This is a genomic window from Streptomyces cellostaticus, from assembly GCF_001513965.1.
Taxonomy (GTDB): Bacteria; Actinomycetota; Actinomycetes; order Streptomycetales; family Streptomycetaceae; genus Streptomyces; species Streptomyces cellostaticus.
In genome coordinates this window covers 157,988-213,453 of the sequence record NZ_KQ948025.1, presented here as the reverse complement: position 1 = coordinate 213,453, position 55,466 = coordinate 157,988, and the positions used below count along the sequence as shown (strand labels likewise).

Genomic DNA, 55,466 nt, shown 5'->3' with positions numbered 1-55,466 from the left:
GGCCGGGTCAGTCATCCGGCGACCACCGGCCTCACCCCGCTCGCTCCGTCCCCGGTCCCGCTGCCGGAGACGATCTTCACGCCGGGCGGGCACCGGCCGGCCGTCGCACCCCGGGAGATGACGGCGGACGACGTCCGTGCCACGATCGCCGACTTCGCGGCCGCCGCACGCCGGGCCGTCGACGCGGGCTTCGAGGGCGTGGAGGTGCACTCGGCCAACGGGATGCTGCTGCACCAGTTCCTCGCGGACAACACCAACCGCCGCACGGACGCCTACGGCGGCTCCGTGGAGCGGCGGGTGCGGTTCGCGGCGGAGGTGACCGAGGCAGTGGCCGATGCGATCGGCGCGGACCGGGTGGGCCTGCGCATCTCCCCCGCAAGCACCGTCAACGGCGTCCTGGAGGACGACACCGACGGCCTCTACGCCGCGCTCCTGGCCCGTCTGAAGGGGCTGGACCTCGCCTATCTGCACCTGGTGCGCTCCGGCCCGGAGACCGGCTGGTACCGGCGGATCCGCGCCGACTGGCCCGGCACGCTGATCGGCAACCCGGACCTGACCGACCTCACCACCGAGGCCGTCACCCGGGCCGCGCGCGAGATGCTGGCGGCAGGCGCCGACCTGGTCGCGCTCGGCCGGCCGTTCCTCGCCAACCCGGACCTGGTCGAGCGGCTGCGCCTCGGCGCGCCCCTCAACCCGGTCCGGGACCGGTATTTCATGTACGTGGGCGGGGCCGACGGCTACAACGACTACCCCGCCCTCGCCACTCAGCCGTCGAGCGACTCGATCGTCGCGTGGGACGGCGCGCGCGTGGCCTGAAGCTCACGCGCCACGTCCTCCGCCGCGCCCAGCACCCGTACCGCGTTCTGCCAGGTCAGCTTGGCCAGGTCGGCCCGGGACCAGCCTCGGTCGAGCAGCTCGGCGATCAGGTTCGGGTAGCCGGAGACGTCGTCCAGGCCGTCCGGGGTGAACGCGGTGCCGTCGTAGTCGCCGCCGATGCCGAGGTGGTCGATGCCCGCCACCTCGCGCATGTGGTCGAGGTGGTCGGCGACCGTCGCCACGGTCGCGACCGGGCGCGGGGTGCGCTCCTCGTAGGCGCGGTGGATCTCCATCGCCTCGGGGGTGGTGTCGAGGTGGTGGAAGCCGTGGGCGCGCAGGTTCTCGTCGGCGGCGGCCGTCCAGTCGACGGCGGCCTGGAGCACGAACTTCGGCACGAACGTCACCATCGCCACGCCGCCGTTGGAGGGCAGCCGCTCCAGGACGTCGTCCGGGATGTTGCGCGGGTGGTCGCAGACGGCACGGGCGGAGGAGTGCGAGAAGATCACCGGCGCGGACGAGGCGTCCAGCGCGTCGCGCATGGTCGTCGCCGCCACGTGGGAAAGGTCGACGAGCATGCCGAGCCGGTTCATCTCCCGCACGACCTCGCTGCCGAAGGCGGACAGGCCGCCCGTCTTCGGCTCGTCGGTCGCCGAGTCCGCCCAGTCCACGTTGTCGTTGTGGGTGAGCGTCATGTAGCGCACGCCGAGCCCGTACAGGCCGCGCAGGGTGCCGAGCGAGTTGGCGATCGAGTGGCCGCCCTCCGCGCCCATCAGGGAGGCGATACGGCCCTCGGCGCGGGCCGCCTCCATGTCGGCCGCGGTCAGGGCCGGGGCCAGCTGCGCGGGGTAGCGGGCCAGCATCTGCCGGACGCCGTCGATCTGCTCCAGCGTCGCCGGGACCGCGTCCGGCAGGTCGGAGGGGACGTACACCGACCAGTACTGCGCGCCGACCCCGCCCTCGCGCAGCCGCGGCAGGTCGGTGTGCAGATGGGCGTCCTGGCGTTCGGCGAGGTCGCGGGCGTCGAGGTTGTAGCGGACCTGCTTGCGCAGCGCGTAGGGCAGGTCGTTGTGGCCGTCGACCACGGGGAACGCGCGCAGCAGCTCGCGGGCTTCGTCCAGCGAGGTCACGGGCCTCACTTCCCGAAGCCGAAGCCGCCGGTGCCCTCGACCTTGGAGCGCAGCCGCTTGCCCTTCTCGGTGGCCTGGTCGTTCAGGTCCTGCTGGAAGTCGCGCACCTTCTGCAGCAGGTCCTCGTCGTGTGCGGCGAGCATGCGGGCCGCGAGCAGTCCGGCGTTGCGGGCACCGCCGACGGAGACAGTGGCGACCGGGACACCGGCCGGCATCTGCACGATCGAGAGCAGGGAGTCCATGCCGTCGAGGTACTTCAGCGGCACGGGGACGCCGATGACCGGCAGCGGGGTGACCGAGGCGAGCATGCCCGGCAGGTGGGCGGCGCCCCCGGCGCCGGCGATGATCACCTTCAGGCCGCGGTCGGCGGCCTGCTCGCCGTAGCTGATCATCTCGCGCGGCATGCGGTGCGCGGAGACGACGTCGACCTCGTAGGCGATCTCGAACTCGTCCAGGGCCTTGGCGGCGGCCTCCATGACGGGCCAGTCGGAATCCGACCCCATGACGATGCCAACAACGGGGCTCATTCGGTGATCGTGCCTCTCAGGTAGCCGGCTGCGTGACGGGCGCGCTCCAGCACGTCGTCCAGGTCGTCGCCGTAGGTGTTGACGTGTCCGACCTTGCGGCCGGGCTTCACGTCCTTGCCGTACATGTGGATCTTGAGCTTGGGGTCGCGCGCCATGCAGTGCAAGTACGCGGAGTACATGTCCGGGTAGTCGCCGCCGAGGACGTTGACCATGACCGTCCATCCGGCGCGCGGGCGCGGGTCGCCGAGCGGGAGGTCGAGGACCGCGCGGACGTGGTTGGCGAACTGGGAGGTGATCGCACCGTCCTGGGTCCAGTGGCCCGAGTTGTGCGGACGCATCGCGAGTTCGTTGACGAGGATGCGGCCGTCGCGGGTGTGGAACAGCTCGACGGCGAGGTGCCCGACGACGTCCAGCTCCTTGGCGATCCGCAGCGCCATCTCCTCGGCCCCGAGGGCCAGGTCCTGGTCCAGGCCGGGGGCGGGGGCTATGACCGTGTCGCAGACGCCGTCGACCTGCCGGGACTCGACCACCGGGTACGCGACGGCCTGGCCGTGCGGGGAGCGTACGACGTTGGCGGCCAGCTCGCGGACGTAGTCGACCTTCTCCTCGGCGAGGACCGGGACGCCCGCCTTGAACGGTTCGGCGGCCTCCTCGGCGGAGTCGACGACCCACACGCCCTTGCCGTCGTAACCGCCGCGGACGGTCTTCAGGACGACCGGGAAGCCGTCCCCTTCGGCGGCGAAGGCGGCCACGTCCTGCGGGTCGCTCACGATCCGGTGGCGCGGGCACGGCACGCCGATCGCGTCGAGCTTCGCGCGCATCACGCCCTTGTCCTGGGCGTGCACCAGCGCGTCGGGCCCTGGGCGCACGGGGATGCCGTCCGCCTCCAGGGCCCGAAGGTGCTCGGTGGGTACATGTTCGTGATCAAAAGTGATCACATCACAACCGCGCGCGAACTCACGCAGCGTGTCCAGGTCGCGATAGTCGCCGATGACGACATCGCTGACGACCTGCGCCGCGGAATCCTGAGGGGTGTCACTGAGAAGCTTGAACCTGATGCCCAACGGGATGCCCGCCTCGTGCGTCATACGCGCGAGCTGCCCCCCGCCGACCATGCCGACTACCGGGAACGTCACACCCCTAGCGTATCGGCCACGCCGGTGCGGCCGGATCGCGTCCCTCTCACGCCCTCTTACCCGGGGCTTTCCCGCCTCTTTCCGACCCGTTCCCAAGCTGTGGCCTGGTCCATGCGCGCCGGGACGGCCGCCTGGTTAGCATGGCTGGGTTGTCGAAACCTACGGACAGGAGCTGCACAGCCATGGAACCTCGTTCCTCGGGGCTGCAACGGCTCGTACGCGAGGTGGCCAAGTTCGGCGCCGTCGGCGGCGCCGGCGTCCTTGTCAATCTCGGTGTTTTCAATCTGGTCCGGCACGTCTCCGACCTGCCGGTGGTGCGCGCCAGCATCATCGCGACCGTCGTCGCGATCGCCTTCAACTACGTCGGCTTCCGTTACTGGACGTACCGGGATCGCGACAGAGGCGGCCGCACCAAGGAACTCACGCTGTTCCTGATCTTCAGCGCGATCGGCCTGGTGATCGAGAACGGCGTGCTCTATCTGGCCACGTACGGATTCGGCTGGGACAGCCCGCTGCAGAGCAACGTCTTCAAGTTCCTCGGCATCGGCATCGCCACCCTGTTCCGGTTCTGGTCGTACCGCACCTGGGTCTTCAAGGCGCTGCCGGCCCGCGAGACGGTGGCGAGCGCGGAATCGATCCTGGAGCACGAGTCGAAGAAGCCCGCACCCAGCCAGCGGGTGCCCTAGCGGACCATCGGCTGGTCCTCGTCGTGCTTGCGGGCCGGGGGCGTGCGGGACAGGAACAGGCCGAACACCGGCGGCTGGGCCTGGAGCAGCTCCAGGCGGCCGCCGTCGGCCTCCGCGAGGTCCCGGGCGACGGCCAGGCCGATGCCCGTGGAGTTCCGCCCGCTGATGGTCCGCTCGAAGATCCGCGCGCCCAGGTCGGCCGGAACGCCGGCGCCCTCGTCGGTGACCTCGACCACGGACTGGTTGCCGGTGACGCGGGTGCGCAGGGCGACCGTGCCGCCGCCGTGCATCAGCGAGTTCTCGATCAGCGCGGCCAGCACCTGCGCCACCGCGCCCGGGGTGCCGACGGCCTGCAGATGCCGTTTGCCCGAGCTGACGATGGCCCGCCCGGCGCTGCGGTAGGCGGGCCGCCACTCGGCGAGCTGCTGCTGGATGACCTCGTCCAGATCGAAGGCGACGGCGGAACCGGTGCGCGGGTCGCGCGAGTTGGTCAGCAGCCGCTCCACCACGTCGGTGAGCCGCTCGACCTGGGCGAGAGCGACGTTCGCCTCCTCCTTCACCGTGTCCGGATCGTCGGTGAGGGTGATCTCCTCGAGGCGCATGGACAGGGCGGTGAGGGGGGTGCGCAGTTGGTGCGAGGCATCGGCGGCGAGGCGCCGCTCCGCGGTCAGCATCCGGCCGATGCGCTCGGCGGAGGAGTCCAGCACGTCGGCGACCCGGTCCAGCTCGGGGACGCCGTACCGCTTGTGCCGCGGGCGCGGGTCGCCGGAGCCGAGGCGTTCGGCGGTCTCGGCGAGGTCGGTGAGCGGGGAGGCGAGCCGGTTGGCCTGGCGTACGGCGAGCAGCACGGCGGCGACCACCGCGAGCAGCGCCACCAGCCCGATGATCAGCAGGGTCCGGCCGACCTCGCGGGTCACCGCGGAGCGGGGCTCCTCGACGGTGACCGTCTCGCCCTCCTCGCCCGTCTGCGTGGAGCGGATGACGTCGCCCTCGGGCTTGGTGCCGATCTCGATCGGCGGCCGGCCCGGCACCCGGATCTCCGCGTACTGGTCCTTGCTGACCGGGTTGCGCAGGACCTCGGCGTTGACGTTCTCCGCCGCGAGGATCCGGCTGTCCACGATGCTGGCCAGCCGCACCGCCTCGGACTCCACGCGCTCCTGGGCACTGTTGCTGATCGTGCGCGTCTCGACGATGACGAGGGACACGCCGAAGACCGCGATCACCACGAGGACGACGGCGAGGGTGGACTGGATGAGACGTCGGCGCATGTTCCGTTACCTGAACTGATCGCTCGGCCCCTGGCGGGGGTTCAGCTCTTCTCGAAGCGGAAGCCCACGCCACGCACCGTCGCGATGTACCGGGGGTTCGCCGCGTCGTCGCCCAGCTTCTTGCGCAGCCAGGAGATATGCATGTCCAGCGTCTTGGTCGAGGACCACCACGTCGTGTCCCAGACCTCGCGCATCAGCTGGTCGCGGGTCACGACCCGGCCGGCGTCCCGGACCAGGACCCGCAGCAGGTCGAACTCCTTGGCGGTGAGCTGGAGTTCCTCGTCACCCATCCACGCCCGGTGCGACTCGACGTCGATCCGCACGCCGTGCGTGGCCGGCGGCTGCTGCGGCTCCGCCGCACCGCGCCGCAGCAGGGCCCGCACCCGGGCGAGCAGTTCGGCGAGCCGGAAGGGCTTGGTGACGTAGTCGTCGGCGCCCGCGTCCAGGCCGACGACGGTGTCCACCTCGTCGGCCCGCGCGGTCAGGATGAGGATCGGCACGGTGTGGCCGTCGGCGCGCAACCGGCGGGCGACCTCCAGGCCGTCCATGCCGGGCAGGCCCAGGTCCAGCACGACCAGATCGACGCCGCCCTGCATTCCGGCGTCGAGCGCGGTGGGTCCGTCCTCGCGCACCTCGACCTCGTACCCTTCCCGGCGCAGGGCGCGGGCCAGCGGTTCCGAGATGGACGCGTCGTCCTCGGCGAGCAGTACACGGGTCATGCAGTGATGGTAGACCGCTCGCGCGCGCTGCTGGGGTGTGATCGGTTCCAGGGCTTCTTACCTTGCCGGACCAGTGGTACGAACCATTGCCTCAGAGGTGCGATCGTAGAGGAGACCTTCGAAACCGATCTCATGGTTCCCCCGACACCTGTGATCCGCGTCTCAAGTCCTTCCATATCCGGCACTGTCCTGCCGTATGGTGACCTGAACGCCTGTAGTACACCGGGGACCTTTGGCGGGCACTTGACGCTGAAGGTCTCTTTTGTGTGCGGGCTGGTGAAGATCAGCCTTGAAAGGAATGACCTCTGGCCGGGCTCCGGACGCAGTGACGCGTCCAGGGCGTGGATCCCGGTGGTCGCCGTCCGCCGCTCCGTGATCCGGAGCCGACTCCCCCTGGGCGTGGGGGTGGACGGCCGACCCCGCCGGTGCCGGCCACACCCCCACCGGGCGCGCAGCGCTCCAACGCGCGTCCCGACCAGCAAGGAACGACCATGGCGTCCAGCCTGACGAAGGACTCGGTCCGCCCGGGCACCCCCGGGTCCGAGAAGACCTTCTTCGGCCACCCCCGCGGACTGGCCACTCTCTTCATGACCGAGATGTGGGAGCGTTTCTCCTACTACGGCATGAGGGCCCTGCTCCCGCTGTACCTGGTGGCCCCGGGTGGCCTGCACCTGAACGCGGGCACGGCGACCGCGATCTACTCGGTGTACGTGTCGCTCGTGTACCTGCTCGCCCTGCCCGGCGGCTGGGTCGCGGACCGCTTCCTCGGCCCCCGCAAGACGGTCGCGTTCGCGGGCCTGATCATCATGCTCGGCCACCTGTGCCTGGCGCTGCCGGCCGCCGTCAGCTTCTTCGTCGGTCTCGGCCTCGTCGCCATCGGCTCGGGTCTGCTGAAGGCCAACATCTCCACGATGGTCGGCCACCTGTACAAGGGCCCGGACGACCCGCGTCGTGACGGTGGCTTCACCCTCTTCTACATCGGCATCAACGCGGGCGCGTTCGCCGCGCCGCTGGTCATCGGCACCGTCGGCGAGAACGTCAACTGGCACTTCGGGTTCGCGCTGGCCGCGCTCGGCATGGCGCTGGGTCTGGCCCAGTACCTGCTCGGCAGCCGTCACCTGAGCGAGAAGAGCGACGTCGTTCCCACGCCGATGTCGGCCGACGAGAAGTCCGCCACGCTGCGCAAGGGCCTGACCTGGCTGGCGATCGCCGCGGTCTTCTACGCCGTCGTCGGCTTCACGGGCCACTTCACCCTGAACTGGGCGCTGATCCCGCTGACCGTCATCGGTCTGATCGTGCCGATCGTGGTCATCGCCCGCATCCGCCGGGACAAGGACCTGGACGCGGCCGAGCGCTCGAAGGTGTCGGCGTACGTCTGGTTCTTCGTCGCCGCCGCCGTCTTCTGGATGATCTACGACCAGGGCGGTTCGACCCTGTCGATCTTCGCCAGCGAGTCGGCCAAGAACACGATCTTCGGCTGGGGGTTCCCGGTCTCCTGGTACCAGTCGGTCAACCCGGTCATGATCATGGCTCTGGCGCCCGTCTGCGCCTGGCTGTGGCTGTGGCTGAACCGGCGCGGCCAGGAGCCGAGCACCATCGTGAAGTTCGCCTCCGGTCTCGTGCTGATCGGTGCGTCCTTCTTCGTCTTCCTCGCCCCGCTGTCGATCGCCGAGGGCGGTCACAAGGCCGCGGCGATGTGGATGGTCGGCATCTACTTCGTCCAGACCATCGGTGAGCTGACGCTGTCGCCGGTGGGTCTGTCCGTGACGACGAAGATGGCGCCGAAGAAGTACGCCTCCCAGATGATGGGCGTCTGGTTCCTCGCGGTCACCGCGGGCGACTCCTTCACCGCCCTGCTGTCGAACCCGGCCGTCGGCGGGGTCAACCTCGACAAGACGGGCTTCGTCGCCCTGGAGGCGGTGCTCGCCGTGATCGCCGGTGTCGCGGTGTGGATGTACCGCGGCAGGGTCAACAAGCTGATGGGCGACGTTCACTAGTCGTTCGGACTTGGCCGAGAGGGCCGCTGCATCCAACGTGGTGCGGCGGCCCTCTCGGTGTGTGTGAGGCATGCGAAGCGCCGTAGGGGCCGGCGAGGTGTGCGACAACAGGTGCGGAGTGGCTGGTCGCGCCGTTCCCCGTGCCCCTTCAGGCTGGCTATCGCGCCCTTCGTCGTGGCATGAACGTGAACACCGCGCCGCCCAGCAGGATCGCCGTGCCCGCCACCAGGCCGAGGGCCTTGAGGGCACCGTGGTTGCCGGAACCGGTCTCGGCGAGGCCGCCCGAACCGCTGGTGCTGCTGCCGCCGGTGGACGAGGAGCCCCCGGAGGTCGACGTGCCGCCCGAGGCGCCGCCCGGCTGCTGTGCGGTGTCCAGGGTGAGCGAGACCTCCGACTTGGTCGGCGTGCAGGTCGTCGTCGTGCCCAGGGCCTTGATGGTCAGCACGCCCGGGGACAGGGTCGAGGTGCCGCTCGCGCCCGGCTTGTAGGTGCCGGTGAGGTCGGGGATCTCGATCGGGTCGCCGGACTTGACGGGGTTCGCGTTCGTCGGCCCCTCCACGTGCACGGTGCCCTTGTCCGCGCCGCCCAGCACCACCTCCATCGACGGCTTCACGGAGTCCTTCGGGATGTCGGCGGGGCTGTTCATCACCGATTTCTTGAACTGCACGGTGAGGTCGTAACTCCCGCCGTTCTTCTTGGCGTTGATCTGCACCGGCGAGGTCGCGTTCTTGTCGCCGATCGGCGTCTTGCAGGCGTACGGCACCTGGACCTCCTTGCCGGGGAAGTCGGTCTGGCCGGTGCCGCCGGTCGCCGTCGCCGTGGCGGTCGCGGTCGCGGTGTTCGTCGGCGTCGTCGACCGGGTCGGTGTCGTCGACTGGGTCGGCGTCCCGCTGGACGTGCCCCCGCTCCCCGGCGTCACCTGGATCGTCGCCGCCTTCTGCACGGTCTCCTTCGGCGTGCACTTGGTGTCCGTCGACATCGCGTTGACCGTGTACGCGTCCGGCGTCAGCGTCACCTCGCCGGCCGTCGTCAGCTTCAGGGTGCCCTTCATGTCCGACAGCACCATGGCGCCGCCCTTGGGGATCGCCGGGTTCTGACGCGATCCCTGCAGGGCGATGTCGGCGGTCTGCGCGCCGGCGGCCTTGAGCACCCCGGACGGCTGCACCGAGTTGGCGGGCAGGTCGATGATGTCCGGGTTCTTGGAGGCGGCCTGTACGAACTTCCACACGATGTCCACCGTGTCGCCCACCTTGGCCGTGGCCGGCGCGGTGATCTCGACCTTCGTGGTGCCGTCGACCGGGTCGATGCCCGCGGGCGGCACGCAGTGGGTGGCGAACGACACCTGGGCCGCCTGCGCGGGCGTGGCGGCCATGCCCAGCAGCAGGCCCGCCGAGCAGAGCACCAGTGCGGCGCCCGCGGCGCCCGTCCTTCGGGCCGGTGTGACTCTCCTTCGCATGCTCACGTGGGTCCCTTCGTGGTGGGAGTCGTAGGACTCGTCGGGCTGTCGTCGTGCGGTGCGGAGAGCCGGCCGGCCGGGCCGCCCGGAGCGGAGTCCGGGGTGAACCACGGCAGGGTCGGAGTCGGGTCGGGCGGGGGCCCGGAGGTGCGGGAGCGGGGCAGCCGCAGCGCGGGCCGGGCGAGCCGCCGGTGGCGTACCCCGCCCGGCCGGCGCGGCCGTACCCGGTCCACCACGGCCATCCCGGCGCGGAAGACCGCGGCCGGGACGACCAGGCAGAGCAGGATCCAGAACAGCGTCACGCCCCAGGGCCGGCCCACGCCCCAGGGCTGCTCGGCGAGGGTCCGGCCGTCGTACCGGAGGGACACGGTGTAGTCGCCGTGTGCGGCGGCCGACAGCTCGACGGGCAGCTTGATCTGCGCTTTCCCGCCGGGCGCGAGGGTGCCGCGCCACTGCTGCTCGTCCCACTGGGGGGCGAAGACGCCGTGCGCGGTGCCGACCCGGAAGACCGGGTCCTTGATCGCGGCGGAGCCGCTGTTGCCGACGGTGAAGACCAGGGTGCGGCTCGGCGGCGCCCCGAACCAGGTCAGCAGGGAGCCGGAGCCGGTCAGCCGGGTGTCGGAGAGGATCGACAGGCGGCCGCCCGAGGTCTCGGCGGGCAGCGGGGCGACGGGATGCCCGGCGACCTGGAAGACCGCGTCCGCCGCGGCCTGCGCGCCGGTCACCGTGGCCACGTGCACCACGCAGGGACACGGTACGGGCGGTTCGGCGACCGGCAGTTTCCTGGCGAAGGAGCCGTCGGCACCGGTGGTCACGGCCCGGCCGTCTCCGTTGGCACAGGAGTTGGTGCCGCCGATCACGCCCCGGGAGGGGGTGGACCGCCCGCAGATCAGCATCATCAGCAGGGTGTGCGGCCGCCAGCCGCTGCCGCTGACGGTCACCGAACCGCCCGTGCCCGCCTGGGACTCGGACAGCTTCACGACGGGCCCGTCCGCCACGGCCGCGGGGGCGGCGAGCGGCAGCAGGAGCAGCGCAAGCACCGCCGCCAGCACGGGCAGCCGCAGAATCCCTGGCCTGCCGCTCACTTCACCGCTCCCGCCGCCGGCCCGGCCCCGGCACGGGGGACTTCGCCCGCACCGGCGGCCCCCGGGGCATCGGCCGCGGGGGCGGCGAGCGGCAGCAGGAGCAGCGCGGGCAGCCGCAGCATCCGTGCCTTACTGCCGCTCACGTCGCCGCTCCCGCCGCCGGCCCGGCGCCGGCACGGGGGACTTCGCCAGCACCGGCGGCCCCCGGGGCATCGGCCGCCGGGCCGCCGTCCGCCGTACGGCTCCCCCGCCGTCGTACGACGATCAGCGCGCCCGCCCCCGCGGTCACCGCGCCCGCGCCGCCCGCCACCGCCCCCCACGGCACGAACCGCGCCTGTGCGGTCGCCGTGTCGTGCGCTGCGCCCGGCGCCGTGACCGTCAGCCGTACGGCGACCGCGTCCAGCGCCGGCCGGTGCGGCCAGGGCTCGGTCAGTTGCAGGCGCGCGCTCGGCCGCAGGCGGACGGGGAGGGTGCGCGGCGCGCGGTCCAGGACCCGGCCGAAGACGCCGTCCGCGCGTACCGCGAGCCTCGGCACGAGGACGGTCGTACCGCGGTTGACCAGCTCGTAGGTGATGCGATCACCGTGCACCGCCACATGCTCGACGGTCAGCGCGGCGAGCGCCGGGCCGCCGACGCGCAGGCGCAGGCGTACGGTCCCCGTCCGGCCGTCGGCATCGCGCGCGACGATCGTGCCGGAGCGGTCGCCGGGCTCGGCCCCCGCCGGAACGCTCACCGTGAAGGGCACGTCGGCACGGGTGCGGGCGGGGATGCGTACGCCCTGCTCGGCGAAGGCGATCTGGACGCCGGTGCCGGACAGGTGTACGACGACGGGCCCGCGCCCGGGGTTGGTGACGGACACCGTGTCCTGCAGGACCGTTCCGGGCGGGCCCTCGGCGTAGAAGGACGGGCGGTCGCCTCCCGAGGGCGCGACGGACCAGCCTCCGGCAGCCGGGGCCGCGGGCGCCGCGCCCAGCAGGGCGATCAGGCACAGGGGCGCGATCAGGCCCAGGGCTGCGGGCCGGGAGAGGGCCGGGGGCAGCCGACGGGCGCGGGGCAGGGCACGGGCGCGGGGCAGGGCACGGGCGGCGGACGGCATGGGCGGCTCCAGCGGTCTTGACCTGTGGTTCAGCGGGGTACGGCTGGTTCAGCGCCGCACGGTCTGGTTCCGTCGGGTCAGCCACAGCGCGCCCGCCGCGCCCGCGAGCAGCACCGTGCCGCCGAGCGTGCCGAGGGCGACGGCGGAGTCCTCGGGGCCAGTCTGCGGGAGCCGGCCCGCGGAACCGTTACTGCTCGGAGTGGAGGAGCCGCCCGAGGAGCCGCCGCCCGCCGCCGTCACGTCCAGCGTCAGGGACGGCTTGGGGTTGTTGGTCGGCGTACAGGTCGTCGTCGTGCCGAGCGCCCTGATGGTGAGCGTGGCCGCCGTGAAGGTGACCTTGCCGGTCTTCCTCGGTGTGTAGGTACCGCTCAAGTCGCTGATCTTGATGGGCGTGTTGGCGGGAATCGCGGCCGAGTTGGCCGGGCCCGTCACGGCGAGGGTGCTGTTGTCGGCGCCGCCGAGGTTGATGGTGGCGCTCGGACTCATCGCGCCCTTGCCCAGCTCGACCGGGCTGGAGGAGACGCCCTTCTGCCAGGACATGGTGATCTTGTAGCCGCTGCCGCTCTTGACGCCCTTGATGTCGATGGGCGAGACCGCGCTCTTGATGCCGATCGGCGTCTTGCAGCGGTAGTTGACGTCGACGACGTCCGCGTGGGCCGCCGGTGCGGCAAGCCACACCACCGAGCCGGCCAGGGCGGCGGCGGACGCGAGCGCGGCGGTTCGTTTCGGGTACGACACGGTCGGTCCACCCCATTCATTCCTGACGGCATATCAGATTTGGCCGTCAAGGTACGCCCGGGGCCGTGAGGAGGGAAGACGCGGCACACGCCGGAGTTGTGACGATCCGGCGTGTGGGAAGGGGGGTCCGAGTGGAGACGGAGGCCCCGGTGACCGTCGGAACCCTCAGACCGGAGCGCCCAGTTCCGCCCACACCGTCTTGCCCGAGCGGCCCGGGGTGCGGAGCACGCCCCAGTCCAGGCACAGCCGCTGCACGATGAACATGCCGTGACCGCCGGGACGGCCGGCGCGGTGCGGGGTGCGCGGGGCCGGCTGGCCGGTGCCGCGGTCGGAGACCTCCACCCGGATCACCTTGTCGTCGCAGGCGAGGAACAGCTCTTCCGGGCCGTCGGCGTGCAGGCAGGCATTGGTGACCAGTTCGGACACGACCAGCAGCACGTCCTCGGCGGCGGCCCGCTGGTCGGCGGTGGCGGCGGGCAGCCAGCCCCACGCGTACAGCGCCTGACGGGTGTAGTCACGGGCGAGCGGGACGACCCCGCTCTCCCCGTCCAGGCGCAGCCTGCGGACCTGCCGCCCGGAGGTCTTGCCGGGACCCTCGGCCGGCACGGACGGCGCGGCTGCCCCCGCGGACGCGCCGGTCTCCGGCGCACCCCCCTCGGACGCCCCGGAAGCGCCGCTCGGCTCCGGGCCGCGGTCGCCCGGCGAGCAAGGCCGGGTGGTGCTCATCAGCGCTTCACCTCACCGATTCACCAGTTCACGATTCAAAGGTCCGGCACCGGTCGGTGCCGGCCGGTCCGTACGCCGTCCGCCCCACGGTCCGCACGTGACTCCTCCGCCGTCCGTCGTCCGCCCTTTGCAGATACGTCGCCCCCAGGCCGTTCGCCGGTTCCCGAGGGCGGTCCGGCAGCCCGCCGGCCGACGGGGTTCAGGATCTCTCCTGCCCGGCCGATCCGACGGAACACCCCCACTTTGGGCTCGGCCGGTGCGACGTACGACACCAGCCCCCGGGGGGACGGCCGGGGCGCGGGTTTCAGCCGGTCTCGCCGGCCAGTGCCGCCGCCACGGAGTCATGGACGGTGAAAACCGCCTCCGCTCCGGTGATCTCGAACACACGAGCGACCACCGGCTGCATCGCCGCCAGATGGACCCCACCCCCGGCGGCCTCGGCCTTCAGCCGGGCCCCGAGCAGCACGTTCAGCCCCGTGGAGTCACAGAACTCCAGGCGTGAGCAGTCCACCACGAGCCGTGAGAACCCTTTTTCCAGGAGGTCGTCGAGCGGCTCACGCAGAAGATCGGCGGTGTGGTGATCGAGCTCACCCGCCGGTGCCACTACGGCGCTGGAGCCCTCTTCCCGCACCTCCACCAGAAGCCGGCCCGAGCGTGCACTGCCGACCGTCCCGTGGTCCATGCCGTCTCTCTCCCGAGGTCGTGGCTGCTGATGCCCTCGAACATTACGCCTTCCGAGCGCACTCCGACACCTGAACAAGCTCGCATTATCGGACATATCACTACGGAACGCACTTGCGACCGGCTCGGTGCAGCAGGTAGGGCTAGTAGGACACACATCCCTACACGCCGGCTTTGGAGGCGCCGCACTCCGCAGTGCACGTACTGGCTTCGGCAGCCATATGCCGAGAACGATGGAGGACACCCATGTCACCCCGGCTCGACGGACCGCATACCCGGATGGCGACGTCGACACCCCCACCGGAACAACTGGATCATCCCATCGATCCCCTGGATGCCCTCGACCCCCTAGAGGGACTTCCGGAGATCCCCCCCTTCGACGAGATCGGCGCGGTGGACGCGCGGGCTCTGTCCAAGACCCTCTTCGAGCGACTGGGGTCGCTGGAGGAAGGCACGCACGAGTATGCGTACGTCCGCAACACGCTCGTCGAACTGAACCTCGCGCTCGTCAAGTTCGCCGCCTCGCGCTTCCGCTCCCGCAGCGAGCCGATGGAGGACATCATCCAGGTCGGCACGATCGGCCTGATCAAGGCGATCGACCGCTTCGAGCTCTCCCGCGGCGTGGAATTCCCCACCTTCGCGATGCCGACCATCATCGGCGAGATCAAGCGCTTCTTCCGTGACACCTCGTGGTCCGTGCGCGTACCGCGCCGGCTGCAGGAGCTGCGGCTCGACCTGGCCAAGGCCGGGGACGAGCTGGCCCAGCGACTGGACCGCGCCCCCACCGTCACGGAGCTGGCCGAGCGCCTCGGCATCTCCGACGACGAGGTCGTCGAGGGCATGGCCGCCTCGAACGCCTACACCGCCTCCTCCCTGGACGCCCAGCCCGAGGAGGACGACACCGAGGGCGCACTCGCGGACCGGATCGGCTACGAGGACCACGGGATCGAAGGGATCGAGTACGTCGAGTCGCTGAAGCCGCTGATCGCCGAACTGCCGTCCCGGGACCGGAAGATCCTGAGCCTGCGCTTCGTGGCGGGCATGACCCAGTCGGAGATCGGCGAGGAGCTCGGCATCTCCCAGATGCACGTCTCCCGGCTGCTGTCGCGGACGCTGGTGCGGCTGCGCAGGGGGCTGACCGTGGAGGAGTGACCCTCCGTCACCCGCGTGAAGCGGCCCGGCCGACGAGGCCGGGCCGCTTTGCCGTGTCCGGGCACCACGGTGCAGGAACCTTTGTGCAGTTACCCCGGGAAACGTCTTTTCCGAAACCGCGTTCCGTCACCACTATGAGCCCGCAAACCGGCTGGTAGGCCGGATATTCGGGGGACGGAGGGTGCAGGATGGCTCAGGGTGGCGACCCGGCGGAGGCGGAGGCGTATGCGGCCCACGCGGACGCGCCGGACGCACGGCTCACCGAGCTGCTGCGGGCCCCGACCCCGACGGCGTACCCGGCGCTGCAGGAACTGCGCCGCCGGCACCATCCGTCCGTCCTCGCCTACGCCCGCCTGTGCGCCGCGAGCGAGTCCGCCGCCCGCCGGCTGACCGCGGAGACCTTCACCACGGCGGCCCGGGAAACGGCACGCGGCATCGAGCCGAACCTCCCCCTGCGCCACCAACTCCTGCTGCTGACCGTACGCTTGGCGGCCTCCTGGGCGAGCGACGACCGTTCCGCGGGCGTGGACCCCGCCCTCCTCCTGGTGCTGCACGCCGTCGGCCTGCCCGGCGGCCCGACACCGCCCCTCCTCCCGGCCTTCCAGGCGCTGCCCTCCCACACCCAGGGCCTGATCTGGTACGCCGCCCTCGAGGAGGAGCCCCCGGAACGCACAGCCGCCTTCCTGGGCCTGAGCCGCACGGACGTGATCCACGGCACCCCGCAGGCCCTCAAGGCCCTGGCCCAGGCCTGCCTGAGACACCGACTGGCCGCCTCCGACGATCCACGCTGCCCCGACTTCCGCCGCCTGATCGAGGAGGCGGTACGGCCGGACGGCCCCCGCTACAGCGCCGACCTGGACGCCCACACGGCACACTGCCCACACTGCACGGCCGCCTTCGAGGACCTGGCCGCGCTGCGGGACACCCCGAGACAGGCACTGGCGGAGGGCCTGCTGCCCTGGAGCGGAACGTCGTACTTGCACCCCGGCAAGCCGGCCCCGGCTCCCGGACCCGCCGCTCCCCACCCGAATCGGCCGCCCCGGCACCGCTACCTGCTGGCGTCGGCGGCCCTGGGGGTGGCCCTGGCTCCGCTGCTGGTGTTCCTCCTGTCCTCGGCGGACGGCCCCGACCAGCACCCGGTGGCGGCGACACCTGCACCCCCACCGGTGACGGTGACGGCAACGGTGTCCGTGTCCGTGTCCGCCTCCCCCACCCCGACTCCTTCCCCTTCCCCTTCTCGCACGGCCAAGTCCCCTTCTCCGACGAGGACTTCGCAGCGTCCGACCACGTCCCCGTCGCCGCGCCGCACACCGAGCCCGTCCCCCACGCCCTCGCCCTCGCCCCCGGGCAGCGCCTACGCCCAAGTGGTGAACCTCGCCTCGGGCCGCTGCCTCGACATCCTCGACGGCGACCTCTCGCAGGGCAACGACGTCATCATGGCCCCCTGCACCTCCTCCCCCACCCAGCGCTGGCGCGTCGACACCTACCTGGGCGTCCTCCGCTCGGCCGCCGACTCCGGCTTCTGCCTGGACAGCCGCGGCTCGACCGACCGGGGCGTGGGCATCTGGGAGTGCGACGCGGTCTACAGCAGCAACGGCCAGAACCTCCGCTTCACCGTCGACTCCGACGGCACGATCCGCCCCTCGATCGCCATCGAAACGGCGGTGACACCGGACGACTGGGACGAGGTGAGCCTGGAACCCTTGAACGGGGGGCCGGAGCAGCGGTGGCGGGCCGGGGCGGGATGAGCGCCCGCCGCTTCCTCGCCGGCTATCGCCGCCCTCAGACCACCCGCTCGCCCCGCCGCCACACCCCGCTGACCAGCGGCACCCCCGGCCGGTACGCCAGGTGTACGTGGCTCGGCGCGTCCAGCAGCGTCAGATCGGCGTAGGCGCCAGGCCTGAGGTGGCCGATGTCGGTGCGGCGCAGGGCTGCCGCGCCGCCTGCCGTGGCCGACCAGACCGCCTCGTCGGGGGTCATGCGCATGTCGCGGACGGCGAGGGCGATACAGAAGGGCACGGAGGAAGTGAAAGAGGAGCCCGGGTTGCAGTCCGTCGACAGTGCCACCGTCGCGCCCGCGTCCAGCAGGCGGCGGGCGTTCGGCCACTCGGCGCGGGTGGAGAACTCGGCGCCGGGCAGGAGGGTGGCGACCGTGTTGCCGTTCGCGAGCGCGTCGACGTCCGCGTCCGTGAGGTGGGTGCAGTGGTCGGCACTGGCCGCGTCCAGCTCGACGGCCAGCTGGACACCGGGGCCGTAGGAGAGCTGGTTGGCGTGGACGCGGGGGTGCAGGCCCTTCGCCATGCCCGCAGTGAGGATCGTGCGGGCCTGGTCGCCGTCGAAGGCGCCCTTCTCGCAGAAGACGTCGATCCAGCGGGCGTGGGGCGCGCAGGCGTCCAGCATCTCGCCGGTGACCAGGGCGACATAGGCCGCCGGGTCGTCGGCGTAGTCGGGCGAGACGATGTGGGCGCCGAGGTAGGTCACCTCGTCGGTGTGCCGGGCCGCGATACGCAGGGCACGGGACTCGTCCTCGACGGTCAGGCCGTAGCCCGACTTCGTCTCGAAGGTGGTGGTGCCCTGACGGAGGGCCTCCGCCAGGTAGCGGGTGAGGTTCGACTCCAGTTCCGCGTCGGTCGCGGCGCGGGTGGCCGCGACCGTGGTGCGGATGCCGCCCGCGCTGTAGGAGCGGCCGGACATGCGGGCGTTGAACTCCTGCGTGCGGTCCCCGGCGAAGACCAGGTGGGAGTGGGAGTCCACGAAGCCCGGCAGCACCGCCCGGCCGCCCGCGTCGACCCGGTTGTCAGTGGCGGGTGCTTTGCTGGATTCACCGGTCCACGCGACACGGTCGCCGTCGATGACGACGGCCGCGTCCTGGATCAGACCGAGGGGGGATCCGTCACCGAGGGAGGGGTCGTTGGTGACCAGCGTGGCGATGTTGGTGATGACGGTGCTGCTCATCATGGTGTCCTCAGGGGTGGCCGGGTGGGGTGCGGCGGTGGTCAGCCGCGCAGGGCTTCGATCGCGTCCGCCAGTGCTGACGGCACGTCCTGCACGAGGGCATGGACACCGTCTCGTACGACATGGCGGCCGCCCACGACGGTGTGGCGTACGTCTGCGGCGGACGCGGCGAATACGGCTGTCTCGGCGCCGAGTCGCGGCAGCGGCCCCGCTGTCCTGACCGAGTCGAGGGCGATCGTCGTGAAGTCGGCGAGTGCACCCGCCTCCAGATTGCCCGCGTCGTCCCAGCCCAGGGCCGCGTGGCCGTCCGCCGAAGCCGCGCGCAGCAGTTCCGCGGCGGTCCAGTGGCCCCGGGTGCGGGTGCGCAGCCGCTCGTTCAGCTCCATCGCGCGGGCCTCTTCGAGCAGGTCGATGACGGCGTGGCTGTCGGAGCCGAGGGAGAGCGGAGAGCCCGCCCGCTGGAGGGCGACGGCCGGGCCGATGCCGTCCGCCAGGTCGCGTTCGGTCGTCGGGCACATGCAGGTGCCGGTGCCCGAGCCGCCGAGCAGGGCGATGTCCTCGTCGGTGAGGTGCGTGTTGTGCACACCGGTGGTGCGCGGCCCGAGGACGCCGTGGTCGGCGAGGAGCCGGGTGGGGGTGCAGCCGTGGGCCCGAAGGCAGGCGTCGTTCTCCGCCGTCTGCTCGGACAGGTGCACATGCAGCGGGGCCTGCCGCTCCTCGGCCCAGCGTGCCACGGTCGCCAACTGCTCCGCGGGCACGGCCCGTACGGAGTGAATCGCCGCCCCGATCCGCGCGTGGTCCCGCTCCTTGAGAACTGCACAGCGTTCGGCCCAGGCCTCCGCGCTGCCGTCGGAGAAGCGCAGTTGGTGTGCGTTGGGCTCCTCGCCGAAGCCGGAGGAGAGGTAGGCGGTGTCCAGGAGGGTGATGCGGACACCGGCTTCGGCGGCGGCCGCGATCAGTGCCTCGCCCATCGCGTTGGGGTCGGCGTAGGGGGTGCCGCCGTGCGCGTGGTGCACGTAGTGGAACTCGCCGACACAGGTGATGCCGGCCAGGGCCATCTCCGCGTACACCGCGCGGCCGAGGGCGTGGTACGTCTCCGGGGTCAGGCGGTCGGCGACGGAGTACATCACCTCGCGCCAGGTCCAGAAGGTGCCGGAGCCGACCTGGACCGTGCCGCGCAGCGCCCGGTGGAAGGCGTGGGAATGGGCGTTGGCCAGTCCGGGGAGGGTCAGGCCGCGCAGGATCTCGGCGCCGGGCGGCGGGGTGGGTACGCCGGTGCGGACGGCGGTGATACGGCCGTCCGCGACCTCGACCGCCACACCCGGCTCGACGTTCGTGCCGAGCCAGGCGTGCTCCAGCCAGTACGTTCGCATCGTCTGCGTGGTCACGTGCAGGCCAGCCCTTCCAGTACGTCAGCGAGTGCGTGCACCCCGGCCACGCAGTCGTCCTCGGCCGCGAACTCGGCCGGGGAGTGCGAGATGCCGGTGGGGTTGCGCACGAACAGCATGGCGGTCGGAATGCGCCCGGAGAGGATTCCGGCGTCGTGTCCGGCACCGGTCCCGAGGACGGGCACCCGCAGGCCGGTGTCCTTGCCCAGGATGCGGCCCAGCTCGTCGCGCAGGGCATGGTCGAACTCGACCACCGGGGTGAAGGACTCCCGGACGACGTCGAGGTCGATGCCGTGGGCGTCCGCGTACTCCCGCGCGGCCTTCTCGATGCCGCCGACGACCGTGTCCAGGCTGTCCTGGTCGGCAGCGCGGGAGTCGAGCCAGCCGCGCACCAGGGAGGGAATGGCGTTGACGCCGTTCGGCTCGACGGAGATCTTGCCGAAGGTGGCGACGGCACCGGCGAGTTCGGCCTCGCGGCGGGCGGCGAGCACGGTCTCGGCGTACGACAGCATCGGGTCACGCCGGTCGACAAGCCGGGTGGTGCCGGCGTGGTTGGCCTCGCCCCGGAAGTCGAACCTCCACCGCCCGTGCGGCCAGATGGCGCTGGCGATGCCCACCCGGTCGCCGGACAGGTCCAGCGCACGGCCCTGCTCGACGTGCAGTTCCACGAAGGCGCCGATACGGGCGAGCCGCTCCGGGTCGGCTCCGATGGCGTCGGGGTCGTATCCGGCGGCCTCCATGGCCTTCGGGAGGCTGATCCCCTCCCCGTCGGTGAGGCGGTGGGCCTGCTCGACGGTCAGCTGCCCGGCGGTGAGCCGGGATCCGACACAGGCCAGCCCGAACCGGGCGCCCTCCTCGTCACCGAAGTTGACGATGGCCAGCGGCTTGCCGAACTGCACTCCCCTCCCGCGCAGTTCATCGAGGGCGGCGAAGGAGGAGACGACCCCGAGGGGCCCGTCGAAGGCCCCGCCGTCCGGCACCGAGTCCAGATGCGACCCGGTGACGACGGCGTCCCCGGCGGCCGGATCCCCCAGCCAGGCCCACTGGTTCCCGTTCCGGTCCACCTCGTAGGTCAGCCCCCGGGCCTCGGCCTGCTCCTGGAACCAGGTCCGGCACTCGGCGTCGGCACCGGTCCAGGCGTAGCGCCGGTAGCCGCGGGAGTCGGGGTGCCGGCCGATGGGGAGCAGCTCCCGCCACATCTCGTGGAAGGAGGGCACGCTATCGGCCGCAGCCCGTCCAGGCTGTGGGCAGTCGTTCCGCAGGGCGATGGGGGTCCCCCCGGTCGAGTGAAGCCGAGACTGGGGGCGGGTGGGCACAGCCGAAGCGGCAGACGGCGACGAGAGCTCAGCCCCCGCCGGACCGTTGCCGCTCGGCTCAGCAGAACGCTGGCTCACGCGTCGTCACCCTCGCGCATAGGCACCCGCACCCCACGCTCGGCAGCCACCGACTCCGCGATGTCGTACCCCGCGTCCACGTGCCGGATGACACCCATGCCGGGGTCGTTGGTGAGAACACGCCGGATCTTCTCGCCCCCCAGCTTCGTGCCGTCGGCCACCGTGACCTGGCCCGCGTGGATGGAGCGGCCCATGCCCACGCCACCGCCGTGGTGGATGGAGACCCAGGACGCACCGGAGGCCACGTTGACCATGGCGTTCAGCAGCGGCCAGTCGGCGATCGCGTCGGAGCCGTCGAGCATGGCCTCGGTCTCGCGGTACGGGGAGGCGACGGAGCCGCAGTCGAGGTGGTCGCGGCCGATGGCCAGCGGGGCCGCCAGCTCGCCGGAGGCCACCATGTCGTTGAAGCGCTCGCCGGCCTTGTCGCGCTCGCCGTAGCCGAGCCAGCAGATGCGGGCGGGCAGGCCCTGGAAGTGGACGCGCTCGCCGGCCATCTTGATCCAGCGGGCCAGGGACTCGTTCTCGGGGAACAGCTCCAGGATCGCCTTGTCGGTCTTGGCGATGTCGGCGGGGTCGCCGGACAGGGCCGCCCAGCGGAACGGGCCCTTGCCCTCGCAGAAGAGAGGACGGATGTACGCGGGGACGAAGCCGGGGAAGGCGAACGCGCGGTCGTAGCCGGCCAGCTGGGCCTCGCCGCGGATGGAGTTGCCGTAGTCGAAGACCTCGGCGCCGGCGTCCATGAAGCCGACCATCGCCTCGACGTGCTTCGCCATGGCCTCGCGGGCGCGGGCGGTGAAGCCGGCCGGGTCCTTGGCGGCGGCGTCGGCCATGTCCTCGAAGGCCACGCCGATCGGCAGGTACGCCAGCGGGTCGTGGGCGGAGGTCTGGTCGGTGACGATGTCGATGGGCGCGTTCATCGCGAGCAGCTGCGGGACCAGCTCGGCCGCGTTGCCGAGGACGCCGATGGACAGCGGGCGGCGGGCGTCGCGGGCCTCGGTGGCCAGCTGGAGCGCGTGGTCGAGGTTGTCGGCCTTCACGTCCAGGTACCGGTGCTCGATGCGGCGGTCGATGGCGCGCGGGTCGCAGTCGATACAAATGGCGACGCCGTCGTTCATGGTGACGGCGAGGGGCTGGGCGCCGCCCATGCCGCCGAGGCCGGCGGTGAGGGTGATGGTCCCGGCGAGGGTGCCGTTGAACTTCTTCGCGGCGACGGCCGAGAAGGTCTCGTAGGTGCCCTGGAGGATGCCCTGGGTGCCGATGTAGATCCAGGAGCCGGCGGTCATCTGGCCGTACATGGTCAGGCCGAGGGCCTCCAGGCGGCGGAACTCCTCCCAGTTGGCCCAGTCGCCGACGAGGTTGGAGTTGGCGATGAGGACGCGCGGGGCCCACTCGTGGGTCTGCATCACGCCGACCGGGCGGCCGGACTGGACCAGCATGGTCTCGTCCTGCTTGAGGGTGCGCAGCGTGCGCACCATCGCGTCGAAGGAGCGCCAGTCACGGGCGGCCTTGCCGGTGCCGCCGTAGACGACGAGCTTGTCGGGGTGCTCGGCGACCTCGGGGTCGAGGTTGTTCTGCAGCATCCGCAGGGCGGCTTCCTGCTGCCATCCCAGGGCACTCAGTTCCGTGCCGTGCGGTGCTCGTACGGGGCGGGGTCCCGACATCGTCTGCCTCCTCCTGTTGCTGCGTCTATTCACATCCTGTCTGTCTGAATAGAACTAGTCAATACATCGGCGGCCCGCATCGGCGCGCCGCGGGTGTTTGTCTGGAAGGCGCGAGGAAGGAGAGGAAGGGATACGAAGGGACGCGAAGGCCGACAGAGTGGGGGAAACCCGTGGAATACGACATCGACAGCGAGGCCCGCGCCCGCGCCGCCCGGCGGGACGAGGCGGTGCGCGGCGCGGTGGAGCAGGGGCTGCTGGGGCCGGACGTGGCCGTGGTGGGGCTGCTGGACGTCACCGGCATCCGGGAGTCGGCCGCGGCCCTGCGGGCGGCGTTCGACGCGGTCGTGGCGCCGGGGACGCCGGTGCTGCACGCCTTCGCGGTGAAGGCGACCCCCCTGGTGCCGGTGGTGCGACTGCTGCACGAGGAGGGCATCGGCGCGGAGGTGGCGAGCCCGGGCGAGCTGGCGCTGGCCCGGGCGGCGGGGCTGCCGCCGGACAGGATGGTGCTCGACTCGCCCGCCAAGACCCCGGCCGAGCTGCGCGAGGCGCTGACGCTGGGCATCGCCGTCAACGCGGACAACCCGCAGGAGCTGGCCCGGCTCGACGCGCTCGTCCGGGCGGCGCCCACCCGCTCGCCGCTCGGCCTCCGGATCAACCCGCAGGTCGGCGGCGGCAGCATCGGGGCGACCTCCACGGCGACGCAGACCTCCAAGTTCGGCGTGGCGCTGCGCGACGAGGGGGCCCGGGAGTGGGTCGTCCAGGCGTACGCGGACCGGCCGTGGCTGACCCGGCTGCATGCACACACCGGTTCGCAGGGCATCCCGCTGTCGCTGCTGGCGCGAGGCGTCGCCCGGACGTACGCGCTCGCGGAGGAGATCAACGCGCGGATCGGGAGGCCGCAGATCGACACGCTCGACATCGGCGGCGGGCTGCCCGTCGACTTCGCCGCGGAGGCGACGGCACCGACGTACGCGCAGTACGCGCGGCTGCTGGCCGAGGAGGTGCCGGGGCTGTTCGACGGGCGGTACGGGCTGGTGACCGAGTTCGGGCGGTCGCTGCTGGCCAGGCACGGCACGGTGGTGGCGCGGGTGGAGTACGCGAAGAGCTCCGGCGGGCGGCGGATCGCGGTGACGCACGCGGGCGTGCAGGTGGCCACACGGACCGTGTACGCACCGGGGGCGTGGCCGCTGAGGATCGCCGCGTACGACGCCAAGGGGCGGCCGAAGGCCGGCCCCGAGGTGGTGCAGGACGTCGCGGGCCCGGCCTGTTTCTCCGGCGACCTGCTCGCCGAGGGGCGCGCGCTGCCCCTGCTGGAGCAGGGCGACTACGCGGCGGCGCTGGACACGGGCGCGTACTACTTCGCCCACCACTACGCCTACAACTCCCTGGCCCGGCCCGGGATCTACGGCTTCGCGCCGGACGGGTCCGGCGGGGTCGCCTTCGCGACCGTGCGGGAGCCGCAGAGCGTGGCGGAGGTCGTGGCCGAGTCCGGTGGGGCGCACGCATCCGCGCTCACCACCCTCCGTGCGCGCGGGAGCCGTTGACGCACCCTGGCCACCCCTCGAACAAATGACTCAACTGCCGTGAAGCATGCGTCAGTTGACCCACACTAGTACGCCGGACGCATGTTCCACTGGAAAATGCCAAAGCCCTCACCGCCGGCGCACACGTTGCGTAGCGTCTGCGTCACTCAGCCGGATCCCAGGCGGGAGGGGAGCCACGGTGCCCGGAATCGACGAGTGCTTACTGGAAGCGATGCGGCTGCCCGGTGCCCGGGGAGCAGCGCTGGTGGACTGGACGAGCGGACTGGCCCTGGGCACGGTCGGGGAGGCCCCCGGCGGTGACCACGAGACCACCGCCGCCGAGGCCGCCGAACTGGCCCGCATGGCCGCCGAACACGGTGCCTTCACCACCGGGGACACCACGGACGGACGCCCGCCCGTGGAGGACGTGATCATCAGCAATCGCGACAGCTATCACCTGCTGCGGTTCGTGGACACGTCCTTCGACAGCAGCGTCTTCCTGCATCTGTGGATCGGCCGTGAGGACGGCAACCTCGCGCTCGCCCGGATCCGGCTCGGCGAGATGGCCGCCCGGCTGGTGCTGGGATGACGAGGGTCGGGACACCTCCGCCGCTGCCGGTGCGGGACAGGACAGCCGGACAGGACCGTACGGCGGGCGCACTGTCGCCGATGCTGCGGCGGCTCGCCGAGGAGCAGGCCACCGGGGTACTCGTGCGCGAACACGGCACCCTGTACCTCGCCCAGGGCCGGGTGGTGCACGCCGAGAGCCCGCTCGCCCCCGGCCTGGACGTGCTGCTCACGGCCCACGGCACCCTCGCCGCGGCCGCCTGGCAGCGGGCCGCCGCGCAGGCCACCGGCACCCCGGACGCCGCCCGGCTGCTGCTGGAGGCCGGGCTGCTGCCCGCGGGCGCGCTGGAACTGTGCCACCTGGACGCGCTGTACGACGCCGGATACTTCGCGCTGGCGCCGAGCAGCACCCCCGGCCGGTTCCGCTACGACAGCGGGTCGCGCATCGGCCCGCTGTCCTCGGTCCCGGTCATCGCCCTGGAGCGCGAGACGCTGCGCCGCCGTCTGCTGCTGCACCGCCTGTGGCCGGACCCGGCGGCCGACAGCGTGCCGCTGATCCGCGCCGACCCGGTCGCGGCGGCGCCGGTCACCCCGCGCCGGCGGGCGGTCCTGGACCGGGTGGACGGCGTCCGCACGGCCCCGGAGATCGCCCGCAACCTGGGCAGGCAGGCGTTCCACACGCTGGTGGACGTGCGCCGGCTCGCGGCGGCCGGGCTCCTGAGGCCGGTGCGCACGGCGCCCGCCCCGCCACCCCCCACGCCGCCGCTCACGGTCACCGACCCCGACATCGCGCTGCTGAAGAGGCTCAGGGATGCGCTGGAGGCGCTTTGAACGGCACCGCCCCGCCGAGAGGAGAGAGCTGATGGTGCCCGAACAGGACCTGGAGGCCGTCCTGGACGAACTGCGCCGGCTGCGGGCCCGTGTCCCGCAGCTCACCGGCGCGCTCGCGGCCGGCGTCGACGGACTCGTCGTCGCCCACGACACCCCGGGCGTCGAACCGGAGGGCCTCGCGGCGCTCACCGCGGCCGCGCTCGGCGTCGCCGTACGGGTCGCCGACGCCACCGGGAACGGCGGCTTCCGGGAGCTGCTGGTGCGCGGCGAGCACGGCTACGTCGCCACCTACGCGGCCGGCCGCACCGCCGTACTGACCCTGCTCGCCCAGGACCGGGTCAACGTCGGCCGGCTGCACCTGGAGGGCCGCCGGGCCGGCGCGCGCGTCGGGGAACTGCTCGACGCCGCCGAGGCCGCCGCGCAGGCCGCACGCCCCGCCACCAGAACCACACCCGCACGCACCCGCACCACGCGCACGCCACGCACCACGGCCGCCGAGGCGCACACCGCAACCGACAGTTGAGAGGACCCACCATGGCCAACACCGAAACCGCACTCAAAGAGGCCCTCACCTCCATCGAGGGCGCCACCGGCGTCGCACTCGTCGACTACACCAGCGGCATGGCGCTGGGCACGATGGGCGGCAGCAAGAGCTTCGACCTGAACGTGGCCGCCGCCGGCAACACGGACGTCATCCGCTCCAAGATGCGCACGATGGAACACCTGGGTCTCAAGAGCGAGATCGAGGACGTCCTGATCACGCTGTCGGACCAGTACCACCTGATCCGCCTGCTCAAGGGCCGCGGCGGCAACGGCCTGTTCCTCTACCTGGTCCTGGACTCGGCCCGGGCCAACCTGGCGATGGCCCGGCACCAGCTCAAGAAGATCGAGGAAGACCTGGAGGTCTAAGAGGGTCGGACGAGCGCCGCGGTGCGGCGGCGGGCCCCGCCCGGGGCCGCGTCGCCGGCCGCGATGCCCGTACCGCGCAAGCCCTTCACGGCCCGGCCCGCCGGGCTCCCGCCCCGCTGGTCGAGCCAGTCAACGCGCACCCACAGCAGCGCGTCCCCGGCCCGCTCGCGCTGCCCGAGCCAGGCGGCTTTCAGCCGGAGCCCGGTGCCGGCCCCGGCGAGCAGCATGCCGCCGGCCGCGGGCACCGCGAAGGAGCTGCCGAGCGCGACGGCGAAGGCCAGCAGCAGCCACCAGCGGTGTCCCCGGCGCCAGGTCCGCACGGTCACCGCCCGGTCCTGCAGCACGTCGCACTTGCCCGCGCGGGCGGCCCCGCGGGCGAGGGCGGCATACCGCTTCCGGCGCGCCAGCGCCACGACGGCCGCGGTGATCAGAAACAGCGCGCCCCCGGCCGGCACCCCGATCCGGCGCCCGGTCACACCGGGCACCAGGACCCCGACCCCCGCCGCGAACACCCCGAGCCACCACAGCGGCGCGGCCCCGGCCCGTACGACGACGGCCACCCGGGCCAGTCCCTGTCCTCCGCGTCCTGCGCGCGCCACGTCGGCCTCCCGTGTCACGTGTCCACCTGGCGTCTGCGTTTCCGCACGACGCTAGTGGCACAAGGTGAGACGAGTCTGAGAGCGCGCCAGGTCACTCGACGAACAGGCCGCGGGCCGCCGCGTTCGCGTCGAACTCCTCCAGCCGGGCCTGGGCGTCGGGCAGGTCGTCGCAGACCGCCTCCAGCAGCACCCGGCCGAGCAGCATCGGTGCGCACGCGGTGTCGAAGGCGAGCCCGGTGCCGACGGCGGCGGGCAGCAGCAGGTCGGAGTACTTGGCGACCGGAGCGAAGGCCGAGTCGGCGACCGTGACGACGGTCAGGCCCGCATCCTTGGCGTAGCCGAGGGTGTCGACGACCTCGCGCGGATGCCGGGGCAGCGCGAAGCACAGCAGGGCCGTGGCGCCCGCGCGGACGGCCGCGTCGATGCGGTCGTGGATCATCGTGCCGCCCTCGTTGAGCAGCCGGACGTCCGGATGGACCTTGGCGGCGAAGTACGCGAAGCCGTACGCCTGCGAGGCTGCGGCGCGCAGGCCGAGCACCGGCAGCGGGCGGGAGGCGGCCAGGATCCGGCCGGCCTTCTGCACCGGCCGCGGGTCGGCGAGCAGCTCCGCGAGGTGCTTCAGGTTCTCGATCTCGGCCTCGACGGCCTGCTGGTACTCGTTGTACGAGCCCGTCTCCGCGGCCGGTTCGGCGGGGACGACCTCGCGCAGGTGCTTGCGCAGGGCGGGGTAGCCGTCGAAGCCCAGGGCGACCGCGAACCGGGTCACCGACGGCTGGCTGACCCCGGCCAGCTCGGCCAGCTCCACGCTGGACAGGAAGGGCACGTCGGCGGCCCGCCGCACCATGCTGTGCGCGATGCGGCGCTGGGTCGGCGTGAGCCGGCGCCCCTCGAAGAGCGCCTGCAACCGGGTGGCCGGGCTGTCGATCGCAACGGAGGTCACCTCGGTACTCCTGTCCACGCCCATGCAGTGCTCCCCCTTGCCTATTCAGACACGAAGAACTCTGCATGACGTTATGCAGCCGGGCAAGCGGCATCTCACGATCCGGCGCCATGCGGTACCCACCGCGGCTGTCGCTCAAGGGGCGGTATCGCCGTGGCGATGATCTGACGACGAATCAGCCAAGTGTCGTTAAACGGCCACCGAGGGTGACCGGGCGAGTGCTTACGGTGAAAAGGCGCTACTGGCACAACACCTGAGGAAGCGTCATGGCCTCCAACCGCAGGGCCTTCCTGACGGCCACCGCCGTCACCGCGCTGGCCGCCGCCCCGGCGACGGCCGCGCCCGGTCCCCGCCCCCACCCGCCCGTCACCCCACGCACCGCCCTCGACGAGCTCCTCGCCGGCAACCGGCGCTACGCCGCCGGCCACCCCCGGCACCCGCACGACAGCGCCGGCCGGCGCCGTCTGCTGGCCGCCGCACAGCACCCGTTCGCGGTGATCGTCGGCTGCATCGACTCCCGTGTCCCCCCGGAGCTGGTCTTCGACCAGGGGATCGGGGACCTGCTGTGCATAAGGACCGCCGGCCAGGTGCTGGACGAGGCCGTGCTCGGCTCCATCCAGTACGGCGTGCAGGAGCTGGGCGTCCCGCTCGTGCTGGTCCTCGGGCACGAACGCTGCGGCGCCGTCGCCGCCACGCTGGAGCATCTGCGCACCGGCGCGCCGGTGCCGGGCCACCTGGAACTGCTGGTCGACGAGATCGTCCCCGCCGCCCTCCGCACCCGGGCGCTGCCCGGCGACTGGGCCGAGCACACCCTGCGGGCCCACGCCGCCTGGGTGCGGGACGCGATCCGTGCGGACCCCGCGTTCGGCTCCGCCCATGTCGAGGCCGCGCGGTTCGATCTCGATACCGGGCTCGTCAGCGTGTTGCCCTGAGCCCCTTCACCTCGCGACTGCCCACAGCGGTCTACGGAAACACACCTCATGAAACGCACCCCCGCCCCCACCCGGGCCCTCTCCGTCCTGCCCTCCTCCGCCGACTTCCGCTCCATGACCCGCGCCCCGCGCCGCGACCTCCTGTGCGGGCTGACCGTCGCCGTGGTCGCCCTCCCCCTCGCCCTCGGCTTCGGTGTCACCTCGGGGCTGGGCGCCGCCGCCGGGCTCGTCACCGCGATCGTCGCGGGCGCGCTGGCCGCGCTGTTCGGCGGCAGCGCCCGCCAGGTCAGCGGCCCGACCGGTGCCATGACCGTCGTCCTCGTGCCGATCGTCCACCGGTACGGCGCCGACGGTGTCCTCACCGTCGGCCTGATGGCCGGCGTCATCCTGCTGGCGCTCGCGTTCGCCCGCGCGGGGGCGGCGATGGCGTACGTGCCCGCGCCCGTGATCGCCGGCTTCACCCTCGGCATCGCCTGCGTGATCGCCCTCCAGCAGGTGCCCGCCGCCCTCGGCGTGCGCACGCCGCCGGGCGAGCAGGTCGCCGTCGTGGCGGCGCGGGCGGCCGAGGAGTTCGGCGGCGCTCCGCACTGGCCGGCCCTGCTGCTCGCGGCCGGCGCGGCGGCCGTCGTACTGGCCGGCGCCCGCTGGAAGCCGGCCGTGCCCTTCTCCCTCGTGGCCGTCGCCGCCGCGACCGCCGCCGCCGAGGCGCTGCACCTGCCCGTCACCCGTATCGGCACGCTCCCGGCGTCCCTCCCCGCGCCCTCCCTCGCCTTCCTGGACCTCTCCCGCCTCCCCTCCCTGCTCGCCCCGGCCGCAGCGGTGGCCGCGCTCGCCGCCCTGGAGTCCCTGCTGTCGGCGTCGGTCGCCGACGGGATGCGGCCCGGCGAGCGGCACAACCCGTCGAAGGAGTTGTTCGGGCAGGGCATCGCCAACCTCGCGGCCCCTCTGTTCGGCGGGGTACCGGCGACCGGTGCCATCGCGCGTACGGCGGTCAACGTCCGCACCGGCGCCGCCTCCCGGCTGGCCGCGCTCGCGCACGCCGGGATCCTCGCCGGGATCGCGGCGGTCGCCGCCCCGCTGGTGGGCCGTATCCCGCTGGCCGCGCTGGCCGGAGTGCTGCTGGCGACGGCCGTACGGATGGTGGAGCGGGACGCGGTCCGGGCGATGGCGAAGGCCACCCGCGGCGACGCGCTGGTGCTGGTCCTGACCGCCGGTGCCACGCTCGCCCTGGACCTGGTGCAGGCGGTGCTGATCGGCCTCGGCGTCTCGGTGCTGCTGGCGCTGCGCGCGGCGGTGCGCGGCACCCGGCTGACCCCGGCCGCCGCCGACGAACTCCCGGGCGAGGCGGGCACGGTGACCTACCGGTTCGACGGCCCGCTGCTGTTCGCCGCCGCCCACCGCTTCCGGCGCAGCCTGGCCGACCTGCACGACGGCGTCTCGGCGGTCGACCTCAGGCTGTCCGGGCTGACGGCGGTGGACGCGACCGGGGCGCTGGCGCTGAAGGAGGCGGTCGCCGAGCTGCGCGGGCAGGGCGTCGAGGTCCGCATCAGCGGAGTGGACCTGGGCCACCGCCGGGTCCTGGAGTCCTGCGGGGTCCTCGCGGCCGTGGGCGGCGGCGCGAAGAGGGGGGTTGTCCCCAGTGCGGCGGGCGTGAGCGCTCCTTAGGGTGGAGCCCATGAGCGCACTGGATGCACCGCACGCCGACCTCAAGAAGGACCTGGACGCCACGGTGCGGGCCCGCAGGGAACTGGGCGAGGAGTACGACTCCGCCCTCGTGGACTCCTTCCTGGAGAAGGTCGAGCAGCGGATCGACGACACGGTGGAGCGCCGGGTGCGGCGGCACCTGGCCGAGCAGCGGATGTCGGACGCGCGGGGCGCCCGGCGGCCGAAGTCGGCCGACACCTGGGCCGAGCGCTTCGGCTTCGCCATCGTCTCGCTGGTCCTCGCGATACCGCTGTCCGCGATCGGCGGCGGCCTCGCGGGGATGCCCGGGCTGGTGGCCACCTGGGTCGGCATCGTCGGTGTCAACGCGGCCCAGGCCGTGCGGCTCAACCCGGAGCTGATCACCGGACGGCGCGACCGGTCCGACCGGCAGGACTGAGCTCAGGCCTGCCGGGTCGGCAGCACCATGATCTGGCGCAGGTTGACGTGCCGGGGGCGGCTGGTGGCGTAGGCGACGACGTCCGCGACCTCCGCCGCCGTGAGTCCCCCGATCGCCTCGAACATGCCGTCCAGCTGCCCGGACAGCTCTGTGCTGCCGACGTGCGTCTTCAGCTCGGTCTCGGTGAGTCCCGGCTCGATGTTGGTGACCCGCACGTCACGCGGTCCGAACTCGGTGCGCAGGGACTGCGAGAGATAGGTGACGGCCGCCTTGGTCGCGCCGTACACCGCGTAGTTGGGGAAGGCGATGTGGGCGCCGATGGACGAGACGTTCACCAGGTCGGCGGTGCGGCCCTCGGCGGCCGCGGCCACCAGGTCGGCGCTGAAGGCGCGGATGACCCGCAGCACCCCGGTCACATTGGTGTCGAGCATCCGCTGCCACTCGTCCAGGCGTCCGTCGTCGACGGGGTTCGGCAGCATCACGCCGGCGTTGTTGACGACGAGGTCGACGGGCCCGTAGGCCTCGTGGACCAGATCGCGGGCGGCCTCGACGGACGCGTCGTCGGTGACGTCGGCGGCCACCACCAGCGCCTCGCCGCCCGCGGCCCGGATCTTCCCGGCGACGGTCTCCAGCCGGTCCGCGCGCCGGGCGAACAGCGCCACCCGGGCGCCCTGCGCGGCGAGTTGCAGCGCGACGGCCTCGCCGATGCCGCTGGCGGCTCCGGTGACGACGGCGGTACGGCCGGAGAGGTTCTCGTACGACATGGGTGTTCCCCCTGGTGTGGTCGCCGGGGCGGCTCCCCGGCGCTGACACCACCCTCGCCGGACCCGGCCGCCGTACCCAGGGATGCGCTTTTCCTGGGTCTGCCAGTACCAGGTTGGCGGTCCCGCACCTGACCTACGATCGCCCCATGGACGGGGACTGCAAAGAAGGAAAAGAAGGAGAAGTGGGCGGCTTCCTGCGCTCACGCCGCGCCCGCATCCGGCCCGAGGAGGTGGGGTTGCCCTCGCACGGGCGGCGCCGCGTGCCGGGCCTGCGCCGCGAGGAGGTGGCACAGCTCGCGGGAGTCAGCGTGGACTACTACATCCGCCTTGAGCAGGGCCGGGGCACGAGCGTCTCCGACGCCGTCCTGGACTCGATCGCGCGGGTGCTGCGGCTGGACGAGACCGAGCACGCCTACCTCCGTACGGTGGCCCGGCCCCGCAGGCAGCGCAAGCAGCAGCCGAGCGCGCCCCGCGTGCGCCCCGGCATCCAGACACTGCTGGACGGCATGGAACGCCACCCGGCCTTCGTGCTGGGCCGCCGGATGGAGGTGCTGGCGTGGAACGCGCTCGGCGACGCGGTCAACGGCTTCAGCCGCATGGCACCCGGCGAGCGGAACGTCCCCCGGCAGGTCTTCCTCACCCCCGCGGGCCGGGAGTTGTACCCCGAGTGGGCCGCGGTGGCCGCGCAGACGGTGGCGCACCTCAGGCTGAACGCGGGCCTGTACGCCGACGATCCCGACCTGTGCGCCCTGGTCGGCGAACTCTCCCTGAAGAGCGAGGACTTCCGCCGCCTGTGGGCGGACCACCAGGTCAAGGAGTGCGCGTACGGCGTGAAGAAGGTACGGCATGCGGTGGCGGGCCTGCTGACCCTCCCGTACGAGACCCTGACGGTCCCGGCGGACCCGGACCAGACGATCGTGGTGTACACGCCGGAGCCCGGTTCCGAGACAGCCGAGCGCCTTGCGCTGCTGGGGAGTTGGGAGACGAGCTCCGCCCGCTGAGAAGAATTGCGCGGGGACCGCCGCACCCCCGTTACCGAGGGGCGGGACGACGGCGGTCCCCGCGAGGGACGCGGGCCCGGTCAGGGCCGGGCTTGCGCGTCCGTGGCGTCCATGGAGGTCCGGGAGCCGCTCCGGAAGGTCCTTGACGCCGCTGGGCGCCGGCCGGGGCGGGGAGCCGCTCCCGCCCTGCCGACACCCCCTAATGTGCCGGACCCGTGTTAAGCGGGTGCTGCGCGCACGTGACACGCTCGTACCGCTTGTGAGACGGCTCGATCGGCCGAGGACACCGCAGGTTCGCCGCCGCTACGGGCAGTTCACCGCAGGTTTCCTACTTGTTCCCGCCCTTGGCCAGGAAGGCCAGCAGGTCCTGACGGCTGACCACACCGGTCGGCTTGCCCTCGACCAGGACGATCGCCGCGTCCGCCGAACCCAGCACCTGCATCAGGTCGCCGACCGGCTCGCCGGAGCCGACCTGGGGCAGCGGGGCCGACATGTGCTTCTCCAGCGGGTCCTCCAGCGAGGCCCGCTTGGAGAACAGGGCGTCCAGCAGCTCCCGCTCCACGACCGACCCGACGACCTCGGCGGCCATCACGTCCGGGTGACCGGCGCCCGGCTTGACCACCGGCATCTGCGAGACGCCGTACTCGCGCAGCACCTCGATGGCCTGGCCGACGGTCTCCTCCGGGTGCATGTGCACCAGGGAGGGGATGGCGCCGTGCGCCTTGTCGCTCAGGACGTCGGCGACGCGGGCGCTGGGGCCCTCGTCCTCCAGGAAGCCGTAGTCGGCCATCCACTCGTCGTTGAAGATCTTGCTGAGGTAGCCACGGCCGCTGTCGGGCAGCAGGACGACCACGACGTCGTCCGGGCCGAGGCGCTCGGCGACCCGCAGCGCGGCCACGACGGCCATGCCGCAGGAGCCGCCCACCAGCAGGCCCTCCTCCTTGGCGAGGCGGCGGGTCATCTGGAAGGAGTCCTTGTCGGAGACCGGGACGATCTCGTCGGCGACGGTCCGGTCGTAGGCGGTGGGCCAGAAGTCCTCGCCCACGCCCTCGACCAGGTACGGCCGCCCGGAGCCGCCGGAGTACACGGACCCCTCGGGGTCGGCGCCGATGACCTTCACCTTGCCGTCGCTGGCGTCCTTCAGGTAGCGGCCGGTACCGGAGATGGTGCCGCCGGTCCCCACACCCGCCACGAAATGGGTGATCTTCCCTTCCGTCTGCTCCCACAGCTCGGGGCCGGTCGAGTGATAGTGCGAGAGCGGGTTGTTGGGGTTGGAGTACTGGTCGGGCTTCCAGGCGCCGGGGGTCTCGCGGACGAGGCGGTCGGAGACGTTGTAGTAGGAGTCCGGGTGCTCGGGATCGACGGCGGTCGGGCACACGACCACTTCCGCGCCGTAGGCCCGCAGCACGTTGATCTTGTCGGTGCTCACCTTGTCAGGGCACACGAAGATGCACTTGTAGCCCTTCTGCTGAGCCACGATGGCAAGGCCCACACCCGTGTTACCGCTGGTCGGCTCCACGATCGTGCCGCCCGGCTTCAGCTCCCCGCTCTGCTCGGCGGCCTCGATCATGCGCAGGGCGATGCGGTCCTTCACGGAGCCGCCCGGGTTGAAGTACTCCACCTTGGCCAGGACGGTGGCGTGGATGCCCTGGGTCACGCTGTTGAGCCGCACCAGCGGGGTGTTGCCGACGAGGCTGATCATCGAGTCGTGGAATTGCACCGTTGTCTCCGGTTGCTTGCAAAAACAGTGGTCGTAGTGGTTACGCCAGCCTAAGGCCCCTCGGTGACGCGGCGTGGGCGTTCACTCCCCGTTGAGATTGGCGAACGGGCGGTACGGGGCAAGGAGTGGATGTACGGCTACGAGGAGGTGGCGGCGACGCATGACGAGCATGTCGAGGGCGAGAGTGGCCCGGCGCATCGCAGCCGGAGCGGCGTACGGCGGTGGTGGGGCCGGGCTGGCCGGGGCGGCCGCCGTCGGCCTGCTGCTGGCCGAGCTGCGGCTGGCCCGGCGCCATGTGGGCAACGGCAGCGGCGGACGGGTGCCGGTGGCCGACGGAGTGTACGGCTCGGGGTACGACGTCCCCGGTGAACCGCCCCTCAGACTGAGGCTGCTCGGCGACTCCACGGCGGCCGGGCAGGGGGTGCACCGGGCCGGACAGACACCGGGGGCGCTGCTGGCCTCGGGGCTGGCGGCGGTGGCGGAACGGCCGGTGGAGCTGCGCAACGTCGCCCTTCCCGGGGCGCAGTCGGACGACCTGGACCGGCAGGTGGCGCTGGTGCTGTCGCCTTCCTTTCCCGCCCCCGACATCTGCGTGATCATGATCGGTGCGAACGATGTGACGCACCGGATGCCGCCGACGCGTTCGGTACGGCATCTGTCGGCGGCGGTACGGCGGCTGCGGACGGCCGGGGCGGAGGTGGTCGTCGGCACCTGCCCCGACCTCGGCACCATCGAGCCGGTGCAGCAGCCGCTGCGGTGGCTGGCCCGGCGGGCCTCGCGGCAGCTGGCTGCCGCGCAGACCATCGGGGCGGTCGGGCAGGGCGGGCGCACGGTGTCGCTGGGCGATCTGCTGGGCCCCGAGTTCGAGGCGAACCCGCGCGAGCTCTTCGGCCCCGACAACTACCACCCCTCGGCGGAGGGGTACGCGACGGCGGCGATGGCGGTGCTGCCGACGGTGTGCGCGGCGCTGGGGCTGTGGCCGGCGGAGGAGGAACGTCCCGACGTGTCCCGCCGCGAAGGCTTCCTGCCGGTTGCGCGCGCTGCGGCCGAGGCCGCCTCGGAGGCGGGCACCGAAGTCACGGCAGCGATGCCGACCGGGCCTCGGGGGCCGTGGGCGTTGCTGAAGCGGAGGCGGCGGCGCCGGGTGCCGGAGGCCGAGCCTGCGACCCCGTCACCGTGACCCCTGGGGGCTCCGCCCCCGGGCCCCCGTTCAGCCAAACCGCCGGAGGGGCAAAGCAAGCGCTTAGTAAATTGCGGTCAGTGTCACACCGCGACACCAGTGACCTGGGCCATACGGACGGGTAACTTCCCAACCGGTCCTGCAAACACCCGTACGCCCACCCGTCACCCGACCGCCGCCCCTCAACGAGGCGCTACGCGCCGCCCCTTCCTGTCTGGAGCCGTGATGCCCGAAGCCGTCATCGTCTCGACCGCCCGCTCCCCGATCGGCCGCGCCGGCAAGGGATCCCTCAAGGACCTGCGCCCCGACGACCTGACCGCGACGATCATCCAGGCGGCGCTCGCCAAGATCCCCGAGCTGGACCCGAGGGACATCGACGACCTGATGCTCGGCTGCGGCCTCCCGGGCGGCGAGCAGGGCCACAACCTCGGCCGGATCGTCGCCGTGCAGATGGGCATGGACCACCTGCCGGGCTGCACGATCACCCGGTACTGTTCCTCCTCGCTCCAGACCTCCCGCATGGCCCTGCACGCCATCAAGGCCGGCGAGGGCGACGTGTTCATCTCGGCCGGTGTCGAGACGGTCTCCCGCTTCGCCAAGGGCAGCTCCGACGGCCTGCCGGACACGCAGAACCCGCTGTTCGCCGAGGCCGTGGCCCGTACCGCCGCCGTAGCCCAGCAGGAGGGCACCACGTGGCACGACCCGCGTGAGGACGGGCTGATTCCCGACGCCTACATCTCGATGGGCCAGACCGCCGAGAACCTCGCCCGCTGGAAGGGCGTCACCCGCCAGGAGATGGACGAGTTCGGCGTCCGCTCGCAGAACCTCGCCGAGGAAGCCATCAAGAACGGCTTCTGGGAGCGCGAGATCACCCCGGTGACCCTCCCCGACGGCACGGTCGTCAGCAAGGACGACGGCCCGCGCGCCGGCGTCACGCTGGAGGGCGTGGCGGGCCTCAAGCCGGTCTTCCGCCCGGACGGCCTCGTCACCGCCGGCAACTGCTGCCCGCTCAACGACGGCGCCGCCGCCCTCGTCATCATGAGCGACACCAAGGCCCGCGAGCTGGGCCTGACCCCGCTCGCCCGCATCGTGTCGACCGGCGTCTCCGGCCTCTCCCCGGAGATCATGGGCCTCGGTCCGGTGGAGGCCTCCCAGCAGGCCCTGCGCCGCGCCGGCCTGACCATCGACGACATCGACCTGGTCGAGATCAACGAGGCCTTCGCCGCCCAGGTGATCCCCTCCTACCGCGACCTCGGGATCGACATCGACAAGCTGAACGTCAACGGCGGCGCCATCGCCGTCGGCCACCCCTTCGGCATGACCGGCGCCCGTATCACCGGCACCCTCATCAACTCGCTCCAGTGGCACGACAAGCAGTTCGGCCTGGAGACGATGTGCGTCGGCGGCGGCCAGGGCATGGCAATGGTCATCGAGCGCCTCAGCTGACCCACCCTCGGTAGCCGACCGGGCACAGCAGGTGGGCAAACGGCCCAGAACCCGGAAAACCCCGGGGTTCTGGGCCTTTTTGTGATCCAATCTCCGTCAGGATGTGACCTTTCTCCCTACCCGGAGGCATCTGCGCAGGTCAGTGCCGTGGGCCGGTAAGCGCCGAGACCAAAGTCCTGCCCGTTTCGTGACGTTACGCACTGACAGCTGGTTAGTCCGCCCTTCAAGCTGATGTAGGAAGTCGGGGGTCGACTTTGAACCTGGGAGTACGTCAGTGAGCGCCATGCCGATCGCCCTGCTGCTCACCACGGCCGCCACGGGCGCCGTGGGCGTCGCCGTCCTGCGCACCGTCCTGAAGCTGCGCCGTCAGCTCGCGGACCTTCAGGGCCAGCTCGCCGAGAACCAGTCGGCCGCCATGCGCGCGCTGCTGCCCGCCGCCCGTACGGCCGCCGACACGGACGAGATACGCGCGGCCGTGGCCGAGGCGCTCGCCGAGGAACGGGAGCGGGAGCTGGCCGAGGCCCGTGCGTTCTGGGCCGCCCAGGAGGCCCGTGACGCCTCCGACGCCCCCTCGCTGCTCGGCCTCGCCGACGCCGACCCGTTCCTGCCCCGGCAGGCCGACTTCGCGGGCCTGGAGTCGCTGGAGCCGGTCGCCGAGCCGGCCACCGAGGCCGACGAGAGCGCCGGGGAGTCCGCCGAACTGGCCGCGGCCCGCCGCCGCCACCCCTCGCACCCCGACTTCGTCCCGGTGCAGTCGCCGGTCGTGAACGACCACGAGCGCACGGTGACCACCCTGGAACAGCTCGCCGCCGACCAGGTCGAACTCTCCGACGTCCGCCCCGGCCCCCTCGGCACCCTGGACGTCTACGTCTTCGCCGACGGCACCACCCTGTGCATGACCCCGGGCCACCGGGAAACAGCCGAACGCCTGGCAGCGGCCCTGCGCGAGGGCGAGACACCGTACCTGCTGGGCGGTTCGGGCATCTCCGGCGCCTACACCCTGACCTTCACCTGCGGCGACGACACGGTCTACATCCTGGCGGACCGCGTCATAGCGTCCCTGTAGTGAAGCGCCCCGCGCCTCACACCCCCGCCCTCTTCCGCGCCTCCTCCACCAACCCCACCGCCTCGGAAACCTGGTCCTCGCTCTCCAGCACCAGAGCCAGGTCATGCGCGGCCACCAGGATCTGATCGGCGGCCGCGAACATCCCCGCGTCCGGCATCTCCCGCGCCTGAGCGCCCGGTTCCTCCACGCTCTGCGTCCACCGGGCCAAGTGCCTGGCCAGCGCCAGCGCCTCCGCGGCGGCGCCGCGTTGCAGCCGGCTCTGCGGGGCCGCCCGCAACCGGTCGGCGAAGTGATCCACTGCTCGGGTCAAGGGCGTCGTATCAACCACGCGCCGAGCGTAACGCGCCGCACTGTTGCCAATACGCGAACGCTCAGGCACCGTGACGTGAAGGACCGGCTTACATCCCCTTTGCGTTCGGAGGCGCCGATGTCCCAACTCTTCTCCGAGGAGACCCACCGCAATCTGCTCGCCCGCATCCCGCACTGCACCGGTCGTGAAGTCTCCGACTGGCTGCGCACCGTAGAAGAAGGCCCCGCCCTGTTCCGCTTCGAGGAGAAGGTCAGCTGGCTCCGGCACGAGTACGACCTCGCGTACGGCCACGCCAAGGCGATTGTTCATGAGTACGACCTGAGGAGGGCGGCCCGGAAGCTGCTCTGAGACGCCGAGAGGGCCCCGGTTCGAACCCGGGGCCCTCTCGCACGACCGGCGTGTCGGCTAGTCGTTGTTGCTGAAGATCGCCACCAGCCGCAGCATCTCCACGTAGATCCACACCAGGGTCATGGTGAGGCCGAACGCGGCGAGCCAGGACTCGCCTCGCGGGGCGCCGTAGGCGATGCCGTCCTCGATCTGCTTGAAGTCGAGCGTCAGGAAGAACGCGCCGAGCACGATGGCGATGATGCCGACGATCGCGCCGAGCGGGCCGAAGCTGCGCAGGCCGCCGTGCTCGGCGACGCCGAACGCGACCAGCAGCAGGTTGACCGCCATGACCAGCACGAAGGCGACGGCGATGGCCATGCCGATGCGGGCGTAGCGGGCCGTGACGCGGACCCAGCCGGCCTTGTAGACCAGCAGGGTGGCGGCGGAGACCGCCATGGTGCCGAGCACTGCCTGGAAGGGGGCGCCGCTCCAGCGGCTGTTGTACATCTCGCTGATGACGCCGAGGAAGACGCCCTCGAAGGCGGCGTAACCCAGGATCAGCGCGGGCGACGGGGTGCGCTTGAAGCTCTGCACGAGCGCCAGGACCATCGCGATGATCGCGGCGCCGAAGGCCAGGCCGTAGCTGGTCGCCGAGACCGGCAGCAGCACCCAGGCGAGGACGGCGCCGACGGCGACCGTGCCGAGCGTGAGGGCCGAGCGCATGATGACGTCGTCCATCGTCATCCGGTCGGTGGTGGCCGGGGCCTGCGGCGGGGCGCCGTACTGCACGCCCTGCTGGGCGTACGGGTTCTGGGCGTACGGATTCTGCGCGTAGGGGTTGCCCTGTGCGTACCCGGCCTGCGGTGCGGTGTTGAAGCCGGCGTGGCCGTTGTCGCGGCTGAACCCCCGTCGCGAGAAGACCGGGTTGCTGCTCCTCATTTCACTCCTCCATGGCTGCCTGCGCAGCCTTGGCTCAAGAGTAATGGATTGGCAAAGGATCGACCGTAATCCTTGAGGAGGATCTTTCCCGTGCCGTGCTGGCCAACACGCTACGCGCAGGGGTTGTTCCCCGCTCCGGTGAGGGGGAAGCCCGTGTACGCCTCGGCGAGGTCGGTCTCGGCCGCGCGGGAGGAGGCGATCCGTTCCAGCCGGGCGAGCTGGAGGCGGGCGTCGAAGGCGGTGGCGTCCGGGGCGGAGTGGAGCAGGGTCGTCATGTCGTAGGAGAACCGCTCGGCCTGCCAGATGCGGCGCAGGCAGGTCGCGGAGTAGGCGTCGAGGAGGTCCGGGGAGCCGGTCTCCTGCGCATGGACGAGCGCCCGGGCGAAGGTCACGACGTCGCCGACGGCCAGGTTCAGCCCCTTGGCGCCCGTCGGCGGCACGATGTGGGCGGCGTCGCCGGCCAGGAAGAGCCGGCCGTGGCGCATCGGTTCGTGCACGAAGGACCGCATGGGCGTGACCGACTTCTGGGTGAGGGGGCCGCGTTCCAGTGTCCAGTCGTCGTCGGTCTCGAAGCGCCGCTCCAGTTCGGCCCAGACCGCGTCGTCGCTCCACTCCTCGGCCTTCGTCCCGGCGGGCACCTGGAGGTAGAGGCGCGAGACGGACGGGGACCGCATGGACAGGAGGGCGAAGCCGCGGTCGTGGCGGGCGTAGACCAGTTCGTCGTGGGAGGGGGCGACATCGGCGAGGATGCCGAGCCAGGCATAGGGGTACGACCGCTCGAACACCCGGGAGGCAGCGGCCGGGAAGGCATTTCTGGCCACGCCCCAGAAGCCGTCGCACCCGACGACGTAGTCGCACTCCAGCACGTCCTCGCGGCCCTGGTGCCGGAAGGGCACGCGCGGCCGGTCGCCCGTCGCGTCCTCGACGGCCAGGGCCTCCGCTTCGAACAGCAGGGGCCCGCCGTCGGCCAGCTGGAGGGCGATGAGGTCCTTGCAGACCTCGGTCTGGGCGTAGACCATGACGGACCGCCCGCCGGTGAGCGCGGGGAAGTCGACGCGGTGGCGGCGCCGGTCGAAGCGCAGCTCGATCCCGTCGTGCCGCAGCCCCTCGCGGTCCATCCGCTCCCCGGCTCCGGCCGCGCGCAGCACGTCCACCGTGCCCTGCTCCAGGATCCCGGCGCGCTGGCGGTGTTCGACGTAGGCGCGGTCGCGGCTCTCCAGGACGACCGAGTCGATGCCCGCGCGGTGCAGCAGCCGCGCCAGCAGCAGTCCGGCCGGTCCGGCTCCGATGATCCCGACGGTGGTACGCATCGGTCGTTCCCTTCCCTTGGAGCGCGCAGAGCACGCAGAGCACGCCGGGTGTTCGCACAGTGAAGTTTCCTTCACCATCTTGCGAGCGTGAGTTTCCGCCGCGCAGGCTCCGCTTGTCAACGGTCGCGCGGTCGTTCGAGGGGTGGGTGCGGAGGCGGAAGTGCCCGGAGCCGGACTTGAACCGGCACGCCCGCGAAGGGGCAGCGAGGTTTAAGCTCGCCGTGTCTGCATTCCACCATCCGGGCAGGCCATGGGCTCCGCTTTCGAGTTCCGAGCCTATCGGGACGCATCCCCCGAACAGCGGAACGACGGAGCGATGTTGTCTTATTTTATTGACTTCTGAGGGTGCATCAGCCCAGTAAACACGCCATACGCACTTGCCAATAGCCTGGCGTGGCGCGGGTGTGCGCGTACGCGGAATGACGGAATTTCACCTACCGAACGAGGGCGCTCCACCTGTTCTCGACATCGCCGGTCTCAGGGTCGCCCGTCCTCCCCAGGTATGACACGGAGCCGCCCCGTCCGACCGCAGTCGCCCCCCGGAACCGGAACAGCGGCTGACTCCACGGGCGCCGGCGGCCGGGACGATGGATCCGTCCCCACGAACAGACGTCGTCCCGACAGGAGCACCCTCCCGTGACCACCACACCCACCGCCGGCCGGACCACGGCCGTGGCCGCACGCGCCACCGAGCTGTCGAAGATCTACGGGCAGGGTGAGACCCGGGTCGTCGCCCTGGACCGGGTCTCCGTCGACTTCCGGCAGGCCGAGTTCACCGCGATCATGGGCCCGTCCGGTTCCGGCAAGTCCACGCTGATGCACTGTGTGGCCGGCCTGGACAGCTTCTCCTCGGGGTCCGTGCGGATCGGCGAGACCGAGCTGGGCTCCCTGAAGGACCGGCAGCTCACCAAGTTGCGGCGGGACAAGATCGGCTTCATCTTCCAGGCCTTCAACCTGCTGCCGACGCTGACCGCGCTGGAGAACATCACCCTCCCGATGGACATCGCCGGCCGCAAGGCCGACAAGGCGTGGCTGGACCAGGTCATCCAGATGGTCGGGCTGTCCGGGCGGCTCAGCCACCGGCCCTCCCAGCTGTCCGGCGGCCAGCAGCAGCGGGTCGCCGTGGCCCGCGCGCTCGCCTCCAAGCCCGAGATCATCTTCGGTGACGAGCCGACCGGGAACCTCGACTCGCGCTCCGGCGCCGAGGTGCTGGGCTTCCTGCGCAACTCCGTGCGCGAGCTGGGCCAGACCGTGGTCATGGTGACCCACGACCCGGTGGCGGCGGCGTACGCGGACCGCGTGGTCTTCCTCGCGGACGGGCGGATCGTGGACGAGATCTACGGCCCCACGGCCGACTCCGTGCTCGACCTCATGAAGCAGTTCGACGCGAAGGGCCGTACCAGCTGATGTTCCGCACCGCCCTGCGCAACGTACTCGCGCACAAGGCCCGGCTCCTGATGACCGTGCTCGCCGTCATGCTCGGCGTGGCGTTCGTGTCCGGGACCCTGGTCTTCACCAACACCATCTCCGACGCCTACCAGAAGAGCTCCGCCAAGGGCTTCGACCACGTCGACGTCGCCGTCCGGGCCAAGTACCAGGAGTCCAAGGGCAACCAGGTCGGCAAGGACGCCAAGCTGACCCGGACGCTGCTCGACAGGGCCGCGAAGGCCCCGGGCGCCGCCTCCGCGACCGGTGTCGTCACCGGCTTCACCGCGATCGCCGACAAGGACGGCAAGCTGCTCGGCGGCGGCTGGCAGTCCGCGGGCGGCAACTACGCGGGGCCGAAGGACGCCCGCTACCCGCTGGTCAGCGGCCACGCCCCGCGCGGCAAGGACGAGATCCTGATCGACTCCAAGACCGCCGACCGCGCCGGTTACAAGGTCGGCGACACGGTGCGCATCTCCGTGGACGGCCCGGTCCTCACCCCGCGCATCAGCGGCATCTTCACCACCGACGACGGCAACGTGGCCGCGGGCGGCAGCCTCGCCCTGTTCGACACGCCGACCGCCCAGGCGCTGTTCGGCAAGAAGGGCACGTACGACGAGATCGACGTCAAGGCAGCGGCGGGAACCAGTCAGGCCGCGCTCAAGGCCGGGCTGGACAAGGCTCTGCCGTCGCACCTGGTGGAGACCACCACCGGCAAGCAGCTCGCCGACGACCAGGCGCAGATGATCTCCTCCTCGATGAGCGGTCTGAAGCAGAGCCTGCTGGTCTTCGCCGGTATCGCCCTCTTCGTCGGTACGTTCATCATCGCCAACACCTTCACCATGCTGGTCGCCCAGCGCACCAAGGAACTGGCCCTCATGCGGGCGGTCGGCGCCTCCCGCCGGCAGGTCACCCGCTCGGTGCTGATCGAGGCGTTCGTGGTCGGCACGGTCGCCGGTGTGACCGGTCTGGTCGCCGGTATCGGCATCGGCGCGGGGCTGCGGAGCCTGCTGGGCTCCTTCGGCGCGAGCATGCCGGACGGCCCGCTGGTGATCACGCCGGGCACCGTGGTGGCCGCCCTCGCCGTCGGCATCGTCATCACCGTGCTGGCCGCCTGGCTGCCGGGCCGCCGGGCCGCGAAGATCCCGCCGGTGGCGGCGATGAGCAGCGTGCACGCCCAGGCGACCACCAAGTCGCTGGTGCTGCGCAACACGTTCGGCGCGCTGTTCTCGGCGGCCGGTGTCGCGGTGGTCCTCGCGGCCACGTCGATGGACGCCGACGCCGCCCAGGGCCCGATGGGGCTCGGCGCGGTCCTGCTCATCATCGGTGTGTTCATCCTGACCCCGCTGCTGTCCCGACCGCTGATCGCGGCCGCCGCCCCGGTGCTGCGCGTGTTCGGCGTCTCGGGCAAGCTGGCCCGCCAGAACTCGGTGCGCAACCCGCGCCGCACGGCGGCCACCGCCTCCGCGCTGATGATCGGCCTGACCCTGATCACCGGAATGACGGTGATGGCGGGCAGCCTGCAGGCGGCGATCGACAAGATGGCCAGCTCGGCGGTCCGCGCGGACTACGTCGTCTCGATGGCCAACCGCGGCCCGCTCTCCCCCGACGTGGCGGAGAAGCTCGCCTCCGTCGACGGCGTCACCGCCAGCAGCCCGCTGCGCAACGCGGAGTCCCGGATCAACGGTGAGACCGAGTTCCTGACCGGTGTCAACGGCCCGGTGATCGGCGAACTGACGGACCTGAAGGTGCAGGACGGCCGGTTCAAGGTCGGCGGCACGCAGGTCGTCGTGGACAAGGACCGGGCCAAGCAGTACGGCTGGCGGGCCGGTTCCCAGTTCACCGCCCACTACGAGGACGGCAAGGCGCAGAAGCTGACGGTCGCCGGGATCTACGAGGGCAACGACCTGCTCAACGGGATCATCGTCGACGACAAGGCCATCACCCCGCACCTGAAGGACCCGGCCGACATGCAGGTCATGGTCAAGACGGCGGACGGCGCCTCCAGCGCCACGAAGGACAAGCTGGAAAAGGCCCTCGGCTCCAACCCGGCGATCAAGGTCCAGGACAAGCAGGACATCTCCAACGACATCGCGAAGATGTTCACGATGATGCTGAACATGGTCTACGGCCTGCTCGGCATGGCGGTGATCGTCGCGGTCCTCGGCGTCATCAACACCCTGGCCATGTCGGTCTTCGAGCGCTCCCAGGAGATCGGGATGCTCCGCGCGATCGGCCTGGACCGCAAGGCGGTCAAGCGGATGGTCCGCCTGGAGTCCCTGGTGATCTCCCTGTTCGGCGGCGTGCTCGGCATTGGCCTGGGCGTGTTCTTCGGCTGGGCGGCCGGTGAGCTGCTGGGGACGAAGATGCCGACGTACGAACTGGTGCTGCCCTGGGGCCGGATGACGGTCTTCCTGCTGCTGGCGGCGGTGGTCGGCGTGCTGGCCGCGCTGTGGCCGGCCCGGCGCGCGGCCCGGCTGAACATGCTGGCGGCGATCAAGGCCGAGTAGCACCACGGCGACGACGGGCCCCGCTCTGCCTCCGCAGGGCGGGGCCCCTTGCCGTATCAGCCTTGCCGGCCGTATCAGTCTTGTCAGGCTTGTCAGCCGTGCCAGGTGCGCGTGCGCAGCGGCAGGCCGGAGGCGCCCGACTCCGGGGTGCGGACGGCCAGGACCTGGTTGACGCCGATGCGGTTGCGTTCGAAGGCGAGCGCGCAGGCGGCCATGTACAGGCGCCAGACGCGGGCGCGGCCGGGGCTGCTGAGGCGGACGGCGCGGTCCCAGTCCGCCTCCAGGTTGGCGACCCACCGGCGCAGGGTGCGGGCGTAGTGCTCGCGGATCGACTCCACGTCCCGGACCTCGAAGCCGGCCCGCTCCAGCTGGGTGACGGTGGTGCCGATCGGGGCGAGTTCGCCGTCCGGGAAGACGTAGGCGTCGATGAACCGATCGGTCTCGTACGCCGACTCGTCGCGCTGCGGGCGGCGGGCGATCTGGTGGTTGAGCAGCCGTCCGCCGGGCTTGAGCAGGGCGTACAGGGCGCTCGTGTACTCCAGGTAGCGTTCGGCGCCGACGTGTTCGGCCATGCCGATGGAGGAGATCGCGTCGTAGGGGCCGTCCACGACGTCCCGGTAGTCCTGGACCCTGATCTCCACCCGGTCGGCCAGGCCCTCGTCGGCGACGCGCTTGCGGGCGTAGGCCGCCTGCTCCCGGGAGAGGGTGATGCCGACGACATTCACGCCGTGCTCACGGGCCGCGTGGAGGGCCATCGAGCCCCAGCCGCAGCCGACGTCCAGCAGGCGCTTGTCGGGCGTCAGGCCGAGCTTCTGGCAGACCAGTTCGAGCTTGTCGCGCTGGGCCGACTCCAGAGTGCCGGCGTCCTCCCAGTAGGCGCACGAGTAGACCATCGACGCACCGAGGACGATCTCGTAGAAGTCGTTGCCGACGTCGTAGTGGTGGCTGATGGCCCGCTTGTCGCTGTGCCGGGTGTGCAGATGACGGCGCCTGCGGACCTCCTCGCGCGGCGGGGCGGGCGGGATCGGCGGTCCCGCGAGCCTCAACAGCTCGCGGGCGGCGGCCCGGACGTCCGGGTCGCGCAGGGCCTGGGAGAGGGTACGGGCGTCGTCCCCGCGCTCCCAGATCAGTCCGGCCACGGCGTCGAGCGCGGTGTACAGGTCGCCCTCGATCTCCAGGTCCCCGGCGACCCAGGCGCGGGCCAGGCCCAGCTCGCCCGGTTTGAACAGCAGTCGGCGCAGAGCGCGGCGGTTGCGGATGATGAGGACCGGGGTCCCCGGCGGACCGGACCGGGAACCGTCCCAGGCGCGGATCCGCACCGGGAACGGCACTCCCAGCAGTTTCTCGGCAACACTCGTCAGCCGCGACGCGGCGTCGGCCATGGCACACACCTCCAAGACGACGATCCCGGATGTCCGTTCACCACGTAAACACCGACGGCCGCCCGGCGCAGTCCCGCAAATGAGTGCCCTTTTTTACGCCGCAACGCCGAAAGACCTCCCGCACCACGGATGGCAGGAGGTCTTTCGGGTCATTCTGCCCGGAGGCCGGGTCAGGAGGCCTTGGCCTTCTCGGTCTTGCTCGCGGCAGCGACCGGCGCCGGCTTGGCGGCCTCGTAGAACTCCTCGCGCGGGTTCTCCATGGCACCGAGCGAGACGACCTCGCGCTTGAGGAACATGCCGAGGGTCCAGTCGGCGAAGACGCGGATCTTGCGGTTCCAGGTCGGCATCGCCAGACCGTGGTAGCCACGGTGCATGTACCAGGCGAGGCGGCCCTTGAGCTTGATCTTCATCTTGCCCATGACGATCATCGCGACGCCCTTGTGCAGGCCGAGACCGGCGACCGCACCCTTGTTGGCGTGGCTGTACTCCTTCTGCGGGAAGCCCCGCATGCCGGAGACCACGTTGTCGCCGAGCACCCTGGCCTGGCGCAGCGCGTGCTGGGCGTTCGGCGGGCACCAGGCGTTCTCGACGCCGGCCTTGCGGGCGGCGACGTCCGGCACCTGGGCGTTGTCGCCCGCGGCCCAGATGTAGTCCGTGCCCTGGACCTGGAGGGTGGGCGCGCAGTCGACGTGGCCGCGCGGACCCAGCGGCAGGCCGAAGCGGGCGAGGGCCGGGTTCGGCTTGACGCCGGCCGTCCAGACGATCGTGTTGGAGTCGACCTCGAGGCCGTTCTTCAGCACGACGTGGCCGCCGACGCAGGAGTCCATCGAGGTGGAGAGGTAGATCTCCACGCCGCGGCTCTCCAGGTGCTCCTTGCCGTACTGGCCGAGCTTCGGGCCGACCTCGGGAAGGATCTTGTCTGCGGCGTCGACGAGGATGAAGCGCATGTCCTCACGGGACACGTTCTTGTAGTACTTGGCCGCGTCCCGGGCCATGTCCTCGACCTCGCCGATGGTCTCCGCACCCGCGAAGCCACCGCCGATGAAGACGAAGGTGAGCGCCTTGCGGCGGATCTCCTCGTCGTTCGTCGAGTCGGCCTTGTCCAGCTGCTCGAGGACGTGGTTGCGCAGGCCGATGGACTCCTCGATGCCCTTCATGCCGATGCCCTGCTCGGCGAGGCCGGGGATCGGGAAGGTGCGGGAGACCGCGCCCATCGCGATGACCAGGTAGTCGAAGGGCAGCTCGTACGCCTCGCCCACCAGCGGGGCGATCGTGGCGACCTTGCGGTCCTGGTCGATGGTGGTGACCCGGCCGGTGAGGACCTCCGCCTTCGGCAGCACGCGTCGCAGCGGGACGACGACGTGCCGGGGGGAGATGTTGCCGGCGGCGGCTTCGGGGAGGAAGGGCTGGTAGGTCATGTACGACCGGGGGTCGACGACCGTGACGGTCGCCTCGCCGTAGCGCATCTTCTTGAGGATGCGCCGAGCTGCGTACAGGCCTACGTACCCACCGCCTACTACGAGGATCCTGGGACGCTCCGTGGTGCTCATGCCATCGAGTATCCACCCGCCTGTGGAGGGGTGCTCGTGCGCCCCTTCACAAGGTCCGACAGGCCCTGTGCTAAACTCCGCGGCCCGCGTGACGCAGGTCATGACGGCGGAGGGGAACCGTGAGGCGGTCTGACCCGTTGTCAAGGCCGCGTGAGCTGCCTCTCTGGGCAACCGGGGTGCGTGTGAGCACCTCGCAACACCCCCGGAGCGCCCCCTTCCGGGCCCTTCCCACGCCCACCATCTGAACATGTTCAAACGGCTCGACGGCCCCCGGCAGGGCCCACCGGCCCCGTTTCGGGGTTCCACGACGCGGAATTCCTTGTGAAGAACTTCACGAACTTTTCCGACCGGCCGTCACCGAGGGGCCCCTGAGGACCCCTCAGTCCCGCTCAGACGTTATCCGACCTGCTCAGCCGACGACTACCGGCCAGTAACAAAAGAGAGCTAAGCCACCGACCACGCGATGCCGTCGAGGATGTCGTGCTCGCTGACGACGACCTCCTCGGCCCCGGTCCGCTCCATGATCGCGAGCAGCACGAGGGCGCCCGCGCCGATGACGTCGACGCGGCCCGGGTGCATGGACGCGATCGCCGCCCGCTCGGCGTGCGTGGAACGCAGCAGCCGCTCGGTGATCTCGCGGACGCGCTCGCGCGAGATGCGGGAGTGGTGGATGCGCTCGGAGTCGTACTCGGGCAGGTCCTGGTCGATCGCGGACACGGTGGTCACCGAGCCGGCCAGGCCGACCAGGGTGTGTGCCTCGCGCAGCGGGACCGTCTCCTCGGCGAGGTCCAGGGCGGTCTCGATGTCGGCCCGCACGGCCGCGATCTGCTCCTCGGTGGGCGGGTCGCTCACCTTGCCGTCGTGCACCAGGTGCCGTTCGGTCATCCGCACACAGCCGATGTCCACGGACCGCGCGGCCCGTACGTGGTCCTCCCCGACGACGAACTCGGTGGAGCCGCCGCCGATGTCCACGACCAGGTAGGGCCTGGCGAGGTCGTCGCGGCCCTTGAGTTCCTTCGTCGCCCCCGTGAAGGAGAACTCGGCCTCCTGGCCGCCGGTGATGACCTCGGGTTCGACACCGAGGATGCCGACGACACCGCGCACGAACTCGTCCCGGTTCTCCGCGTCCCGGGAGGCGGAGGTGGCGACGAACCGCACCTTCGTTGCGCCCAGTTCGCGGATGACGTCCGCGTACTCACGGCAGGCCGCAAAGGTCCGCTCCAGCGCCTCGGGCGCCAGCCGGCCGGTGCGGTCCACGTCCTGGCCGAGCCGCACGATCGTCATGCGCCGGTCCAGCTCCAGCAGCTCGCCGGTGGCCGGGTTGACGTCGGCGACGAGCAGCCGGATGGAGTTCGTACCGCAGTCCACGGCCGCGACACGCGAGAACCCCTCGGCAACCAGCGGCTTGTGGGCGAAGAAACCGCTGCGGGTCTCGGCGAGGTCGAGGACCACGCCCTCCTCGCCCGGGTGCTCGTCCGCCGGGTCGGGCGCCACGAGCGGCTGCACGCAGGGCCCCTTGCGCCACCACTCGGGCAGCATGGCGATCGCCTCGTCGCCGAGGGGGTTCACGCCCGGTCCTGCGACCAGCGAGTGGCCCACGAGGACGTGCAGGCACTTCACCCGGTCCGGCATACCGCCCGCGCTCGGGAAGCCCTCCAGGACCTCGATCTCGTCCCGGCGCCGGATGTAGTCCTCGTGCGCGGCCCGGTAGGCGGCGGCCAGCTCGGGATCGTTCTGCAGCCGCTCGGTCATCTCCTTCATGACGCCGTTCGCCTCCAGCGTGCCGATCGCGGAGGCTGCGCGCGGGCACGTCAGGTAGTACGTCGTCGGGAAGGGCGTGCCGTCCGGCAGTCGCGGGGCGGTCTCCACGACGTCCGGCTGCCCGCACGGGCACCGGTGCGCGATCGCCCTCAGCCCGCGCGGCTCACGCCCGAGCTGCTGCTTGAAGGCCTCGACGTCCGCGTCGGTCGGCTCGGTACGCGGAGTGGGCGGCGGAGGCGTTTCCATGACTGTCTTCAGCTGTCTTTCTGTCGGTTCACTGGTCGGAGGCGTCGGACTTGTCGACCCCGTCCCAGACGTTCGCGTACCAGGGCCGGTGGGCGGCCCCGAGGCCGGCGCGGGACTGTTTGGCCGCGCCCGGGTCGATCACGATGTAGCCGGTCTCGCCGGGCATCACGTAGTGCAGCCGGCGCCGGATCTGCTGCTCTGCGTAGGCGTCGTCCTGCCAGCGCGCCTTGAGGTCGCGCAGCTGCTCGACGCGCTGGCGGGCCTGCCGCTGCTGCCGCTGGACGTCGGCGATCTCGGCGCGCTGGGAGACGTACTGCCGCATCGGATAGGCGAGGGCGACGATCAGCGAGCACAGCACCAGCGCGAGCAGCGCGGCGCGGCCGGTGAGCCGGGAGCGGCGGGCCTGCCGCTTGGTCTGGGATCGGTAGACCCGGGCCGCCGTCTGCTCGCCGAGCAGCCTGAGCCTGGTCGCGGTGGAGAACCGGTCCCGGTCCTTCACGGCCATGTCCGGCCTCCCCTTCACGTGCGTACGTCCCCGCACACGGTACGGGACCGGGTACGGGGACGTACGTACGACTGGCTAGGCGTTAGCCCTGTACGGCTCAGCCCTTGAAGCGCGGGAAGGCGCTGCGGCCGGCGTACACCGCGGCGTCGTCGAGGATCTCCTCGATGCGCAGCAGCTGGTTGTACTTGGCGACGCGCTCGGAGCGGGCCGGGGCGCCGGTCTTGATCTGGCCGCAGTTGGTGGCGACGGCCAGGTCGGCGATGGTGACGTCCTCGGTCTCGCCGGAGCGGTGGGACATCATGCACTTGAAGCCGCTGCGCTGGGCCAGCTCCACGGCGTCCAGGGTCTCGGTCAGCGAGCCGATCTGGTTCACCTTGACCAGCAGGGCGTTGGCGGTGCCCTCCTCGATGCCACGCGCCAGGCGCTCGGGGTTGGTGACGAACAGGTCGTCGCCGACCAGCTGGACCTTGTCGCCGAGCTTGTCGGTGATGACCTTCCAGCCGGCCCAGTCGTCCTCGAACAGCGGGTCCTCGATGGAGACGAGCGGGTAGGCCGCCACGAGCTCCTCGTAGTACTCGGTCATCTCGGCGGCCGAGCGGGACTTGCCCTCGAACTCGTACGTGCCGTCCTTGTAGAACTCGGACGCGGCGACGTCGAGCGCGAGCGCGATCTGCTCGCCGGGGACGTAGCCGGCCTGCTTGACGGCCTCGAGGATGAGGTCGAGGGCCTCGCGGTTGGAGCCGAGGTTCGGGGCGAAGCCGCCCTCGTCGCCGAGGCCGGTGGACAGGCCCTTGCTCTTCAGGACCTTCTTCAGCGTGTGGTAGACCTCGGTGCCCCAGCGCAGGGCCTCGGAGAAGGACTCCGCGCCGATCGGGGCGATCATGAACTCCTGGATGTCCACGTTGGAGTCGGCGTGCGAGCCGCCGTTCAGGATGTTCATCATCGGCACCGGCAGCAGGTGCGCGTTCGGGCCGCCCAGGTAGCGGAAGAGGGGGAGGTCGCTGGCCTCGGAGGCGGCGTGGGCGACGGCCAGGGAGACGCCGAGGATGGCGTTGGCGCCGAGGGAGCCCTTGTTGTCGGTGGCGTCCAGGTCGAACATGGCCTGGTCGATCAGGCGCTGCTCGGTGGCGTCGTAGCCGACCAGCTCCGGGCCGATCTGCTCGATGACGGCGAGGACGGCCTTCTCGACACCCTTGCCCTGGTAGCGGTTCGGGTCACCGTCGCGCAGCTCGATGGCCTCGAAGGCACCGGTCGAGGCGCCGGACGGGACGGCGGCACGACCCGTGCTGCCGTCGTCGAGGCCGACCTCGACCTCGACCGTGGGGTTGCCTCGGGAGTCCAGGATTTCCCGGGCTACGACGACGTCGATGGACGGCACGAGCATCTCCTTCTTGGATGTGACGCTGGAAGTGCGGGGCTGTGTGCCTTACGGCTGTGCCTTGCGACTAGAGCCTAACCGTCCCGGGGGCGTCGGCCACTGACCGACCGTCCCGTGGACATGCCGACGGTACCTTTTGTTCTCGCCCGAAACAAAGGGAATCCGCAATGAGGCCCGGCCGAAGAGCGGGGAAACGGAGCGGGAAGACAAACAACCCCGCCCCGGCGCGTACGGGGGAACACGCGCCGGGGCGGGGAGCCCGTGGGGACGGGGGGTGACCCTCACGAGGCCTTCAGTCTGGGGGCAGGCCTTGCGAGGGCGCTGTGGTTCCGGTGGGAGCCAGGTGTCACTTCAGGTGCAGCTGCTGGCCCGGGTAGATGAGGTTGGCGTCCTCGACGATGTCCTTGTTCAGCTCGAACAGCTTCTGCCAGCCGCCCTTGACACCGTGCTTCTCGGCGATGGAGCTGAGGGTGTCACCCTTGACGACCTTGTACTCGCCGTCGCCCTTCTTGACCTTCTTGCCGGTCGGGGTGGTGACGGTCTTGCTCGCGGCCGGGCGCTCGGCGGAGCGGGAGGCGGCCTGCTCGTCGGTGGAGCGGGTGGTGGTGCTCGGCGAGGTGGACTTCGACGAGGTGGTCTTCGTCGAGGTGGTGGGGGCGGAGCCGTTGTAGGCGGCGCCGGACAGGCCCGTGCCGCACACCGGCCAGGCACCCTTGCCCTGGGCGGCGAGGACCTTCTCGGCGACGGCGATCTGCTGCGCCTTGGTGGCCTGGTTGGCCTGTGCGGCGTAGGCGGTGCCGCCGTACGCGGCCCAGGTGGAGGCGGAGAACTGCAGGCCGCCGTAGTAGCCGTTGCCGGTGTTGATGGACCAGTTGCCGCCGGACTCGCACTGGGCGACCGTGTCCCACTCGGAGGCGGTGGCGGCGGAGGCGTTGCCGGCCGCCATCAGCGGGGCGGCGACGGCGGCGCCGGTGACACCGGCCAGCGCGATGACGCGGGTGGCCTTGGACGGACGACGGTGCTTGCCCTTGCCGGAAAACAGCATGGATCGATCCCCTCACCGACGCCTGCGAGGTGAGCTGTCGGGTTCGGGCCGGTTGAGTTGCCCGGCCGCACCTCCTGGAGAGGTACGGCTTCACCCCTAGCCGGATCCAGCCTCAACTGCTGGGCCCGGCACTTACCTTGGGTCCCCCGCTCCTGCCTGCGGCGCATGACGCGACGACTGTTCCCGGGCAACCGCTGGCAGGATTCGGCGTTGCGGAAGCCGGGGCTCGTGGTGACGAGCGGCCTTGACCGTAGACACGCGCTCGGCGGAATTTCAAAGACGATCAGGGCTTCTGAGACTCATCCCACACTTTCACCAAACCGGACATTCGGCGTGAAGTGGGGCGTCAACTCCCGCTACTTTCCACCGTTTTCGGCACCGACATCCAGGGTCTGACCGGGGGCGATGTCGTTCGGGTCGGCGCCGATGGCCTTCTTGTTCTCGGCGTAGAGCGCGCGCCATCCGCCGTCGACGTCAAGGGAGTCGGCGATGGAGCAGAGGGTGTCGCCCTCGCGGACGGTGTAGGTGCTCGCGTCACGGGAGGCGTGACGACCGGACGAAGTGGCGCTCTGACCGTTTGTCACGCTTTCGTCCGCACTCTCGCCACGGTGACGTCCACCACTGCTGAGGGCGCCGGTGTCGACCAGGCTCCATGAGCCGCCGGTCTGCCCGGAATTATCCGAGTCTTCCGTGGCCGGGTCCGTGGTGGCGGGCCCGCTCTCCTGCGTACCCCCGGAGCCGGGCGAGGAGGATTTGTCGGACTTGGGGGCATCAGCGCCCTTGTCCTTGCTCTTGCTCTTGCTCTTGTCGGAGCCGGTGGAGCCGGCATCCTTGCTCGCGCTCGGGGACGGCTTGGTGGTCGCATTCGAGGAGGAGTCGGACGACGAGGATGAATCCGGCAGACCAGACGAGTCGGAAGTACCGGCGGAGCCGGACGAGTCCGTGGACCCGGAGGAGTCACCGGAGTCCACCGAGCCGGAGCCGGAGCCCGAGTCGGACGAGCCGGAGCCGCCGACGCCCGTGTCGACGTCCACGGAGCCCGAGTTCGAGGTCAGGCCGGAGAGCAGGGCGCAGGTGGCCCAGGGGGTGGTGCCCTGGTCGGCGAGGATCTTCTCGGCGACGGCGATCTGCTGCGAACGGCTGGCCTGGTCGGCGCTGGAGGCGTACGTGGCGCCGCCGTACTTGTCCCAGTCGTCCTGGGATATCTGGAGGCCGCCGTAGTACCCGTTGCCGGTACTCGCGCTCCAGGAGCCTCCGCTCTCGCACTCGGCGACCTTGTCCCACGTGGTGCCGTCCGCCGCGCTGGCGCTCGCGGCACCGAGGAGCGGGATGGCAATGGCGGAGCCGGTCACTCCGGCCGCGACGAGGAGGGCCGGGGCCTGACGGGGGCGACGGTGACGACCGTTCCCGGTGAGCATGCGGATGCCTTTCGTGCGACAGCGGAACCGGCGTGGCGAGTGAAGCTGGGGGGCCACGCTGATGGGTGAACGTATCGGGAGACGATCACTTGTCACAAGTTAATGCCGCGCAGATCACGTGAAGATCACGATGGTGTACGCGTGTCGTCTTTCGTCTGAGGATCCGTCACCATTCCCGGATTCCCGGCTGGTCCCGCTTTGTCACCCGTCGGGAACGGCGATGTCTCACGACGGGCCAGGAGGGCGGGCGGAAGCATGGACCCGACATGACCTGGGGGGCTTCCAGCCAGGAGGACGCGATGTTGCGGCACACCCGACTGCCCGGCGAGTCCGCGGACTATCTCGCCGCCCGCGAAGAGCTCCGCCACGCCGAGATCGACCTCATGCGCCACCGCGAGAAGGTCGCGGCCCGGCGCAGGTCGCTTCCGCAAGGGCCCGAAGTGGCCGACTGCGTCTTCCTCGAAGGCCCCGCCGACCTCGACGCGGGCGACAGCCCCGTCCGCGAGGTCACCCTGAGCGAGCTGTTCACCGGCCCGGACCGGCCGCTGATCGTCTACCACTTCATGTACGGCAAACAGCAGACCGCCCCGTGCCCGATGTGCACCCTGTGGATCGACGGCTTCAACGGTGTCGCCCGTCACCTCGCCCAGAACGCCGACCTCGTCATCGCCGCGGCCGCCGACCCGCCCACTCTGCGCGGGCACGCCCGCAACCGTGGCTGGTCCCGGCTGCGCCTGCTGAGCTGCGGGGACAGCACGTTCAAGTACGACCTGGGCAGCGAGGACGAGGACGGCGCGCAGGACTCCACCGTCTCCGTCTTCACCCGGGACGCGGACGGCACGGTCCGCCACTCCTACTCCGCCCACCCGCGCCTGGCCGAGGACATCGACCAGCGCGGCATCGACCTCCTCAACCCCGTCTGGCACCTGCTCGACCTGACGCCGGGCGGCCGTGGCGACTGGTTCGCGGGACTGGACTACTGACCGCCCGTGCTCGGGTGAACCGGCGTGAACTCCACGGGCAGGGTGCGCAGGCCGCGCATGATGAGCCCGCCGCGCCAGCGCAGCTCGGCCGGATCGGCCGCGAGCCGCAGGTCGGGCAGGCGGGTGAGCAGGGTGGCGAGGGCGGTCTGGCCTTCCAGCCGGGCGAGGGGGGCGCCGAGGCAGTAGTGGA

At 71.5% G+C, this 55,466-nt stretch carries 52 protein-coding genes, 1 tRNA gene, 1 pseudogene and 1 riboswitch (2 of these 55 running past the window's edge); of the genes and pseudogenes, 21 read left to right on the top strand and 33 right to left on the bottom strand.

What is annotated here, in order from left to right:
- On the top strand, positions 1-816 hold the 3' portion of the coding sequence (locus AQI88_RS22335; protein ID WP_067002231.1) for an alkene reductase. The gene continues 315 nt to the left of window position 1, outside the view; 816 of the gene's 1,131 nt are visible here — the last part of the coding sequence; the start codon falls outside the window, past its left edge; the stop codon is at positions 814-816.
- On the opposite strand, the gene AQI88_RS22330 is transcribed toward AQI88_RS22335, so the two are convergent.
- The 3 genes from AQI88_RS22330 to AQI88_RS22320 are packed head-to-tail and all read right to left on the bottom strand — an operon-like array spanning position 765 to position 3,606.
- Positions 765-1,943 carry a dipeptidase gene (locus tag AQI88_RS22330; RefSeq protein WP_067002230.1) on the bottom strand — a complete coding sequence of 393 codons (1,179 nt, stop codon included), beginning with the start codon at positions 1,941-1,943 and terminating at the stop codon, positions 765-767. The two genes, AQI88_RS22335 and AQI88_RS22330, sit on opposite strands and share 52 nt — an antisense overlap.
- A gap of 5 nt (positions 1,944-1,948) precedes the next feature.
- Complete coding sequence (gene purE, locus AQI88_RS22325) at positions 1,949-2,470, bottom strand: 5-(carboxyamino)imidazole ribonucleotide mutase (RefSeq protein WP_079057720.1); 522 nt, start codon at positions 2,468-2,470, stop codon at positions 1,949-1,951.
- The gene (locus AQI88_RS22320) at positions 2,467-3,606 is read right to left on the bottom strand and encodes a 5-(carboxyamino)imidazole ribonucleotide synthase (protein WP_067002226.1); all 1,140 of its coding nucleotides are present in this window, start codon (positions 3,604-3,606) and stop codon (positions 2,467-2,469) included. Before AQI88_RS22320 ends, purE begins: the two co-directional genes overlap by 4 nt.
- A gap of 182 nt (positions 3,607-3,788) precedes the next feature.
- On the opposite strand from AQI88_RS22320, the gene AQI88_RS22315 reads away from it, so the two are divergent.
- The gene (locus tag AQI88_RS22315) at positions 3,789-4,292 is read left to right on the top strand and encodes a GtrA family protein (RefSeq protein WP_067002224.1); all 504 of its coding nucleotides are present in this window, start codon (positions 3,789-3,791) and stop codon (positions 4,290-4,292) included.
- Here the strand turns inward: AQI88_RS22315 and AQI88_RS22310 are convergent.
- Both AQI88_RS22310 and AQI88_RS22305 read right to left on the bottom strand, forming a co-directional pair.
- Entirely contained in the window at positions 4,289-5,560 is a 1,272-nt protein-coding gene (locus tag AQI88_RS22310; protein ID WP_067002222.1) for an ATP-binding protein, read from the bottom strand. The genes AQI88_RS22315 and AQI88_RS22310 overlap by 4 nt on opposite strands.
- Positions 5,561-5,601: 41 nt before the next feature.
- Positions 5,602-6,279: a response regulator transcription factor gene (locus AQI88_RS22305; RefSeq protein ID WP_020940464.1), complete on the bottom strand. Its 678-nt coding sequence runs from the start codon at positions 6,277-6,279 to the stop codon at positions 5,602-5,604.
- A gap of 491 nt (positions 6,280-6,770) precedes the next feature.
- Here AQI88_RS22305 and AQI88_RS22300 point away from each other — a divergent pair, with 491 nt between their 5' ends.
- Entirely contained in the window at positions 6,771-8,276 is a 1,506-nt protein-coding gene (locus AQI88_RS22300) for a peptide MFS transporter (RefSeq protein ID WP_067002220.1), read from the top strand.
- Positions 8,277-8,433: 157 nt separating this feature from the next.
- Here AQI88_RS22300 and AQI88_RS22295 read toward each other — a convergent pair whose 3' ends face one another.
- The 7 genes from AQI88_RS22295 to AQI88_RS22270 form a co-directional block, all read right to left on the bottom strand.
- Positions 8,434-9,732, bottom strand: coding sequence for a hypothetical protein (locus tag AQI88_RS22295; RefSeq protein WP_067002218.1), 1,299 nt, complete (start codon positions 9,730-9,732; stop codon positions 8,434-8,436).
- Between the two features lie 2 nt (positions 9,733-9,734).
- Positions 9,735-10,817, bottom strand: a complete 1,083-nt coding sequence (locus tag AQI88_RS22290) for a hypothetical protein (RefSeq protein WP_067002215.1) — start codon at positions 10,815-10,817, stop codon at positions 9,735-9,737.
- The gene (locus tag AQI88_RS46010) at positions 10,814-10,960 is read right to left on the bottom strand and encodes a hypothetical protein (protein ID WP_159050375.1); all 147 of its coding nucleotides are present in this window, start codon (positions 10,958-10,960) and stop codon (positions 10,814-10,816) included. Before AQI88_RS46010 ends, AQI88_RS22290 begins: the two co-directional genes overlap by 4 nt.
- Positions 10,957-11,913: a COG1470 family protein gene (locus AQI88_RS22285; RefSeq protein WP_244184254.1), complete on the bottom strand. Its 957-nt coding sequence runs from the start codon at positions 11,911-11,913 to the stop codon at positions 10,957-10,959. Before AQI88_RS22285 ends, AQI88_RS46010 begins: the two co-directional genes overlap by 4 nt.
- Before the next feature lie 48 nt (positions 11,914-11,961).
- Positions 11,962-12,651, bottom strand: coding sequence for an LPXTG cell wall anchor domain-containing protein (locus AQI88_RS22280; protein WP_067002213.1), 690 nt, complete (start codon positions 12,649-12,651; stop codon positions 11,962-11,964).
- Positions 12,652-12,816: 165 nt separating this feature from the next.
- Positions 12,817-13,377 carry an ATP-binding protein gene (locus AQI88_RS22275; protein WP_067002211.1) on the bottom strand — a complete coding sequence of 187 codons (561 nt, stop codon included), beginning with the start codon at positions 13,375-13,377 and terminating at the stop codon, positions 12,817-12,819.
- Between the two features lie 304 nt (positions 13,378-13,681).
- A complete protein-coding gene (locus AQI88_RS22270; protein WP_067002209.1) occupies positions 13,682-14,059 on the bottom strand; it encodes an STAS domain-containing protein in 378 nt (125 codons plus the stop codon).
- Positions 14,060-14,304: 245 nt separating this feature from the next.
- Between AQI88_RS22270 and AQI88_RS22265 the strand changes: the two genes are divergently transcribed.
- Together AQI88_RS22265 and AQI88_RS22260 are read left to right on the top strand one after the other, a co-directional pair.
- Positions 14,305-15,210: an RNA polymerase sigma factor SigF gene (locus AQI88_RS22265; RefSeq protein WP_067002207.1), complete on the top strand. Its 906-nt coding sequence runs from the start codon at positions 14,305-14,307 to the stop codon at positions 15,208-15,210.
- Between the two features lie 188 nt (positions 15,211-15,398).
- The gene (locus AQI88_RS22260; protein ID WP_067002205.1) at positions 15,399-16,958 is read left to right on the top strand and encodes an RICIN domain-containing protein; all 1,560 of its coding nucleotides are present in this window, start codon (positions 15,399-15,401) and stop codon (positions 16,956-16,958) included.
- A 34-nt stretch (positions 16,959-16,992) separates the two neighbouring features.
- Here AQI88_RS22260 and hutI read toward each other — a convergent pair whose 3' ends face one another.
- The 4 genes from hutI to hutU all read right to left on the bottom strand — a co-directional run bounded on the left by hutI (position 16,993) and on the right by hutU (position 22,608).
- Complete coding sequence (gene hutI, locus AQI88_RS22255; RefSeq protein WP_067002202.1) at positions 16,993-18,168, bottom strand: imidazolonepropionase; 1,176 nt, start codon at positions 18,166-18,168, stop codon at positions 16,993-16,995.
- Positions 18,169-18,206: 38 nt separating this feature from the next.
- Positions 18,207-19,538: a formimidoylglutamate deiminase gene (locus tag AQI88_RS22250; RefSeq protein ID WP_067002331.1), complete on the bottom strand. Its 1,332-nt coding sequence runs from the start codon at positions 19,536-19,538 to the stop codon at positions 18,207-18,209.
- A gap of 11 nt (positions 19,539-19,549) precedes the next feature.
- Positions 19,550-20,752: an allantoate amidohydrolase gene (locus tag AQI88_RS22245; protein ID WP_107118631.1), complete on the bottom strand. Its 1,203-nt coding sequence runs from the start codon at positions 20,750-20,752 to the stop codon at positions 19,550-19,552.
- A 191-nt stretch (positions 20,753-20,943) separates the two neighbouring features.
- A complete protein-coding gene (gene hutU / locus AQI88_RS22240; protein ID WP_067002200.1) occupies positions 20,944-22,608 on the bottom strand; it encodes a urocanate hydratase in 1,665 nt (554 codons plus the stop codon).
- 170 nt (positions 22,609-22,778) lie between these two features.
- On the opposite strand from hutU, the gene AQI88_RS22235 reads away from it, so the two are divergent.
- The 5 genes from AQI88_RS22235 (at position 22,779) to AQI88_RS22215 (ending at position 26,438) form a co-directional block, all read left to right on the top strand.
- A complete protein-coding gene (locus AQI88_RS22235) occupies positions 22,779-24,152 on the top strand; it encodes a type III PLP-dependent enzyme domain-containing protein (RefSeq protein ID WP_067002198.1) in 1,374 nt (457 codons plus the stop codon).
- A gap of 178 nt (positions 24,153-24,330) precedes the next feature.
- A complete protein-coding gene (locus AQI88_RS22230) occupies positions 24,331-24,720 on the top strand; it encodes a hypothetical protein (protein WP_067002196.1) in 390 nt (129 codons plus the stop codon).
- Positions 24,717-25,529: a hypothetical protein gene (locus AQI88_RS22225; RefSeq protein ID WP_067002194.1), complete on the top strand. Its 813-nt coding sequence runs from the start codon at positions 24,717-24,719 to the stop codon at positions 25,527-25,529. The genes AQI88_RS22230 and AQI88_RS22225 overlap by 4 nt, the downstream gene beginning before the upstream one ends.
- 31 nt (positions 25,530-25,560) lie before the next feature.
- Complete coding sequence (locus AQI88_RS22220) at positions 25,561-26,052, top strand: roadblock/LC7 domain-containing protein (protein WP_067002192.1); 492 nt, start codon at positions 25,561-25,563, stop codon at positions 26,050-26,052.
- Positions 26,053-26,063: 11 nt separating this feature from the next.
- Positions 26,064-26,438: a roadblock/LC7 domain-containing protein gene (locus AQI88_RS22215; RefSeq protein ID WP_067002190.1), complete on the top strand. Its 375-nt coding sequence runs from the start codon at positions 26,064-26,066 to the stop codon at positions 26,436-26,438.
- Here the strand turns inward: AQI88_RS22215 and AQI88_RS22210 are convergent.
- Together AQI88_RS22210 and AQI88_RS22205 are read right to left on the bottom strand one after the other, a co-directional pair.
- Positions 26,435-27,037 carry a hypothetical protein gene (locus AQI88_RS22210; protein ID WP_079057725.1) on the bottom strand — a complete coding sequence of 201 codons (603 nt, stop codon included), beginning with the start codon at positions 27,035-27,037 and terminating at the stop codon, positions 26,435-26,437. The genes AQI88_RS22215 and AQI88_RS22210 overlap by 4 nt on opposite strands.
- A gap of 91 nt (positions 27,038-27,128) precedes the next feature.
- Positions 27,129-28,001, bottom strand: a complete 873-nt coding sequence (locus AQI88_RS22205) for a MurR/RpiR family transcriptional regulator (protein WP_067002186.1) — start codon at positions 27,999-28,001, stop codon at positions 27,129-27,131.
- 242 nt (positions 28,002-28,243) lie between these two features.
- Between AQI88_RS22205 and AQI88_RS22200 the strand changes: the two genes are divergently transcribed.
- The 3 genes from AQI88_RS22200 to AQI88_RS22190 are packed head-to-tail and all read left to right on the top strand — an operon-like array spanning position 28,244 to position 31,010.
- Positions 28,244-28,909 carry a carbonic anhydrase gene (locus AQI88_RS22200; RefSeq protein WP_067002184.1) on the top strand — a complete coding sequence of 222 codons (666 nt, stop codon included), beginning with the start codon at positions 28,244-28,246 and terminating at the stop codon, positions 28,907-28,909.
- Positions 28,910-28,957: 48 nt separating this feature from the next.
- The gene (locus AQI88_RS22195) at positions 28,958-30,574 is read left to right on the top strand and encodes a SulP family inorganic anion transporter (protein WP_067002182.1); all 1,617 of its coding nucleotides are present in this window, start codon (positions 28,958-28,960) and stop codon (positions 30,572-30,574) included.
- Positions 30,575-30,584: 10 nt separating this feature from the next.
- Complete coding sequence (locus tag AQI88_RS22190) at positions 30,585-31,010, top strand: hypothetical protein (protein WP_067002329.1); 426 nt, start codon at positions 30,585-30,587, stop codon at positions 31,008-31,010.
- A gap of 2 nt (positions 31,011-31,012) precedes the next feature.
- On the opposite strand, the gene AQI88_RS22185 is transcribed toward AQI88_RS22190, so the two are convergent.
- Positions 31,013-31,774, bottom strand: coding sequence for an SDR family oxidoreductase (locus tag AQI88_RS22185; RefSeq protein WP_067002180.1), 762 nt, complete (start codon positions 31,772-31,774; stop codon positions 31,013-31,015).
- Positions 31,775-31,920: 146 nt separating this feature from the next.
- On the opposite strand from AQI88_RS22185, the gene AQI88_RS22180 reads away from it, so the two are divergent.
- Positions 31,921-32,775, top strand: coding sequence for a helix-turn-helix transcriptional regulator (locus AQI88_RS22180; protein WP_067002328.1), 855 nt, complete (start codon positions 31,921-31,923; stop codon positions 32,773-32,775).
- Positions 32,776-33,103: 328 nt separating this feature from the next.
- On the opposite strand, the gene AQI88_RS22175 is transcribed toward AQI88_RS22180, so the two are convergent.
- Positions 33,104-34,495 (bottom strand): cystathionine beta-synthase, encoded by a 1,392-nt coding sequence (locus AQI88_RS22175; protein ID WP_067002178.1) that lies wholly within the window; start codon positions 34,493-34,495, stop codon positions 33,104-33,106.
- 160 nt (positions 34,496-34,655) lie between these two features.
- Between AQI88_RS22175 and AQI88_RS22170 the strand changes: the two genes are divergently transcribed.
- From AQI88_RS22170 to AQI88_RS22160, 3 genes are all read left to right on the top strand, one after another.
- Positions 34,656-35,675 carry an SGNH/GDSL hydrolase family protein gene (locus AQI88_RS22170; RefSeq protein WP_208615861.1) on the top strand — a complete coding sequence of 340 codons (1,020 nt, stop codon included), beginning with the start codon at positions 34,656-34,658 and terminating at the stop codon, positions 35,673-35,675.
- 225 nt (positions 35,676-35,900) lie between these two features.
- Positions 35,901-37,121 carry an acetyl-CoA C-acetyltransferase gene (locus AQI88_RS22165; protein ID WP_067002174.1) on the top strand — a complete coding sequence of 407 codons (1,221 nt, stop codon included), beginning with the start codon at positions 35,901-35,903 and terminating at the stop codon, positions 37,119-37,121.
- A gap of 283 nt (positions 37,122-37,404) precedes the next feature.
- On the top strand, positions 37,405-38,187 hold the full coding sequence (locus AQI88_RS22160) for a hypothetical protein (RefSeq protein WP_067002172.1): 783 nt from the start codon (positions 37,405-37,407) through the stop codon (positions 38,185-38,187).
- 16 nt (positions 38,188-38,203) lie between these two features.
- Here the strand turns inward: AQI88_RS22160 and AQI88_RS22155 are convergent, their stop codons facing one another.
- Entirely contained in the window at positions 38,204-38,515 is a 312-nt protein-coding gene (locus AQI88_RS22155) for a hypothetical protein (protein WP_079057719.1), read from the bottom strand.
- Between the two features lie 99 nt (positions 38,516-38,614).
- Here AQI88_RS22155 and AQI88_RS22150 point away from each other — a divergent pair, with 99 nt between their 5' ends.
- Positions 38,615-38,845, top strand: coding sequence for a DUF4287 domain-containing protein (locus AQI88_RS22150; RefSeq protein WP_020940491.1), 231 nt, complete (start codon positions 38,615-38,617; stop codon positions 38,843-38,845).
- A 57-nt stretch (positions 38,846-38,902) separates the two neighbouring features.
- On the opposite strand, the gene AQI88_RS22145 is transcribed toward AQI88_RS22150, so the two are convergent.
- The 3 genes from AQI88_RS22145 to AQI88_RS22135 all read right to left on the bottom strand — a co-directional run bounded on the left by AQI88_RS22145 (position 38,903) and on the right by AQI88_RS22135 (position 41,318).
- Positions 38,903-39,763 carry a Bax inhibitor-1/YccA family protein gene (locus tag AQI88_RS22145; RefSeq protein ID WP_067002169.1) on the bottom strand — a complete coding sequence of 287 codons (861 nt, stop codon included), beginning with the start codon at positions 39,761-39,763 and terminating at the stop codon, positions 38,903-38,905.
- A 110-nt stretch (positions 39,764-39,873) separates the two neighbouring features.
- Positions 39,874-41,073 carry a 4-hydroxybenzoate 3-monooxygenase gene (locus tag AQI88_RS22140; RefSeq protein WP_067002168.1) on the bottom strand — a complete coding sequence of 400 codons (1,200 nt, stop codon included), beginning with the start codon at positions 41,071-41,073 and terminating at the stop codon, positions 39,874-39,876.
- 161 nt (positions 41,074-41,234) lie between these two features.
- Positions 41,235-41,318 (bottom strand) — tRNA-Leu (locus tag AQI88_RS22135).
- A gap of 391 nt (positions 41,319-41,709) precedes the next feature.
- On the opposite strand from AQI88_RS22135, the gene AQI88_RS22130 reads away from it, so the two are divergent.
- Together AQI88_RS22130 and AQI88_RS22125 are read left to right on the top strand one after the other, a co-directional pair.
- Entirely contained in the window at positions 41,710-42,480 is a 771-nt protein-coding gene (locus AQI88_RS22130) for an ABC transporter ATP-binding protein (RefSeq protein ID WP_067002166.1), read from the top strand.
- Positions 42,480-45,008 (top strand): ABC transporter permease, encoded by a 2,529-nt coding sequence (locus tag AQI88_RS22125; protein WP_067002164.1) that lies wholly within the window; start codon positions 42,480-42,482, stop codon positions 45,006-45,008. Before AQI88_RS22130 ends, AQI88_RS22125 begins: the two co-directional genes overlap by 1 nt.
- A gap of 92 nt (positions 45,009-45,100) precedes the next feature.
- Here AQI88_RS22125 and AQI88_RS22120 read toward each other — a convergent pair whose 3' ends face one another.
- From AQI88_RS22120 to AQI88_RS22090, 8 genes and pseudogenes are all read right to left on the bottom strand, one after another.
- Positions 45,101-46,390 (bottom strand): class I SAM-dependent methyltransferase, encoded by a 1,290-nt coding sequence (locus tag AQI88_RS22120; RefSeq protein WP_067002162.1) that lies wholly within the window; start codon positions 46,388-46,390, stop codon positions 45,101-45,103.
- Positions 46,391-46,560: 170 nt separating this feature from the next.
- Positions 46,561-47,940 carry an NAD(P)/FAD-dependent oxidoreductase gene (locus tag AQI88_RS22115; RefSeq protein ID WP_067002160.1) on the bottom strand — a complete coding sequence of 460 codons (1,380 nt, stop codon included), beginning with the start codon at positions 47,938-47,940 and terminating at the stop codon, positions 46,561-46,563.
- Between the two features lie 444 nt (positions 47,941-48,384).
- Entirely contained in the window at positions 48,385-49,341 is a 957-nt protein-coding gene (locus AQI88_RS48855) for a Ppx/GppA phosphatase family protein (RefSeq protein ID WP_067002326.1), read from the bottom strand.
- Between the two features lie 204 nt (positions 49,342-49,545).
- Positions 49,546-49,947 (bottom strand): annotated as a pseudogene (locus AQI88_RS48850) (DUF501 domain-containing protein); the annotation flags it as partial.
- 28 nt (positions 49,948-49,975) lie between these two features.
- On the bottom strand, positions 49,976-50,452 hold the full coding sequence (locus tag AQI88_RS22105) for an FtsB family cell division protein (RefSeq protein ID WP_067002158.1): 477 nt from the start codon (positions 50,450-50,452) through the stop codon (positions 49,976-49,978).
- A 97-nt stretch (positions 50,453-50,549) separates the two neighbouring features.
- Positions 50,550-51,836 carry a phosphopyruvate hydratase gene (gene eno, locus AQI88_RS22100; RefSeq protein WP_067002155.1) on the bottom strand — a complete coding sequence of 429 codons (1,287 nt, stop codon included), beginning with the start codon at positions 51,834-51,836 and terminating at the stop codon, positions 50,550-50,552.
- Positions 51,837-52,176: 340 nt separating this feature from the next.
- On the bottom strand, positions 52,177-52,875 hold the full coding sequence (locus AQI88_RS22095; RefSeq protein WP_067002151.1) for a LysM peptidoglycan-binding domain-containing protein: 699 nt from the start codon (positions 52,873-52,875) through the stop codon (positions 52,177-52,179).
- A 4-nt stretch (positions 52,876-52,879) separates the two neighbouring features.
- A riboswitch (cyclic di-AMP (ydaO/yuaA leader) is annotated at positions 52,880-53,049 on the bottom strand.
- Positions 53,050-53,231: 182 nt separating this feature from the next.
- Positions 53,232-54,293: a LysM peptidoglycan-binding domain-containing protein gene (locus AQI88_RS22090; protein ID WP_067002148.1), complete on the bottom strand. Its 1,062-nt coding sequence runs from the start codon at positions 54,291-54,293 to the stop codon at positions 53,232-53,234.
- 266 nt (positions 54,294-54,559) lie between these two features.
- Between AQI88_RS22090 and AQI88_RS22085 the strand changes: the two genes are divergently transcribed.
- Entirely contained in the window at positions 54,560-55,276 is a 717-nt protein-coding gene (locus tag AQI88_RS22085; RefSeq protein WP_244184252.1) for a DUF899 family protein, read from the top strand.
- Here AQI88_RS22085 and AQI88_RS22080 read toward each other — a convergent pair.
- Positions 55,270-55,466 carry the 3' portion of a cytochrome P450 family protein gene (locus AQI88_RS22080; RefSeq protein WP_067002145.1) on the bottom strand. The gene runs 1,102 nt beyond the window's last position, so the window shows 197 of its 1,299 coding nt (coding positions 1,103-1,299); its start codon lies beyond the right edge, outside the window; it ends in the stop codon at positions 55,270-55,272. The genes AQI88_RS22085 and AQI88_RS22080 overlap by 7 nt on opposite strands.

Coding starts and splice junctions, on each gene's coding strand:
- purE (WP_079057720.1), bottom strand. CDS start 2,470: ATGAGCCCCGTTGTTGGCATCGTCATGGGGTCGGATTCCGACTGGCCC.
- AQI88_RS22315 (WP_067002224.1), top strand. CDS start 3,789: ATGGAACCTCGTTCCTCGGGGCTGCAACGGCTCGTACGCGAGGTGGCC.
- AQI88_RS22310 (WP_067002222.1), bottom strand. CDS start 5,560: ATGCGCCGACGTCTCATCCAGTCCACCCTCGCCGTCGTCCTCGTGGTG.
- AQI88_RS22305 (WP_020940464.1), bottom strand. CDS start 6,279: ATGACCCGTGTACTGCTCGCCGAGGACGACGCGTCCATCTCGGAACCG.
- AQI88_RS22300 (WP_067002220.1), top strand. CDS start 6,771: ATGGCGTCCAGCCTGACGAAGGACTCGGTCCGCCCGGGCACCCCCGGG.
- AQI88_RS22295 (WP_067002218.1), bottom strand. CDS start 9,732: ATGCGAAGGAGAGTCACACCGGCCCGAAGGACGGGCGCCGCGGGCGCC.
- AQI88_RS22285 (WP_244184254.1), bottom strand. CDS start 11,913: ATGCCGTCCGCCGCCCGTGCCCTGCCCCGCGCCCGTGCCCTGCCCCGC.
- AQI88_RS22275 (WP_067002211.1), bottom strand. CDS start 13,377: ATGAGCACCACCCGGCCTTGCTCGCCGGGCGACCGCGGCCCGGAGCCG.
- AQI88_RS22270 (WP_067002209.1), bottom strand. CDS start 14,059: ATGGACCACGGGACGGTCGGCAGTGCACGCTCGGGCCGGCTTCTGGTG.
- AQI88_RS22265 (WP_067002207.1), top strand. CDS start 14,305: ATGTCACCCCGGCTCGACGGACCGCATACCCGGATGGCGACGTCGACA.
- AQI88_RS22260 (WP_067002205.1), top strand. CDS start 15,399: ATGGCTCAGGGTGGCGACCCGGCGGAGGCGGAGGCGTATGCGGCCCAC.
- hutI (WP_067002202.1), bottom strand. CDS start 18,168: ATGATGAGCAGCACCGTCATCACCAACATCGCCACGCTGGTCACCAAC.
- AQI88_RS22250 (WP_067002331.1), bottom strand. CDS start 19,538: ATGCGAACGTACTGGCTGGAGCACGCCTGGCTCGGCACGAACGTCGAG.
- AQI88_RS22245 (WP_107118631.1), bottom strand. CDS start 20,752: ATGTGGCGGGAGCTGCTCCCCATCGGCCGGCACCCCGACTCCCGCGGC.
- hutU (WP_067002200.1), bottom strand. CDS start 22,608: ATGTCGGGACCCCGCCCCGTACGAGCACCGCACGGCACGGAACTGAGT.
- AQI88_RS22225 (WP_067002194.1), top strand. CDS start 24,717: ATGACGAGGGTCGGGACACCTCCGCCGCTGCCGGTGCGGGACAGGACA.
- AQI88_RS22220 (WP_067002192.1), top strand. CDS start 25,561: ATGGTGCCCGAACAGGACCTGGAGGCCGTCCTGGACGAACTGCGCCGG.
- AQI88_RS22215 (WP_067002190.1), top strand. CDS start 26,064: ATGGCCAACACCGAAACCGCACTCAAAGAGGCCCTCACCTCCATCGAG.
- AQI88_RS22205 (WP_067002186.1), bottom strand. CDS start 28,001: ATGGGCGTGGACAGGAGTACCGAGGTGACCTCCGTTGCGATCGACAGC.
- AQI88_RS22200 (WP_067002184.1), top strand. CDS start 28,244: ATGGCCTCCAACCGCAGGGCCTTCCTGACGGCCACCGCCGTCACCGCG.
- AQI88_RS22195 (WP_067002182.1), top strand. CDS start 28,958: ATGAAACGCACCCCCGCCCCCACCCGGGCCCTCTCCGTCCTGCCCTCC.
- AQI88_RS22190 (WP_067002329.1), top strand. CDS start 30,585: ATGAGCGCACTGGATGCACCGCACGCCGACCTCAAGAAGGACCTGGAC.
- AQI88_RS22185 (WP_067002180.1), bottom strand. CDS start 31,774: ATGTCGTACGAGAACCTCTCCGGCCGTACCGCCGTCGTCACCGGAGCC.
- AQI88_RS22180 (WP_067002328.1), top strand. CDS start 31,921: ATGGACGGGGACTGCAAAGAAGGAAAAGAAGGAGAAGTGGGCGGCTTC.
- AQI88_RS22170 (WP_208615861.1), top strand. CDS start 34,656: ATGACGAGCATGTCGAGGGCGAGAGTGGCCCGGCGCATCGCAGCCGGA.
- AQI88_RS22165 (WP_067002174.1), top strand. CDS start 35,901: ATGCCCGAAGCCGTCATCGTCTCGACCGCCCGCTCCCCGATCGGCCGC.
- AQI88_RS22160 (WP_067002172.1), top strand. CDS start 37,405: ATGCCGATCGCCCTGCTGCTCACCACGGCCGCCACGGGCGCCGTGGGC.
- AQI88_RS22150 (WP_020940491.1), top strand. CDS start 38,615: ATGTCCCAACTCTTCTCCGAGGAGACCCACCGCAATCTGCTCGCCCGC.
- AQI88_RS22145 (WP_067002169.1), bottom strand. CDS start 39,763: ATGAGGAGCAGCAACCCGGTCTTCTCGCGACGGGGGTTCAGCCGCGAC.
- AQI88_RS22140 (WP_067002168.1), bottom strand. CDS start 41,073: ATGCGTACCACCGTCGGGATCATCGGAGCCGGACCGGCCGGACTGCTG.
- AQI88_RS22125 (WP_067002164.1), top strand. CDS start 42,480: ATGTTCCGCACCGCCCTGCGCAACGTACTCGCGCACAAGGCCCGGCTC.
- AQI88_RS22120 (WP_067002162.1), bottom strand. CDS start 46,390: ATGGCCGACGCCGCGTCGCGGCTGACGAGTGTTGCCGAGAAACTGCTG.
- AQI88_RS22115 (WP_067002160.1), bottom strand. CDS start 47,940: ATGAGCACCACGGAGCGTCCCAGGATCCTCGTAGTAGGCGGTGGGTAC.
- AQI88_RS22105 (WP_067002158.1), bottom strand. CDS start 50,452: ATGGCCGTGAAGGACCGGGACCGGTTCTCCACCGCGACCAGGCTCAGG.
- eno (WP_067002155.1), bottom strand. CDS start 51,836: ATGCTCGTGCCGTCCATCGACGTCGTCGTAGCCCGGGAAATCCTGGAC.
- AQI88_RS22095 (WP_067002151.1), bottom strand. CDS start 52,875: ATGCTGTTTTCCGGCAAGGGCAAGCACCGTCGTCCGTCCAAGGCCACC.
- AQI88_RS22090 (WP_067002148.1), bottom strand. CDS start 54,293: ATGCTCACCGGGAACGGTCGTCACCGTCGCCCCCGTCAGGCCCCGGCC.
- AQI88_RS22085 (WP_244184252.1), top strand. CDS start 54,560: ATGACCTGGGGGGCTTCCAGCCAGGAGGACGCGATGTTGCGGCACACC.